Consider the following 57,119-nt stretch of genomic DNA (forward strand, 5'->3'; position numbering starts at 1 on the left):
ATAAAAGGAGTTTCACATGGCAGATAGGAGGACAAAAGTGCTGAGCGCACAGATACCGCTTCCGCTGGCGGAGAGGGTCGAGAGGATGGCCGAACGGCTCGGGCGTACGCGCGGATGGATTGTGAAGCAGGCACTGTCGGCTTGGCTCGATCAGGAAGAGCACCGCGAACAATTAACCCGCGAAGCCCTTGCCGACGCGGACGCAGGCCGCGCCGTCGATCACCAGGCAGTGTCGGCCTGGGCTGACAGCCTGAATACAGACAAGCCGCTACCAGCGCCGCGCTGATGGAACTGAAGTGGACCGGCAGGCGCGTTCCGACTGGGCGCGCCCGCATGAGTTGCTCGCCCCGCTGGATTACTTCAGCCTCAGTTCATCCGCGATGATGTACTGGCGGTTGACGCGGTACTGGCCCTTGTCCTTGCTCCACTCCACCCAGCTGGCGTTGTTCTGCACCAGGTCCGCGCGGACCTTGGCCTGGGTTTTCTCGCGCAGGCCGAGGCCCTCGTCGCCGTTGTACTCGTAGAACATCAGCGCCGACCAGTGGCGGCCCACGACGTAGCGGCCCAGGTAGACGTTGTACTGGTTCAGCACACCCTCCTTCAACCAGCCGTCCAGCTGCGGCACCAGGTAGCCGCGCAGGTAGGCCATGTACTTGTCGGTCGGGACCAGGTAGTCGTAAGGGATCACCACGTACACGCCCGAGCCTTTGCTGGTGCCGCCTTCCAGGTACAAATCGCCCGGATTGGTGTCGATCTTGTTCACCAGCGCCAGCGTCTTTTGCGGCATCCCGGCCGGCATCACGGCCTCCACTTCCTTCCACTTGGCCATGGAGGCCGCGTTGGGGAAGTTCAGCAGCGTCATCATGTCCCAGTTCTGGTTGTCGTTCCAGCGGCTGAACAGCACCTTGTAGGCGCTCAGCAGGCCTTCGGTCTTCCACTTCTCCAGCTGCTGCAGGCCCTCGGTCTGCATGTATTGGCGCAGCGGCAGGCGGTTGACCGGCGAGGCGTGGTACTCCATCACCAGCGCCGTGGTGCCCGCCGCCGTGGGGTCGGCCGCCGGCGCGGCTTGCGCGCCGGGCTGTACGCCGGCCAGCATGGCCGCCGTGCTGAAGGCCAGCCCGCGCCAAAGTGTCGTAGATTTCACTTTCCTGTCTCCTGTTTTTGTTTAAGAAAATGTCGCGCTGTTTTCCTGCTTCCTGATCCCGGCGGCGCGCGCGGGCTGCACGGGCATGGTCACGACCTCCTCGCCCGGCGCGCAGCGCAGCGCGTCCAGTTGTTCCGGCGGCAGCACCAACCTGCCGCCCTCCGGCGCCGCCCGCGCGGCGATCACGCGGAAGTCGCGCATGCTGGTGGTGGACACCAGCGCGTCCACGCCGGCGAGCGCCGTTCCGGCCTCCGCCACCACGCGCATGCTCTCGCGGCTGGCGCGCAGGTCGCCGACCTTCGCCTGCAGTACCGGGCCGCCGTCGAAGATGTCCAGGTAGCCCTCGTAGCGCAGGCCTTCCTGCTCCAGCAGGCGGCGCGCGGGCACCGTGTCCACGTGGGTCTTGCCGATGGCGGCGCGCGCCTCTTCGCTCAGCAAGGCGGTGTAGAGCGGGTGCCGCGGCATCAGCTGGGAGATGAAGGCCTTGTCGCGTCCGCACATGTCGTCGGCGGCCTGGAAGTCCATCTTGAAGAAATGGCGGCCCAGGCTCTCCCAGAACGGCGAGCTGCCGTCGATGTCCTGGTAGCCGCGCATCTCGGCGAATATGCGTTCCGAGAACAGCTCGGGGAACTGCGCGATGAAGAGGAAGCGGCTCTTGGACAGCAGCTTGCCATTCAGGCCCTGGCGGTAATCCGGGTGCAGGTAGAGCGAGCACAGTTCGGCGCAGCCGGTCATGTCGTAGGAGAGGTAGAGCGCCTGCATCTGGGCGAACACGTTGGCCTCGGCGCTGGAATGGATCATGGTGCCGAGCCGGTAGCTGTAGAACGGTTCGTCCAGGCCGACGGAGCGCTTGATGGCGCACACGCCGCCCACCCGGCCGGTGGCGCAGTCCTCCATCACGAACAGGTAGTCGCATTCGATCGGGGCGGCGGTGCCGGCGAAGGATGCGGAGGCGATCTCCAGGCGCCGTTCCAGCGCGCCGCGATCGGCTTTCAGGGTGGTCATGCCCGGGCCTATCTGGCGGGCGAGTTCCAGGACGGCGTCGAGGTCTGTCGGCGCGGCGGGTCGTACGATTAGCATGATGTTCTCAAAATTTTTGGATGTGGGTATCCCGCCCGCGATGCCGGTGGCACCGCGGGTTGTTGCGATTCGAAACAGGAAAGCTAGGCCGCCTGGTCCACCACCGCCGCGCGGTGCGGCGCGGCGCCGGTCCCTGCTGGCCTCAAGGGCACCAGCTTGCGCGCCTGGTTGCCGTCGACTTCCGGCTGGAAGTAGCGCAGGTCGCCGCGCGCCGGCGGCAGCTTGCGCGTCTCGACGCGGAAGCCCTCCTCGCGGTTGCCGTACAGTTCAGGCACCGCCTGCAGCAGCCGCTGGGTGTAGGGGTGGCAGGGCGCGTCGAACACCTCGTCGCGCGTGCCCTCCTCCACCACGTGCCCGCGCAGCATGACGATCACGCGGTCGGACACCTGCTCGACCACGCCCAGGTCGTGCGAGATCAGCAGGCACGCGAAGCCGTAGGTGTCCTGCAGCTGCACCAGGATGTCGAGCACCTGCTTTTGCACCGTCACGTCCAGCGCGGAAACCGGTTCGTCGGCGATGATGATGTCGGGCCGCACCACCAGCGCGCGGGCGATGGCCACGCGCTGGCGTTGTCCGCCCGAGAGTTCGTGGATGTAACGCTTGGCGTAGGCGCCGCCCAGCTGCACGTCCTCCAGCGCCTTGGCTACCCGGGCCTCGCGTTCGAACCTGTTGAGGCTATCGTCCAGCCGCAGGCCTTCTGCCACCAGCGCGCCCACCTCCATGCGCGGATCGAGCGAGGAGTACGGGTCCTGGAACACCATCTGGATGCGGCGCCGCGCGCTGCGCAGCTCTTCCTTGCCGGCGGTGAGCAGGTCCTTCCCTTCAAACAGGATGGCGCCGCCCGATGGTTTCAGCAGGCCGAGGATGGCCTTGGTCAGCGTGGTCTTGCCGCTGCCCGATTCGCCGACAATGGCCAGCGTCTCGCCGGGCGACACCGAGAACGAGGCCGGATGCACGGCGCGTACCTGGCGCTTGCCGAACCAGCCCTCGCGCGCCTCGTAGTCCACCGTCAGGCCGCGCACCTCGAGGATGGGCGGCTTGGGCGGCGGCGGCACGGCGTCCGGGTCGCGCTTGGGCAGCGCGTCCAGCAGCTTCAAGGTGTAGTCGTGCGCGGGACGCGACAGCACCTGCTTCACCGGTCCGGTCTCGACCGCGTCGCCGCGGCACATCACCAGCACGCGCTCGGTGTACTCGGCCACCAGCGACAGGTTGTGGCTCACGAAGATCAGGGCCGTGCCCTCCTGCACCGTCAGCTCCAGCATCAGGTCCAGCACTTCCTTCTGCACCACGCAGTCCAGCGCCGTGGTGGGCTCGTCGGCGATCAGCAGCTTGGGCTTGAGCAACATGACGGCGGCCAGCATGATGCGTTGGCGCATGCCGCCCGAGAACTCGTGCGGGTAGCGTTGCATGCAGTCCTTGGGATTGCGCACCAGCACCCGTTCCAGCATGGCCAGCGCCAAGGCGCGGGCCTCGGCGCGGCCGATGCCGCGCCGGCACACCAGGCCCTCGGTCAGCTGGTCGCCGATGCGGAAGGCGGGGTTCAGCGACACCATCGGTTCCTGGAACACCATGCCGATCTCGGTGCCGCGCAGCGCGCGCCAGTCCGCCGGCGTGTTGCGGAACAGGTCGCGGCCGTTGAAGACCGCGCTGCCGCCGGACACCGTGGCAGCGTCGGGCAGCAGGCCAAGCAGGGCCTTGCCTATCATGGTTTTGCCGCTGCCGGACTCGCCGACGATGGCCAGCGACTGGCCCTGCGCGAGGTCGAAGCCAACCCGCTTGACCACCGCGCGGCTACCCTGCTCCGGGCACGGGAAGGCGATGGTCAAATCGCGCACACTCAACAAAGGCTGATTCATCAGTGCGCTCCCTTCATGCGTGGGTCGAGCAGGTCGCGCACGGCGTCGCCCAGCATATTGATACCCAGCAGGGCGAACGAGATCATCGCGCCGGGGAAGATGGACAGCCACACCGCCTGCTCCATCGAGTTGCGGCCGTCGGACAGCATGCCGCCCCAGGTCGGCGCCGGCGGCGGCACGCCCAGCCCCAGGAAACTCAGCGCGCTCTCGGACAGCAGCGCGGAACCGAACAGCGAGGTGGAGAAGATGATCAGCGGCGCGATGCAGTTCGGCAGGATGTGGCGCGTCACGGTCCACAGGCCGCTGTTGCCCATGGCCTGCGAGGCGATCACGAAGTCGCGCTGGCGCAGCGAGAACACCGTGGCGCGGGCGATGCGGGCAACAGAAGGCGTGTAGGCCAGGCCCAGCGCCATCACCACGCCCAGCTTGGACGGGCCGATGATGGCCATGATGCCCAGCGCCAGCAGCAGGCCAGGGAAGGCCATCAGCGACTCCAGGAAGATCATCACGACGCGGTCGGTCCAGCCGCCCAGGTAGCCGGTCAGCACGCCGATGGCGGTGCCTGAGATGGTGGCGAACAGCACGGTGCCCAGGCTGACGGCGACGCTGACGCCCGCCCCGGCCATGATGCGCGACAGGACGTCGCGCCCGAATTCGTCGGTGCCCAGCCAGTGCTCGGCCGACGGCGGGCCGTACTTGGCCATCAGGTCGCCGTCGACCGGATCGTAGGGCGTGTAGACGCAGCCGGCCAGCGCCAGCAGCACCACCACGCCGACGAACAGCACGCCCACCACCAGGTTGATACGTTTGAATGACATTTTCATTGGTGCCTCACAGCTTGATGCGTGGATCGAACAGCGGATACAGCAAGTCGATGACCAGGTTGACGAACACGTACAGCAGCGCCACGAACAGCAAACAGCCCTGCACCACCGGATAATCGCGGGCGTAGATGCTTTCCACCAGCAGGCGCCCGATGCCCGGCAGGGTGAACACGGTCTCGGTCACCGCCGCGCCGGACAGCAGGTGGCCCAGCACCAGGCCGATCACCGTCAGCGTGGGGCCGAAGGCGTTGGGGAAGGCGTGGCGCAGCATGACGCGGTTTTCCGGCAGGCCCTTGGCGCGGGCGTGGGCGATGTATTCCAGGCGCAGCACGTCGATGGTGCTGGCCCGCATCATGCGCGACAGCGCGGCGATCTCGGTCAGCGTGATGGCGATCACCGGCAGCACCATGTACTGCAGCGCCGCCCAGCCGCCGGTGGCGACCGACTCGAAGCCGAAGGTCGGCAACCAGTTGAGCTTCACGCCGAACAGCCAGATCAGCATGATGCCGACCCAGAAGCTGGGAATCGACACCAGCACGATGGCGCCCGCCACGATGCTCAGGTCCGGCCAGCGGTTCTGGCGCCAGGCCGCGACCATGCCGGCCGGGATGGCGATCAGGCAGGACAGCAGTGTGGCCGCCAGCACGATCTGCGCGGTGACGGGGAAGTGCTGGACGATCAGTTCCAGCACCGGCTCGCCGGTCTTGACCGAGTTGCCCAGGTCGCCCCGCAGCACCTTGCCGGACCAGCTCAGGAACTGGCGCGGCATGGACTGGTCCAGGCCCAGCGAGGCGCGCATTTCCTGCACCAGCGCGGGGTCGGTGGCGTCGTGCAGCATCAGCGTGACCGGGTCGCCCGGGATCAGGCGGATCATCACGAACACCAGCAGCGAGACGATCAGCGCCGTGGGCAGCGCCATCACTATGCGTTTTAATGCGTAAGACAACATGGGGAAACCTATTGTTTGCTGACGTTGAAGAAGCGCGGACGGCGATACGGCCACGGCTCGAATCCCTTGAGCTTCTTGCTGACGCCGATCAGGACCGGCGAGTTATAGATATGCAGCATCGGGACATCGGCGATCATGCGCTTGTGCAGGTCCTCGAACGCGGCCTTGCGCTTGGCCGGGTCGCCCTCGGCCTTGAGCCCGGCCAGCACGCGGCTGGCCTCGGGATTGGTCCACTGGCTCATCGGCGTGACCGCCTTGTCGCCCAGGACGTCGCCGTACATGATGGCCGGGTCCATGCGCGACGAGTAGGTGAAGGCCATCATCTGGAAGCGCCCCTCGCGGAAGTTGGTCACCTGCGTGGCCCACTCCAACACCTCGACCTCGGTCTTGATGCCGGTCTTGCCCAGCATGTTCTGTGCCACCACGGCCAGCCGGTACATGTCCGGATAGCGCTTGGTGGTCTGGATCTTGATGGTCTCGCCCTTGTAGCCGGAGGCCGCCAGCAGCTTGGCCGCCTGCTCCAGGTTCTTGGCGTAGCCGGCCGCGTGCGCGGGCGTATAGTTCAGCGTCCCCACCGGCACCAGCGACGGGTTGTAGACCGTGTTGCCGTTGGTGAGCGTCTTGACCAGGGCCGGCATGTCCAGCGACAGGGCCACGGCGCGCCGGAACTCGGGCTTGGACAGCAGCGGGTCCTTGGACTGCATCAGCAGCGCGTTGGCGTCCATGTCCTGCTCCACCACCACGTTCCAGCCCGGGCCCTTGGGCGGCGGATTCTCGCCGTCCGCCACGATCAGGTCGACCTGGCCGGACATGAAGGCCGCCTTCTGCGCCGAGGTGTCCGGAATCACCACCATGCGGATGTGGGCCATCGGCTTCTTGGCGCCGGCCATGCCGGACGGCGCCTCGGCGCGCGGCGCGTAGCCGGGGTAGACGCGCAACTGGATGTACTGCCCCTTGCGCCACTCGCCGAAGGAATACGGCCCGGTGCCCACCGGCTTGACCCACTTGCCCTGGGCGTCCACGCTGCTGGGGTGCAGCACCGCCATCGGGCACTGCACGTTGCCCAGCTGTTGCAGGAACAGCGCGTTGGGCTGGGCCAGCGTGATGGTCACCGCGTCCGGCGCGGTGGCCTTCACGCTGGCCACCTTGGCGCCCTTGCTGCCGTCGTACTGGTTGCGGCAATAGGATTCGCCCTTGGGGTCGAGCATGCGGTTCAGGCTCCACACCACCTCGGCCGACGTCATCGGCGCGCCGTTGTGGAAGGTGACGCCGCCGCGCAGCTTGAACTGGTAGGTTTTGCCGTCGTCCGAGACTTTCCAGCTGTCGGCCAGCATCGGGGCCACGCTCAGGTCGTTGCGCAGCGCCACCAGCGATTCAGCCACGTGGATCGTGATCGAATCGGTGGTGGTGTTGCGCGAGCGGTGGCCGGGCATGGACGAGGGCGTATCGAAAGCCTCGGCGACGCGGATTTCGGGCAGCTCGGCGGCGACGCCGGGAGGCATGGCCAGCGTGGCCAACATGCCCATCGCCACGCACACCGGAGTTAGTTTGATCATCGGTATCTCCACGCTGGCGGGCACCCCGCCCGCCAAAATATAGTAGCAGCCTGTTACAGACGGTATTCCACGAATTCACGCGACTCGTAAGGCTTGCGCGCCACCCACATGACGCCGGCGCCCGGATCCATCAGCGTGGTCGCCACCGTGCAGTAGACGCTGTCGTGGCTGGCCGGCGCCGGGTAGGTCAGCACGCCCTCGGGCTTGCCGAATTCGTCGGCCAGCGCGGCCTTGACCACGTCCCAGCCGATGTCGCTGCGCTTGGCCATCAGCGCGGCGGTGACGCGGCGCTGGCGGTAGATGGAGTCCGGCGTGTTCTGCAGGCCCAGGTCCACCAGCTTGGCGCGCGCCGGGGCGCTGACCCAGTGGTTGGCGTGCACCAGGATGTCGTCCTCCGGCGTCAGCCAGAAGATCTCGTCCGGCGCGCATTCCAGGTCCACCGCCTCGCCGCCGGCGTGGGCCAGCATCAGGTTGTTGGAGCAGAAACGGCGCGTGGCGAACAGCATGCGCATGGCTGCCGTCATATTGCGGCATTCCAGCATCTTGCGGCGCAGCAGACCAAGCGGCACGTCGGCGGCGCCCTGGTAGTCGCGGTCGCAGGTCAGGAAATTGCCCGACAGCGACAGGCCGTCCGAGTTGAAACCGTGGCGGCCCAGCGTGCCGGCCTCGGTGAACATCAGCATGTCCGGACCGTCGCCGTTTTTCTTCACCTTCAGCACGATGCCGGTGTCGGCGCAGGCCTCGCGCCAGTCCCAGTTGTGGGCGTGCATCAGGCGGCCGGCGCGCGCCGCGCCGGGCAGCACCACCAGGCCGGTGCAGCCGTCGTCCAGCGCCTCGCGGGCGGCGCCCAGGGCGGCGTGGCCGTACATCATTTCGGTGCGGCAGTTGACCAGGATGATGTCTTCGATACTGACGCCGGCGCCTTCGGCCATGCCGCGCATCTCCTCGAAGTACGTCTCATCGAATGCCCGTATCTTCGGCACCACATCCCAGGCCAGCAGATTGGTGGTCGCCACATCCACACCGCGCCTGGCCAGCTGGTCGCGGTACAGGGCGACACTGCCCTTCACGCGCTCCGGCACCGCGCGGCCATGCTGCAGACCGCGTTCAAATGGCGTACCCGATACTTCCACCAGGGGGAAACCCTCTTCCTTCGACATTGTTAGCTCCTTGTAGTTGATGGAAGTATTTTGTATTAAACTAAGATTAAATGCAATAGGAATGTTTTCTATTTTCCTTGCGTACGAAAATTGGGCATAATGCAGGTCAGAGGAACAATGTAGAAGGCAGTACCGACATGACTAAAGCGCCCAAACCCGACGCCCATAAACTGGCGAACCCCGAGCCCAGCCCGGAGCCGAACCCCGAGCCGGCCGCGGCCGAACCGAAGGCGGCGTCCCCCAAGGCCGCCGGCCCCAGCCCGCTGCAGCTGGAACTGGCCGAGCGCATCGGCAAGGAAATCCGCGACGGCAGCCTGCCGGTCGGCGCCCACCTGACGGAGGAATCGTTCGGCGCCCGCTACGGCGTGTCGCGCACGCCGGTGCGCGCCGCGCTCAAGCTGCTGGCCGAACGGAACATGATCGAGTACCGCGCCAACGCGGGCTACTTCGTCAACGAGGGCGGCGCCCAGGTCAACCTGGACGACCTGAGCACCGGCTCGGTGACGGTCGATGAGCTGTACAAGGCGATCGTGGTGGACCGCATCCGCGAGGCGCTGCCGGAATCGATCACGGAGAAGGAACTGCTGTCGCGCTACCCCGCGCCGCGCAGCCTGATGACGAAGACGCTGATGCGCATGGCGTCCGAGGGCCTGATCGTCAAGCGCACCGGCCATGGCTGGCAGTTCATGCCCTCGCTGGGCACGCCGCGCGCCATGGGCGAGAGCTACCGCTTCCGCATGATCATCGAGTGCGGCTCCTTCCTGGAGCCGACCTACAAGGTGGACCCGGTGCTGCTGGCGCGCGTGAAGGAGGCCCACCAGCGCCTGCTGGAGAACCTGGACAACCCGCCCACCTCCGGCGAGTTCTTCGCCCTCAACGCGGCCTTCCACGAAATGGTGGCGCGCTTTTCCGGCAACCGCTACATCCTGCAGGCCATGCAGCAGCAGAACAACCTGCGCCGCCTGGACGAGACGGCGGCCTTCTACCGCATGCTGCGGGTGCAGGGCTCCTGCACCGAGCACCTGGAGATCATCAACGCCATCGAGCTGGACGACCGCGAACTGGCCGCCGCCCTGATGCGCCACCACCTGCGGATCGCCACGCCCAAGGCAAGCATGATTTGAGGTGGCGTCCATTGTATTTTAGCATCAATAAATACATTCAATTCCCGCCCAGTACGGGCCGCAGCAGCCGCCAATAGCGTTCGTAGCCGGCCGGCTGCAGGTGCAACAGGTCGTCCTGGAAGTAGCCGCAGGCGTTGCCGCCGCCGCACAGGAAGGCCTCGGTGGTGTCGACGAAGACGAAACCGCGCCCGGCGGCCAGCTCGCGCAAGCCGTCGTTCACGTCCCGGCGCCGCTCCGCCGCGAACCGCATGCCCTCCCCGCGCGGCAATATGCCCAGCACCACGATGCGCGCCTTCGGCCACGCCGCGCGCATGCGGTCCACGATGGCGGCGATGCCGGCCAGGATGTCGCAGGCCGTGTCGTCGCCGCGCAGGTTGTTGGTGCCGATCAACAGCACCGCCTCGCGCGGCTGGAGCGACGCCAGGTCCAGCCGGTCCAGCCGCCACAGCACGTTTTCCGTCTGGTCGCCCGGCACGCCGAGGTTGAGCGCCTTGCGCCCGGCCAGGCCGGGCAGGCGCTCGAAGCGGCCCTCGTCCGAAAAGTGCGCGGTGATGCTGTCGCCGACGAAGACCAGGTCCGCGTCCGGCATGAGGCGCATCCGCTCGATGATGGCCTCGTGCACCGGCTTCCACTTGGCCGGATCCTTGACGCGCTCCTGCGGCGTGGCGGCGCGCGCGGCGGGAGAACCGGTGGCGCCGGCCGCGCAATCCCGCGCGATGGCGGCGCCGGGCAGCACCATGGCGGCGACCGCCATCAGCGCCGCCACCGCCGCCACCTGCGCCGCGCGGTGGGTGATCAGTTTCTTCACGCGCATACGCCCTCCCTACGGTTTCAGGTCCAGCACCTTGCCGCCCAGGATGGTGTGCACCACCCCGGTCGTCAGGTACTCCTGCGGCGGAACGGTCAGGATGTCCTTGGACAGCACCACCATGTCGGCCAGCTTGCCCTTGCTGATGCTACCCTTGATCTTGTCCTCGCGGGCGGCGTAGGCCGGGCTCAGGGTGTAGGCCTTGATGGCCTCCTGTATGCTCAGCCGCTGCTCCGGGTGCCAGCCCCCCTCCGGATAACCCTTCTTGTCGGTGCGGGTGACCGCCGAGAAGATGTTTTCCATCGGATTGTACGGCGACACGTGCAGGCGGTTGAAGGAGCCCGGCAGGTCGGAACCCAGGGTCACCACCACGCCCGCGTCCAGCATGCTCTTCCAGGGATGGCTGGTGCGCGCGCGTTCCTCGTCCAGCGTGCCGCCTATCTGCGCCACCTCGCGCTCCAGGTGGAAGGGCTGCACGTCGGCCACCAGGCGCATCTTGCCGGCGCGGCGGATGTCCTCCTCGGTGGTGTGCCACAGGTGGATCATGCGCAGGCGGCGTTCGCGCGCCGGGTTCCGCGCGATCGCGTCGCCGTACCAGTTGATCAGCGAGTGCACCGCCTTGTCGCCGATGATGTGCATGCCCACGTCGAAGCCCGCCTTGTCCGCCTCGACGATCTCCCGCGCCACCGTGGCCTCGCCCGGGAAGCGGTAGGACCACTCGCCCGGCAGGCCGTTGCCCGCGAAGGGCTTGAACATCACGCCGCTGTCGCCGTAGATCTTGAGCGCGCCGTAGCGCAGCCATTCATCGCCGCTGTAGGGCTTGATGTTGTGCTGGACCAGCTCCCGCCGCGTTTCCATCGGCAGCATGGCGAACACGCGCACACTCAGTTCGCCGCTCTTGCGCAGCGCGCGGAAGATGCGGTCGTCGGTGGCGCTGCGCTCGACGTGGAAGCGGTACATCTGCTCGTTCGAGATGTCGTCGATGCGCGCCATGTCGGTGATGGAGGTGATGCCCACGCGGTTCAGGTCCCGCTGCACGGCGCGCGCGCCTATCATCTTCTGCTTGATGGACATGGGCGGCAGCTGGCGCTCGAGGATTTCGCCGGCCGTCCCGTACAGCAGGCCGTTGAGCTCACCGGTGGCCGGGTCCCGGCCGTAGGAGCCGCCGGCGGGGTTGGGCGAACGGGCCGACAGGCGCGCCAGCTCCAGCGCCTTGGAATTGGCGAAGTACACGTGGTCGTAGCGGCGGATGATGAGCGGATGGTCCGGGGACACCGCGTCTATCGCCTTCAAGTCCGGCAGCAGCGGCTCGAAGCCGGCCTTGCGGTTCTTGTCGGCCGCGTTGGCGGCGCTGGTGCCCCAGTCGCCGCCGGTGATCCAGATGCCCTTCGGCACGCGCGCGGCCACGGTGCGCACCCGCTCGGCCATCAGCTTGATATCGTTCACGTCCGTCAGCGGCACCTGGAAGAACCATTCGGTGGCGTTGCCGAAGTGCGTGTGCGCGTCGTTGAAGCCGGGCAGCACCAGCTTGCCCTCCATGTCCATGACGCGCGTGTCCGGGCCCTTCAGCTCCAGCACCTTCTTGTTGTCGCCGACCTTGACGATGCGGTCCCCGCGCACCGCCACCGCCTCGGCGCTGGGGTGCTTGTCGTCCACCGTCCACACCTTGGCGTTGTACAGGATCAGGTCGGCGCGCTTGTCGCCGGCCAGGGCCGGGCCGGCGTGGCCCAGGGCGGCCGCCAGCAGCAGCGGCAGCAGCGCCAGGCCGGCCTTGCGAAGCATGGGTTGGGTCTTGTCGAGCATGGTGAAATCTCCCGCGATAAGCTTAGTGTGCATGTTTTTGAGCCGCCTGGCGCGTTTCCTCGCGCAGTTCCTGTTCGGTTTTTTCACGCGTCGGCGCGTAGCTCAGCACCGTGAACGAATCCGGATGGTAGGTCGGCGGCGGCGGCGCCTTGCCCTCCGGCGCGGCCGGGAAGGTGTGGCCGGCCGTCACCGTGTAGAGCTTCTTGGTGGCCGGGTCCATCGCGAGCACGCGCGCCATCGGGCGGGTGGCGACGGTTTCCGCCAGTTCGTACCGGTCCGGGCCAAGCTGCCTGATGGCGACCAGGTTGGCGTCGGTGCCGTTGGAGGTGACGATGAGGCGCTTGTCCGGATCGAAGGCCATGCCGTCCACGCCGCGGCCGATGGGCAGCGAGGCGACCACCTTGCCGGTCTTGGGATCGACCGCGATGAACACCGGCTTGCTGCCGCGGCAGCCGATGAAGATGCGCTTGCTGTTCTTCTCATATTCCACCGCCACCGGCTGCTCGCACGGCGCCAAGGGCCAAGTCTGCTGGATCGACAGGTCCTTGGCGGACAGCTTCATCAGCGCGTTCCTGTCGCGCATGGGCGCGAAGATCGCGCCCTCCTCGTCGGTGGCCGGCGTGTCCATCTTGGTGCTGTCGAAATCGGTGCGGCCTATCAGCTTGCCCGTCCGCGCGTCCAGCGTGATGTAGCTGGAGGTCTTCGGGCGCAGCGCCGTGATGGCGTGGATGCGCTGCGTGGTGGGCTCGTAGATGATGCCGTTCAAGCCGCCCTGGTCGAGCTGCTCCCATTTGAGGAGCGTGAGCGTGGACATGGCCAGCGTGGTCATGGTGCCGTCCGTGTTGACCACGTAGGCGCGGTCGAACTGGGGCAGCAGCAGGATGCCGTTGGCGCCGCGCGTGCCCGGCACGTTGGCCACCACCTTGTTGGCGCGCACGTCGAACACGGTGAGGCCGTCGCCGCGCCGCGCGATGTAGAGGTGGGAGCGCGCGGCGTCGAAGGCGAGATAGTCCCAATCGGTGTTGGTGCTGGGCAGCACGGTGGCCGACTCCAGCTGGTAACCGTCCGCCGCCGCGGCGGGGACGCCGGCCAGCAGACCGGCCACAGCCATTGCCGTCATCGCGGCGATTTTTTTTGGCAAGTGAAACATGTACTCCTCCATTATGAATTGCATAAAAATCCAGAAAAAAACCAAGGTCGCGCCCTGCGGGCGCTGCTCAAAACCGTCGATAATCCCCTGCCGCAGAAGGATTTCTTGACTTGAACCACCCATGGGCCTAACATGTATTTAAGTATTATTAAGTACAATATACGGGAAAACTTTTGAAGTGACAACCAAAAGCGCGCCCGGCTCCACCTCGACAAAACAGGAATCCAAATGACAACCATGTTCGACAGCATCGCGGAAGCCCACCGCGCCATCCGTCCCCAGGTGCGCGTGACGCCGATGGAACGCAGCACCGCCCTATCCGAGCTGACCGGATGCGAGATCTACCTCAAGTGCGAGCATGTGCAGCACACCGGTTCGTTCAAGTTCCGCGGCGCCAGCAACAAGCTGCGGCGCATGGGCCAGCAGGCCAAGCGCGGCGTGATCACCTCCTCCACCGGCAACCACGGCCAGGCCGTGGCGCTGGCGGGACGCAATGCCGGCGTGCGGGTGGGCGTGTACGCGCCGTCCAATGCCGCGCCGTCCAAGCTGGACGCGATCCGCGCGCTGGGCGCGGAACTGGTGCTGGTCGAGGGCGGCGCGCTGGCCGCTGAGACGGCCGCCCGCCACGCCGCGGAGGAGCTTGGCCTGCCCTACATCTCCCCCTACAATGACCTGGACGTGATCGCCGGCCAGGGCACGGTCGGCATGGAAATGCTGGAGCAATGCCCGGACCTGGACATGGTGTGCGTGTCGGTGGGCGGCGGCGGCCTGGTCTCGGGCATCGCCAGCGCCTACCAGGAGCGCTCGCCCGCCACCCGCATCGCGGGCTGCTGGCCCACGCACGCGCCCAGTATGTACGCCAGCCTGCTGGCCGGCTCCATCGTCGAGGTGACCGAGCATCCCACGCTGTCGGACGGCACCGCCGGCGGCGTCGAACCGGGCTCCTTCACCTTCCACCTGTGCCGCCAGCTGATCGACGACTGCCTGCTGCTGACCGAGGAGGAGATCCGCCAGGCCATGCGGCTGCTGGCCCACACCGAGCGCTGGATGGTGGAAGGCGCGGCCGGCGTGGCGCTGGCCGGGATGCTGAAGGTGGCGCCGCTGTGGCAAGGCAGGAAAATAGGCGTGGTTCTGTGCGGCCGCAACGTGGCCCTGCCCGACTTCCTGGCGGCCGTGCAATAAGGAGACTGGGAACATGACGACCAAACTGAAACTGCTGCCGCTCGCCGGCCTCCTGCTCGCCGGCTCCGCGCTGGCCGACCAATGCGCGTCCCTGTCCACGCTGAAGCTGGACGGCGTGGAAATCATCCAGGCCCGCGCCATCGCCGATGGCGTCTTCGAGGAAGACAACGCCACCGGCCGCGCCGGACGCGTCTTCCGCGGCCTGCCCGGCTTCTGCCGTGTGCGCGGCGTGGCGCGGCCCGTGCCCGGCTCGCAGATCGAATTCGACATCTGGCTGCCGCTGAAGGGCTGGACGCGCCGCCTGCACATGATAGGCAACGGCGCCTATTCCTCCAACATCGGCTACCTGCAAATGATCAACCGCCTGCGCGCGGGCGACGTGGCGGTGGCCACCGACACCGGCCACAAGGGCAGCGAACTGACCTTCGCCATCGGCAAGCCCGAATCCATCTTCGACTTTTCGCACCGCGCCGTGCACACCACGGTGAACGTGGCCAAGGCGGTGACCAAGGCCTACTACGCGGCCGCCCCGGCGTATTCCTATTTCAGCGGCTGCTCCACCGGCGGCTACCAGGGCCTGATGGAGGCCCAGCGCTACCCGGAGGACTTCGACGGCATCATCGCCGGCGCGCCCGGCAACAACCGCACCGCCCTCACGCTGGCCTTCCTGTGGAACTACCATGTCAACCACCGTCCCGGCGAGGTCACGCCCATCCTGCCGCAGACCAAACTACCGATGATCACCGCCGCCGCCGTGCAGGCCTGCGACGCGCTGGACGGCGTGAAGGACGGCGTCATCAATGATCCACAGGCCTGCCGCTTCGATCCCGCCGCGCTGCTGTGCAAGGCGGGCGACGAAGCCGGCTGCCTGACGGGCGAACAGGTGGAGGTCGTGCGCAAGCTGTACGCCGGTCCCGTCGACGCCCGCAACGGCAAGCGGATCTACCCCGGCTACCCGGTCGGCAGCGAGGGCATCACCGTGGGCGAAGATGACGCCCATCCCGGCTGGAGCAACTACTGGGCCAATCACAAGAAGCCCGGCGAGCCGCTGCGCCTGGACTTCTTCCGCCACTGGGTCTACAACGACGCCAACTGGGACTGGCGCGCCTTCAACTGGGGCTCGGACGTCGACGCGGTCCTCGCCCGCATCGGCGCCACCTTCGACGCCAACAATCCGGACCTGCGCCGCTTCCGCGCGCGCAAGGGCAAGCTGCTCATGTTCATGGGCTGGCAGGACCCGGTGGGCGCGGCCGGCGAGGCGATCAACTACTACAACGCGGTGGAAGCCACCTCCCCCAAGACGAGCGAGCAGGCGCGCCGCGAGGACACGCAGGACTTCCTGCGGCTCTACATGGTGCCCGGCATGGCGCACTGCGCCGGCGGCCCCGGCGCCACGCACTTCAACAGCGCCACGCGCGACTCCATGCCGCCGGTGAACGACGCGAAGCACGACATGGCCATCGCCCTGCAGGACTGGGTGGAACGGGGCGTCGCCCCGCAGGCGCTGATCGCCACGCGCTTCGAGCCCGGCGCCAAGGCCGACCGCAAGATCATCTTCCAGCGGCCGCTTTGCGTGTATCCCCAGGTGGCGCGCTACACGGGCGGCCCGAGCGAATCCGCGGCCAGCTTCAGCTGCGTGAATCCGAACTGACGGGGCGCACATGTTCAAATGGTTGATACACCAGACCCATTGGCTGCTGGGCATCACGCTGGGCATGGTGCTGCCCGTGGTCGGCGTCACCGGCGCGATGATGTCCTTCGAGGACCCCATCATGGAGGCGCTCAGCGCCGGCATCATGCGCGTGCCCGCGCGCGCCGAGGCCGCGCTGACGCCGGACGCGCTGCTGGCCCGCTTCGCCGCCCAGGCGCCGGGCGCCACGCCCACCCTGCTCATCATGAAAACCGAGCCGGGCGCCGCGCCGCGCCTGACGTTCCGGCCCGCGTCGATCGACGGCAAACAGGCCGCGCCGGACAAGAGCTACCTCGATCCCTACACCGGCCGCATGCTTGGCAAGGCCAACGGCGAGGTGTTCTTCGACGATGTGCAGCGGCTGCACCGCTTCCTGCTGCTCGACGGCGGAAGCAGCGAGGCCGGCAAGCACATCACGGCGGCGGCGGCATTCGCGATGGTGTTCTTCGTGCTCTCCGGCCTGTACCTGCGCTGGCCGCGCCGCGCGCTGGACTGGAAAGTATGGCTCAAGCCGGAGCTGAACCGGCGCGGGCGCAGCCTGTACTGGTCGCTGCACGCGGTGGCCGGGACGTGGTTCTTCGTGGTCTACCTGGTCGCGCCCCTCACGGGACTGACCTGGGCCTACAGCTGGTACCTGCAAGGCGCGACGGTGCTGCTGACCGGGCAGGCGCCTCCCGTTGAAGCGCCCGCGCCCAAGGCGAAGCCCGGTCCGGCGGCAAAGGCGGAACCAGCGCGGCTGGACCTGGCCTGGGACACGCTGCAACGCACCGCCGGCAACCGCCTGGCCAGCGTGTTGATCACCGTGCCCAAGCCCGGCAAGCCGGTGCGCATGCGCTACCTGGAACACGACTCGCCCCACGAGGTGGCCCTCAACCTGCTGCTGGTGGACACGGCCAGCGGCGCCGTCGTCAAGCACACCCGCTTCGACGAGCAGGCGCTCGGCCAGCGCATGATCACCGGCAAACTGGCCCTGCACAACGGCTCCTGGTGGGGCACGCCGGGCACCATCGTCTTCATGCTGGCATCGGCCGCGCTGCCGCTGTTCGCGGTGACCGGCACGCTGCTGTATCTCGACCGCCGCCGGAAGGCCCGCACCCTGCGGGCCGCGGCGGATGAATTGCTCGCGTCGGATGTGGCGGCGGACGGCACGGCCATCGTCATGGCCTACGCCAGCCAGACCGGCACCGCCGAGCAGATCGCCCTGCGCTCGGCCGCCACGCTGATGCAGGGCGGCCAGGCGGTGCGCGTGACGCCGCTCGGCTCCCTGACGCTGGAGGACTTGCGCGACGCGCGCCTGCTGCTGATCGTCGCCAGCACCTACGGCGCCGGCGAGCCGCCCGACCCCGCGCGCGGCTTCGCGCGCCAGACCATGTCCCGCCCCGCCGAGCTGCCGCGGCTGCGCTACGGCCTGCTGGCCCTGGGCGACCGCAGCTATCCCGACTTCTGCGGCTTCGGCGGCGCGCTGGGATGCTGGCTGGACGAAAGCGGCGCGCGTCCGCTGTTCCCGCCCATCATGGCGGACCGCGAACAGGCGCCAGCGCTGGAATCCTGGCGCAAGCAGCTGGTGAAGCTGGGCGGCGTGACCGCTCCCGGCGCGTGGAAGGAACCGTACCTGAGCTGGCGCCTGGCCGAACGCCGCCTGCTCAACCCCGGCAGCCCGGGCGGCGAGGCGTGGCACGTGGCGCTGGAACCCGTGTCCCTGCCCTTCCCCGAATGGCAGGCCGGCGACATCGCCGAAATCTCGCCCCGCAACAGCGAGGCGGCGGTGGACGCCATCCTGCGCGAGCGCGCGCTGGACGGCCGGCGCGGCACCGACGCCAACGGCGACTCCCTGCGCACGCTCTTGGCGCGCAGCGTGCTGCCGCGGCGGGGCGAGGCGCGCGACTATTCCGAACGCGAACTGGCGGCCACGCTGGAGCCGCTGCCGGACCGCAGCTACTCCATCGCCTCGCTGCCGTCCACCGGACGGATCGAACTGCTGGTCCGCAAGACGGTGCTGCCGGACGGCGCGCTGGGCCTTGGTTCCGGATGGCTGACGCACCACGCAGCGGTAGGCGGCGAGATCCCGCTGCGGATACGCAGCAATATGAACTTCCACGCGCCGGACGTGGTGGCGCCGATGATCCTGATCGGCGCCGGCACGGGGCTGGCCGGCCTGCGCGCCCACCTGCTGCATCGCCGCGAACTGGGGCTGGGCATGGCGTGGCTGCTGTTCGGCGAGCGCAGCGCGCGGTCGGACCGCCTGTACGACGAGGAGCTGGTGGCCTGGCGCAAGGACGGCACCCTGGCGCGGCTGGACCTGGCGTTCTCGCGCGACGGCGCGGAGAAGCTGTACGTGCAGGACCTGGTGGCGCGCCACGCGGCGGACCTGCGGCGCTGGATAGTCGACGACGGCGCCTCGGTGCTGGTGTGCGGCGGGGTGCCGATGGCGGCGGGGGTGCATGAGGCGCTGCTGGCGATGCTGGGCGAGGCGGAGCTGGCGCGGCTTACCGACTCGGGGCGGTATCGCAGGGATGTGTATTAACACCGGCAGGCGACGGAGATGCCGCCTCCCACGTTCAGCGCTCCTTGCCTCATTGAGGCAAGGAGCGCGGAGGGGATGCTGCTTCAGTGGAGATGCTTTCGGTCCCGATGGTCGTACTCGGTTGCGGACGTAGATAATATTCAGTTGAGTGCTGCTGCTGATCGTCAACCGCCTGACTAACAGCAGAAAATCCAGGTGTAGTGAAGTGCCACAACAATCCAAGCGATGAAAATGAGCCGAGGCCCCCATCTGGTCGGCAAGAGACCTTTGTCATGCAAGCGCTGCGGATCAGACTTGGAAAACCAACCATCCGTCAAAATATTCAGCGCCTCGGCGTCTCGCCTAAATTTATCTTCGCGCAGTTGCTTCAACATCTCCGTCGCAAGAATGCCCGCCTGCGTGGAAACATGAGTCATGCAGCTGGTGATCAGGCCGACGGCTAGGATGACAACCATCAGTAACATCGCATGAGCTAACTGCCCCTCGTCCTTATCGCCGCCACCTATGATCGCCTGGAGCGCTGTAGCGTACCCCTGAAACAGGAAAGCCTGAAACAGCAGGAACCAGTTGAGCCGACGGTCGTTCTCTGCATACTCACCGTCTACTGCGGCGTCAATTCGCTCCAAATTGAGCAGAAGGAGTTCACGCAGTTTGTCAGGTGGGGAATTATTGTCGCCGTTTAATATGGCCATTTTGTCCTCCAATGAGGTTATTCGACCGGGATTCTTTCGGGAACCTTCCTTGACGACTCCATTGCCCCTTCAGAGGACCCAAGATGCCACCTTTACTATGGCACTGACGGAGCTCGCCGCAAAGGGAGCCGATGCCGTTTTGATCAAACAACCCCCTCTATTTTCATTACAGAGGCCGGCGGCAACATACCACCAGTATGTTGAGCTCGGTGGCCACGTCGTCCACGTACAGACAGCAGTGGATTCATACCGCATGAGGCCACGCGCGTCGAACAGCGCAGCGCCATGATTGTTGAGGGTCCGCCGAAGGTGTTGCCCGCCACACCGATGCCGATGTCGATGAGGACGCCGTCATGCAGCTTGGCGGTAGCCTTCCAAGTCGCAGCCCATGGTGCCCATGATCAGGCTGTCGTCATTGATGCCGTTCAGCGTGCCGCCGATAATGGTGCTCCAGCCCAGAGATGTAGTGTATCGCGCTGTCCTGATAAAAGCGGGACAACAGTCGAACGAGCCGACGATCACCCCGCTGCTGTTGAGCGCATGCCGCGAAGCGGTCATCGGCGATCCAGAAATGATTGCCACGACGATTCAGATTTATCATCGATCCATACAGTTGATTGCGGAAGGGTTGATCGTTTCGCTCAAGGAGCTGTGAAAATGAAAAAATGCCCTGAATGCGGGGCTGCGTCACTGTGCATGAAGTGCGCGACCTGCCCTACATCTACAAAGATCAGTCCACTATCATTCCGGCCAACGAAGCGGAATATTGCCGCCGTTACGGCGAGTTGCTCGATGCGTTCCAGAAGAAAGTCAATTCCCTGAATCGATAATCGCGCGGAGACGCGCGAGCGCGTCTTCAACATGCCTCGCGTCCTACCTGCTTGGAGTTGCCCCAATCGGCCATATCCGCAGGCTCGGAAGCCGCCGTGTCGCACAGTGCCACCAAGTCATCCAACGAAAATGCCCGGCGCTTCGGTTTCAAGATCACGCCGTCAGCCCGCAGATCGACAAGCAAGCTATCGCCGAGCGCGACCCCGAGGAAACCGAGCAGCTCGATCGGCAGACGCACTGCCGCGCTGTCGCCCCATTTCTGAATGCGCAATTCCATATTGCCTCCAAAGGAATCTACATTCCAGATCCCCGGGTTTTCCCATCCAATACGTTGTTTGCCTGGCCGCCCGCGCTCAAGCGCCGCCTCCTGCCGACGTGCGCAATCACACCCAGCCCAGCCAGCAGCATCAGCCCCGCTCTCGGCTCCGGCACGGCGCTGATCGGATCGAGCAGCACCGACCGGCAATAGCCGCCGCCGCAACCCGTGGCGACGATCTGGCCGCGATCGTTGATGTCCTCGCCGTAGCGCAAATCCAGGCCCAGCGCCGGGTCCACCAGCGTGTTGAGCTCGGTGGCCACGCCGCCCATGTACAGATAGGCGGTGGAATCGGACCACGTGGGCCCGCGCGCGTCGAACAGCGCGGCGCCATGGTTGTTGAGGGCGCGCGAGTACGTGTTGCCGGCCACGCCGACGCCGATGTCGGTGAGGACGCCGTCGTCGTACAGCTTGGCGCGGTAGCCTTCCCAGTCACTGCCCATGGTGCCCATGATCAGGCCGTTGTCATTGATGCCGTTCAGCGTGCCTCCGCCGATATTGCGCAGCAGGGTCAGTTCGCCGTTCTCGTAGATGAACGGGACGTCGCCATCGCCCACCACGGTGCCTGCGTTGTTGACGGCATAGGCCGCGCCGCGGTCGTGCTCCAGCCCGGGGATGTGGCGCATCGCGCCGTCCTGGTAAATCGCGGGCCGGTAGTCGAGCGAGCCGACGATCATGCCGTGGTCGTTGATATCCTCGGCGATGCTGGGCGCGTCCCGAAAGGCAGGATTGTGGAGGTCGGTCATCACGCCTTTCTCGTATTTAAAGGCGTGCCAGTAATGGTTGGTGTCCGATCCGCCGACGATGACGCCGCCGCTGTTGATCGCATGGGGCGTGGCGGCGAAGCCGCCTGGCAGCGTCCCCATGATGTGCAGGCCCTGGTTGGTCTGCACGAAGGTGATCCGGCCGGACTGCCCGGCCACCGCGCCGGTCGGTCCGATCGCCGCCGGATAGGTGTCCTGCAAGCGGTCGTCCGGCGGCGGGCCGATGAAGGTGACCCGGTAGGCCGGCGCGGCCTGCGCCAACGCGCCCAGCAGGCAGGACAACAGCAGGGGCAGCTTCACAAACAGTAGTCGTGGCATGATTATTCCTTGGCGTGGGTGGCGGGAATATCATGCTAACGGGAATTGCAATCTTTACAAAATTGCCTATTCGTATCATGCGCGGGTCGGCCAGGTCGATGGCGATCGAGACTGCGGGGATAGGCGTAGCGAACACCCTGTCCCCTTCAGCTCAGAACACCCACAACTTCTCCGCCGGCATATGCAGCCAATAGCTGCCCGCGTCCAGCCGGTGCTTCGCGTACGCCCGCAAGCTGGTCTCCCCGCGCTTGAACAGGCACTCCCAGCGGTCCCCCAGGTACATGCAGGTCAGCAGCGGCAGCTCGATCGAATTGTCCATGCGCGACGCGCTGACCTTGATCTCCTCGACGCGTATCAGCGCCGTGTCCCCCGCGCCCTCCCCGCGCGCGGTGCCCCGCATCATCACGCCGTCGATCGTCAACTGCACCTGGTCGCCATCGCGGCCGATGATCCTGGCCGGCAGACGGTCGTTACTACCCATGAACTCCGCCGTGAACAGCGACTCCGGCGTCTCGTACATGCTTTGCGGCGTGCCTTGCTGCTCGATCTTGCCGTTGTTGAGCAGCAGAATGCGGTCCGAGATCGCCATCGCCTCGGACTGGTCGTGCGTCACCATCAGCGCCGACAGGCCCAGCCGCACGATCAGTTCGCGCAGGAAGGCGCGCGCCTCTTCGCGCAGCTTGGCGTCCAGGTTGGACAGCGGCTCGTCCAGCAGGATCACGGGCGGGTTGTACACCAGCGCGCGGGCGATCGCCACGCGCTGCTGCTGGCCGCCGGACAGTTGGTGCGGGTAGCGCGCGCCCAGGTGTCCCAGACCCAGTTGCGACAGCACCTCGTTGACCTTCTCTTCGATCTCCGCGGCGCCCAGCTTGCGCAGCTTGAGGCCATACGCCACGTTGTCGAACACGCTCTTGTGCGGCCACAGCGCGTAGGACTGGAACACCAGCCCGAGGTTGCGCTGCTCGGCCGGCAGCTCCAGGCCGGCGGCGCCGTCGTACACGCGGCGCTTGCCGATGTCGATGGTGCCGGCCTTCGGGCTTTCCAGCCCGGCCACGGCCCTTAGCAAGGTGGTCTTGCCGCTGCCGGAGGGTCCCAGCAGGGCCACCACCTCGCCTTTTTGCAGGTGCATGGACACGCCCTTCAGAATCGGGTTGGTGTGCGCGCCGCTGCCGTAGTCCAGGTGCAGTTCGTTGACGGATAGCTCGTTCATTGTCAGGTCTCGTTTCATAATTTTTTACTCAGTTGTGCAGCTTGACGCCAAAGCGCAGGGCCAGGCCCAGGCCCACGGCCACCAGCGTGATGTTGATGAAGGACAGCGCGGCCACCAGCTCGGTGGCGCCGCCGGCCCACAGCGACACCAGCAGCGCGCCTATCACCTCGGTGCCCGGCGACAGCAGGTAGACGCCGGTGGAGTATTCGCGTTCGAAGATCAGGAACACCATCAGCCAGGCGCCCAGCAGGCCGAATTTGATCAGGGGCAGCGTGACGTCGCGCGTCACCTGGCCGCGGCTGGCGCCAACCGCGCGCGCCGCCTCCTCCAGCTCAGGCCCCACCTGCAGCAGCGCGGTGGAGATCAGGCGCATGCCGTAGGCCAGCCACACCACCGAGTAGGCCAGCCACAGGGCGAAGATGGTGGAGCGCACTTCGCGCAGCACCGGGATCACGTTGGCGCTGAGCCAGGCCGCGGCGCCGTTGTCGGTGGCCTTCAGCATGCCGTCCAGCCAGGACGGCACGAACAGGAACACCCACAGGAAGGCCAGGCCCGCCAGCAGGCCGGGAATGGCGCGCGGCACCAGCACGCTGTAGTCGAGCAGGCGGGTGATGCCGTCCGGCTTGCGGTGCATGGCCAGCGCCACGCCGCTGTAGCACACCACCGCCAGCGCGCCGCCCACCACGCCGATCAGCACCGTGTTGACGATGCCGCGCACCACCGAGGGCTGGTCCAGGATGTCGCGGAAGTGCTGCAAGGTGAGCACGTCGGCCAGCCGCACGCCCTCGCCCCAGTACTGCACGAAGGAGCGCAGCACGATGCCCGACAGCGGCAGCACGATGGTGAAGACCAGCCAGCCGGCCAGCATGGCGAACGCCAGCCACTTCCAGCGGCCCAGGGGCAGCGGGTTCTGGCGCGCGCCCTTGCCCTTGATGGACACGTATTTGTTGGCCGATTTGAGCAGCTTGCGCTGCAACATCACCAGCGGCATGGTGATCAGCACCAGGCACACGGCCACCGCCGCCATCAGGTGGTAGGACGGGGTGCCCAGCTTGTTGGTCAGCTTGTACAGGTAGGTGGCGGGCACCATGTGGCCCTCGGGGTCGCCCAGCACCAACACCAGCCCGAACACCTCGAAGCCGAGGAAGAACACCAGCACGCCGGCGTAGGCCAGCGCGGGCATGATCATCGGCAGGGACACGTCCACCATCACCCGCAGCGGCGAGGCGCCCGTCACGCGGGCCGCCTCCTCCACGTCGGAACCCAGGCTTTTCAGCGCGGACGAGGCGTACAGATACACGTGCGGCACGTGCGTGAGGCCGGCGATGATGACGATGCTGGTGAACGAGTAGATATTCCACGGCACGAAGCCGAGCAGCTGGTTGGCCCAGGTTGAGTAGAAGCCCACCGGCCCCATCGCCACCACGTAGCCGAAGCCCAGCACCATGGGCGAGACGAAGATTGGCACCAGCAGCATGGGCGCGATCCAGCTCCGGCCCGGCAGGTCTGTGCGGATCATGACGAAGGCCAGCGCGCCGCCCAGCGGCACGGCGATCAGCGTCAGCCCGGCCGCCAGTATCAGGCCGTTGCGGAAGGCCTGCGAGAAATCGGGGTCGTCGAAGATGAAGCGGTAGGAGTCGAAGCCCATGGTCTTCATCGGCATGAAGAAGGGCGCGGACAGGAAGCTCTGATAGAAGATCAGGAACAGCGGCAGGAAGACCGCCACGGCGGTCAGCGTAACGACCGCGCCGCGCGGCCAGTTCAAATGGCGTAGAGAAGACGAGTACATGGTTTTTCCTTATGACATGTCGGCCATTTTGTACTCTTTGATTTAAAAGTGCAAGATCAAAATCAATCCAAACTGGCGCCACAGCCCCACTCACACTGGGCAATATGCACAATACCGGGGGCAGATGGCGAAACGCAACACGCGTCCTAAAAACAATAATATTGTATTTGACAAAGCAAAAAAACATAACTATTCTTCACTTCATTGCAGGAGAAAGAGCGAATTTAAAAGGCTTCACAACATTCATTCACAGGGGATTTGCAACATGAACAAGCAACTGAAGAAAACCACGCTGTCGCTCAGTATCGGTCTGGCCCTGGCCGGCATGGCGGGCGCGTACGCCGACGAGCCCGCGGCCGCCGCCGCTCCCGCCGAGGCGGCACAGCCGGCGGAAGGCGCGACCGGCGACAAGCCGGTTCTGCAGATCGTCACCGTCAACGCCGAGAAGGAAAAAGGCTTCAAGTCCAAGTACGTGCAGGTGGGCGCCTTCCGCGACCAGTTGCTGCTCGACGCCCCGTTCACCGTCAACATCATCCCGCGCGCCGTGCTGGAGGCGCAGGACGCGCAGGGCATCTTCGACGCGCTGAAAAACTCGGCCGGCGTGGCCCGTTCGCAGACCAGCGGCACCATGAACGATTCGCTGGCGATCCGCGGCATCTCGGTCGAGGCGCGCACCAACTACCGCCTGAACGGCTCCCTGCCGGTGATCAACCTGATCGACCTGCCGATGGAGAACAAGGAACGGGTGGAGGCGCTCAAGGGTTCGTCGGCCTTGTACTACGGCTTCTCCTCCCCGGCCGGCATCGTCAACCTGGTGACCAAGCGCGCCACCACCGCGCCGGTGACCAGCGTGGCAGTGAATGGCAATGAATACGGCCAGCTGGTGGGCGCGGTCGACATCGGCCGCAAGTTCGGCGCGGACGGCCAGTTCGGCATCCGCGTCAACGCCGCCGGCGGCCAACTGCGCAACGCCACCAAGGGCGCCAAGGCCGACCGCACGTTCGGCGCGGTGGCCCTGGATTGGCGCGTGAACGAGGACCTGACCTTCCGCTTCGACGCCGAGGATATCCGCAAGGACGCGATCGAGAACGGCGGCATCGGCCTGCTGCCGGCCGTGAACAACACGATCGCCCTGCCCCCGATCCAGGACCAGCGCAAGCTGATCTCCGGCCCGTGGGCGCATTACGACGCCAAGGCGCAGAACTTCCTGCTGCGCACGGACTACACCATCAACGATTCCTGGGCCGCCACCTTCGAACTGGGCCGCGCCGAGACGCAGCGCATGCGCCGCAGCTTCGGCCAGATGCAGAACTACAATATCGCCACCGGCGAAGGCAATCTGCGCGTGCAATTCGTGCGCGGCCAGGTCTACGTGAACGAGAACGCGCGCCTGGAACTGACCGGCCGCGTGGACCTGCTGGTCGACCACGAGCTGACCGTCGGCGTGATGCAGAACAAGCGCGACCAGAACGCACCCAGCGTGACCACCGCCTTCCTGCGCCAGAACATGTACAACCCGCGCGAACTGACGCCGCCCGTGCTGCCGGACACCGTCACCTTCAACCCGCAGGCGGTGAAGGACCAGGGCATCTACTTCTTCGACAAGATGCGCCTCACGCCAACCTGGTCGCTGCTGGTGGGCGCGCGCAACAGCGATTACACCAACAAGACCGTGAACGCCGTCTACCAGGTGAAGAAGACCTCGCCGTCGGCCGGCGTGGTGTGGAAGGTGCGTCCCGACACATCGATCTACGCCACCTACCTGGAAGGCGTGGAGGAAACCGGCATCGCGCCGGCCGCCACCGTCAACGCCTTCGAGGCGCTGCCGCCCGCCGTCAGCAAGACCAAGGAACTGGGCGTGCGCACCGAGGGCTGGGCCGGCATCACCGCGTCGGCCGCCTACTTCCAGATCGACCGCGCCTCGGCCTACACCAACGCCGCCAACCGCTTCGTGCTGGATGGCCGCGCGCACTACTCCGGCCTGGAGTTCTCGCTGAACGGCGCCATCACGCCCGAGGTGCAGGCCTATGTTTCCGGCATGTTCCTGGACGCCGAGCAGCGCAACGCGGTCAACCCGCAACTGATCGGCAAGATCCCGGAGAACACCGCGAAGGCCACCGGCAGCGTGTTCCTCGAATACAAACCGGCCTACCTGGCGGGCTTCAGCGTGAACGCCGGCGCGTACTACACCGGCAAGCGCGCGGTCAACAACGAGAACCAGGCCTTCATCCCGGGCTACACCATCTTCACCGCCGGCCTGCGCTACGCCACGAAGCTGGGCGGCTATCCGGCCAGCGTCCAGGTCAACGTGGAAAACCTGGGGAACAAGAACTACTGGTCCGCCACCGGAGGCGCGCTGCTGGCCTCCGGCATGCCGCGCACCGTGAAGTTCTCGGCCAAGATGGACTTCTGATCGAGACGGGCACGCCGCCGAACATGAAAGCACGTGTTTTGAACATCGGCGGCGCCGGCGCCCTGGCGCTCGCGGTGGCGCTCGGGCTGGCCTCCGCATCCACCCGGGCGATGGCGGCGGAGCCCGCGGTCCCGGAACCGCTCTGGGAAATCAACCTGGACACGACCTACGCCCGCAGCGGCGACGGCCACGCCGTCGAGGCGCCGGCGGCGGAAGTGTTCCACCGCGTGGGCCCCCGCCTGGAACTGACCGCCAGCACCGCCTGGACGGTGTCGCGGCCGCGCGGGGGCGCCAGGCAGTCCGGCCCCGCCAGCGGTGTGCTGGGCTTCAAATGGCTGCTGGCGGACGACGGCCGGGACGCCACCGTCGTGCTCTGGCCGCAGCTGGAACGGCGGCTGAACAACGCGTCCGTGCGGCGCGGCCTGGCCTCGCCCAACCGCGTGCTGGCCCTGCCGCTGGAGGCGAAGTTCACCGTCGGCGCGGTTGCCGTCGAACTCTACGGCGGCCCCTCCTTCATCGAGAACGAGGACGACCAGTGGAACCTGCGGGTGAAACTGGCCCGCGCCTGCCTGCCGCGCGCCGACTGCACGCTGGAACTGGAGCGCAACCACACGCCCGGCGTCACCGGCCAGACGCTGATGCTGGCCGGCGCCGAGTGGCGCCTGAACGAGGTCCTGGCGCTGAAGACCGCCGCGGGACGCGGCTTCGGCGCCGCCACCGGCGAACGTGTGGGCTTCGCCCTGCTGCTGGGAATAAAAGCTATTTACTGAGGAATGCAATGTACGAATCAATCAACCCCGCGAACGGCAGCGCGATCCAGCGCTTCGACGACGACACCCCGTTCCAGGTCAATCAGAAACTGGCGCAGGCCGTGCACGCGCAGCGTGACTGGAGGCAGGTGCCCGTCGCCGGCCGCGCCAGGCTGCTGACGGCGGTCGCCGCGCAGCTACGCAAGGAACAGCGGCGCTACGCCGCCCTCATCACGCTGGAGATGGGCAAGCCCATCGTCGAGGCCGAGGCGGAAATCGAAAAATGCGCGTGGACCTGCGACTTCTACGCGGCCCAGGCGGAGCACTACCTGGCCGACGAGACGGTGGCCAGCACCGCCACCCACAGCGCGGTGGTGTTCGATCCGCTGGGACTGGTGCTGGCGGTGATGCCGTGGAACTACCCCTTCTGGCAGTTCATCCGCTTCGCCGCGCCCGCGCTGGCGGCCGGCAACGCGGCGGTGCTCAAGCACGCCAGCAACGTCCCTCAGTGCGCGCTGGCCCTGGAGGAACTGTTCCGCGCCGCCGGCGCCCCGGAAGGCCTGTGCACCACGCTGCTGGTGCCCTCCTACGGCGTGCAGGGCCTGATCGAGGACGCGCGCATCGCCGCCGTCACGCTCACCGGTTCCACCGAAGTGGGCAAGCTGGTGGCGGCCCAGGCGGGCGCGCAGATGAAGAAACAGGTGCTGGAACTGGGCGGTTCGGACCCCTTCATCGTGCTGGCCGACGCCGACATCGAGGCCGCAGCGCAAACCGCCGTCCACGCCCGCTTCGGCAACACGGGCCAGAGCTGCATCTCGTCCAAGCGCTTCATCGTGGTGGACGAGGTGGCGGACCGCTTCGTGGCCGCCTTCAGCGCGCTGGCGTCCGGCCTCAAGGTGGGCGACCCGATGGAGCGCGACACGCAGATCGGCCCCATGGCCCGCGCCAGCCTGCGCGCCACGCTGCACAGCCAGGTCGAACGCACGCTGGAGGCCGGCGCCACGCTGGTGCTGGGCGGGCGCAAGATCGACGGCCCGGGCTACTTCTACGCCCCCACCATCCTGGACCACGTGACCGACCAGATGGCCGCCGGCACCGAGGAGACCTTCGGCCCGCTGGCCGCCGTGATGCGCGTGGCCGACACCGAAGCCGCCATCCGCCTGGCCAACGCCACCGAATTCGGCCTGGGCGCCACGCTGTGGACGCGCGACCTGGAACTGGCGGCCAAACTGGCGCGCCGCATCGAGGCCGGCGCCGTGTTCATCAACGGCCAGGTGGCCTCGGACGCCCGCCTGCCATTCGGCGGCGTCAAGCAGTCCGGCTATGGACGCGAGCTGGGGGTCTACGGCATCCGCGAATTCGTCAACATCAAAACCGTCTGGACCGGCCCGCGCCGCTAGGAAACAGCATATGCATCGATTCGAACAATCCGGCGCGGCCCTGCTGCGCCCCGCCGAACTGCCCGCCTACGAACGCGGCGGCGGCGCGCGCACCACACCGCTGGTGACGCGCGAGGTGGGCTCGGCCAGTTTCATCACCGGCATCACCTCCTTCGACCCCGGCGCCGCCATCCCCTTCCACCGCCACAACTGCCAGGAAAGCGTGATGCTGCTGGAGGGCGAGGCCATCCTCGACATCGACGGCGAGGAGCACCCGCTGGCTGCGCACGACACCACCTTCATCCCGCCCAACGTGCCGCACCGCTTCCGCAACGCGTCCGCCACGCTGCCGATGAAGATCCTGTGGATCTATGAATCGCTGGCGGCCACCCGCACGCTGGAAGACGGCGGCGACACCCGGCCGGTGGCACTTGAACACTCCCCTAGCTAAGGAACACATCATGAAATTACTCGTATTGCCGGGCGACGGCATCGGTCCCGAAATCGTGGCCGCCTCGGTGCAGGTGCTGCAGGCCGTGAACGGCCCGCTCGGCCTGGGCCTGGAATTCGATTACGACGAGGTGGGCTTCGTCAGCCTGGAGAAGCACGGCACCACGCTGCGCGAGGAAGTGCTGGAGCGCGCGCTGCGCAGCGACGGCGTCATCCTCGGCACCCAGTCGCACGCGGACTATCCGGCGCCGGAAAAGGGCGGCCGCAACATCTCGGCCGCGTTCCGCTCCGGCCTGGACCTGTACGCCAACATGCGCCCGGCCCGCTCGCGCGCCTTCCTCGGCAAGGGCGCCAAGGACATGGACCTGGTCATCATGCGCGAGGCCACCGAGGGCTTCTACCCGGACCGCAATATGCACCTGGGCTGGGGCGAGATGATGCCCTCGCCGGACATGGCGCTGTCGGTGCGCAAGATCACCGCGCACTGCTCCGAGCGCATCGCGCGCCGTTCCTTCGAGCTGGCCATGAAGCGCCGCAAGAAGGTCACCGCCGTGCATAAGGCGAACAGCTTCCACATGACGGACGGCCTGTTCCTGCGCGAGGTGCGCAAGGTGGCGCTGGACTTCCCTGAGGTGGTGCTGGAGGAGTTGCTGGTCGACGCGTCGGCCGCCTACCTGGTGCGCGACCCGTCCCGTTTCGACGTCATCGTCGCCACCAACTTCTACGGCGACATCCTGTCCGACCTGGCCAGCGAACTGTCGGGCAGCCTGGGACTGGGCGGCTCGGTGATGGCGGGCGACGCGCTGTGCTGCGCCCAGGCGCAGCATGGCTCGGCGCCCGACATCCAGGGCCAGGACAAGGCCAATCCGGTGTCGATGATCCTGTCGGTGGCGATGCTGCTGCACTGGCTGGGCGAGCGGCGCGGATCGGCCTCGCTGCTGGAGGCGGCGCGGCGCATCGAGGCGGCGGTGGACACGGTGCTGGCCAACCCGGCCACGCGCACGCCCGACATCGGCGGCGACATCGGCACGATGGCGTTCACCGGGGCCGTGGTGGCGGCACTGGGCTGACGCCCCTCCCCGCTCCTACAGCGGCGCGGCGCCCGCGCCGATAGCGGCAGGCGCCGCCGCGTCCTAGCATGGTCCCCACCTAGACAAAGGAGAGCTGGCCATGACACAGAGCAATCACTTCACGGCACCGCTGAGCATGAGCGCCGGCGGCGCGCACGGCGGGCAGTCCATCGGCGAGACCGACACCCAGGACGGCATCTCGGGCGGCCCCGCCGGCACCGAGGGCGCCACCAGCGGCCAGGGCATAGACCAGGGCGGCCAAGGCGTCGCGCCCGGGGGCAACCAGCAGAAGGCCCCGGAACAGGGCGGCGTTCCCGGCCCAAGCGCCCCGGCCGGGGTCGGGCGGAAGCGGAAGGACGGGCAACGCCAGTAGCGGCAAGCCCCCTCCGGCAAGCCGCCACCAACGCGCCGGAGCTGGCGCGTTGGGTCAAAACCACCAAAAAAACGGCTTGGGTCGCTTTTCCCTTTTCAAATCCCCTTCCCTGCTATATCCTCATTCTCACCAAAAGTAACACCATGCAATAAAAGTTTCCTTCAGGCCCAAAAACTCGCCTGATGACGCCACGCTTGCCGCGCCGCGCATCGTTCGCGCTTTCCTTATGTCTGGAGGAATTATGAAATTAACAAACCTGAACATCGGCGTCCGGCTCGCGGCCGGCTACGCCTTGGTACTGGTCCTGCTGGCCGGCGTCGCGCTATTCGGCATCAACGGCCTGAACGCGTCGAACGAGGCCATGCACCATATCGTCGATGTCAACGTCGAAAAAATGCGCCTGCTGGAGCAAATGTCGCAATCGACCCACGTGGTGGCGCGCGTCATCCGCACCATCGCGCTGCAATCGGACGAGGCCGCCGGCCGCGTCGAATTCAAGAAGATAGAGCGGGCCCGCGCGGACTACGCCGACGCCAACGCGGCGCTGGAGAAGATGCAGCTGGACCAGGCCGGCCGGGCGCTGATGGCCGAGATCAAGGCCGACCGCGAGGCCGCGCTACCGCTGAACAACCGCTTCCAGGAACTGAGCAAGACCGACCGCGAGGCCGCGGTCGCCTTCCTGTTGCGGGAGGCGGGGCCGGCCACCACCGCCTGGCAGGACGCCATCCATAAATACATGGACCTGCAACGGACCAAGAGCCGGCAGGACCAGAAGATGGCCGACGACAGCAACCGGCAGGCGCGCACGCTGATGCTGGGCGCCACCGCCGCCGCCCTGCTGCTGGGCGCGGCGACCGCCTGGGCCATCGGCCGTTCGATCACGGTTCCCCTCGCCGAGGCGGTGCGGGTGGCGCGGACCGTGGCGTCCGGCGACCTGGGCAGCGTCATCCGGGCCGACGCCAGCGACGAGGTCGGCCAGTTGCTGCGGGCGCTCAAGGACATGAACGACAGCCTGCACGGCATCGTCTGCCAGGTGCGCGGCGGCGCCGACACCATCGCCACGGCCTCCTGCGAAATCGCGCAGGGCAACCTCGACCTGTCCAGCCGCACCGAGCGGCAGGCCGGCTCGCTGCAGGAGACCGCCTCGTCGATGGAGGAATTGACCAGCATCGTCAAGCAGAACGCCGAGCATGCGCGGCGCGGCAACGAGTTGGCCGGCTCGGCCTCGACCGTGGCGGTCCAGGGCGGCGCGGCGGTGGCGCAGGTGGTCGACACCATGGACGCCATCAGCGCCTCGTCGAAAAAAATCGCGGACATCATCGGGGTGATCGACGGCATCGCCTTCCAGACCAACATCCTGGCGCTGAACGCTGCGGTGGAGGCGGCGCGCGCCGGCGAGCAGGGCCGCGGCTTCGCCGTGGTGGCCTCCGAGGTGCGCAACCTGGCGCACCGCTCGGCCGCCGCCGCCAAGGAGATCAAGTCCCTGATCGGCGACTCGGTGCAGCAGGTGGGCCTGGGCGTGGAACTGGTGGGCAAGGCCGGCGCCACCATGGAGTCCGTGGTGCAGAGCATCAACGGCGTGGCCGGCGTCATGGCCGACATCTCCTCGGCCAGCGAGGAACAGACCGCCGGCATCGAACAGATCAACCAGGCCATCTGCCAGATGGACCAGACGACCCAGCAGAACGCGGCGCTGGTGGAACAGGCGGCGGCCGCGGCCTCGTCCCTGGAGGAACAGGCCGCCGGCTTGACGCGGATGGTGGCGGCCTTCCGCACCGGCGCCCCGGACGCCGCGCCGGCGCCGTCCGGCGCCTCCCGCCGCCGCGGTCAATCCGCGCTGCGGCTGGCGCCGGGCCCGCACGGCAAGCTCGCCGCGGCCTGAGAGGCTGAGGTTCGGCAGGAAGCGATTAGAACGGCCGGCTCACGCTCACCACCACGTCGCCGCGCGAGCCGGACGCCGCCTTCTGCCAGCCGTAGCCGCTGGTGCGGCCGCGGGACGCGTCCCACGCCAGTTGCCAGCGGAAGCCGCCCAGCTCCGCGCCCAGCCCCACCCTGCCATCCATCTGGCGCATGTCGCCGAACAGCGGCGAGGCCGACAGCGACGCCAGGTAGCCGGCGTGGGCGAACAGGCTGACGTCGCGCCACAGCGGATAGCTGCCGTTCATCTCGGCGTAGGCGGTGGGGATGCCCAGTCCCAGGTAGTCGGGCGAATAGGCGATCCTGGCGTTGACGCGGTCGGCCGCCAGGCCGGCGTGGAGTTCCTGGTAATCCTGCGTGGAGTCCGGCTTGTAGGCGTAGTGCGCCGCGCCCGCGTCCCAGCTCAGGCCGGAGGCCAGGCGCCGCGCGTAGCCGGCGTAGCCTATGTATTGCATGCTGCCGCGCGCCGCCCCCGCCAGCTTGACGCGGGCGGCGAACACGCCGGCGTGCCAGCCGTCCGGGCTGTCGTAGGCCAGCGTCAGTTGCGCGGCGGGCTTGCCTTGGCTGAGGCTGCTGCCGCGGTAGAGGTAGTCGGACACCACGCCCACGCTGCCGGTGAGCTGCGCGCCGGCCTCGCGCGCCTGCCAGCAGCACAGCAGCGCGACGGCGACGGCCGCCTTACGCAAAGGCGGCTCCGCCGGCGCCATGGCCGGCTAGGGGGTGCGGACGGTGTTGAGCTGGGCGGTGTTGGCGCCGTTGGCGCCATTGGCGCTGTTGCATGAGCATGTACATTTTCCGGTCAGGTGCGTGACGGTGGCGCATAAATCGACACCCGCGGCCTGGGCCGGACCGGCCCCGTTCGAGACGATACTGGCGCGCAGGCGGGGCAGCGCCATGCCGGGCCGCAATTCGCTAAGCAGCGCCATCATGCCAGAGATATGCGCCGCTGAATAGGACGCACCGTTGACCAGGCCCCAGCGCGCGCCCGGGGCGGCGGTGGGGATGTCGCGCCCCGGCGCCTGCAGCACGCGCGCGCCGGCCCCCTTGGCGCCGGACGCGGACACCGCGAACACGCCCGGATGCGAGGCCGGGAAGCCGCCGTCGGCGCTGGCCGGATCGACCGCGCTGACCACCCGCACGCCGCGCGCGCAGGCCACGTCGATCAGCTCGGCCAGCAGCCGGTCCGGCGGCCCGGACAGGCTGAGGTTGATCACCTGGGCGCCGTGCATCAGCGCGAAATTCATCGCCTTGGCCAGCGTGAAGCTGTTGCACAGCGTGCCGCCGCCGGCCCCCTGCCAGCACGCGCGCAGCGCCATCAGGCGCGCGTCCGGCGCCACGCCCTCGATGCCGACGCCGTTGCCGGCCCGCGCCGCGATCACGCCGGCCACGCCGGTGCCGTGGGTCTCGGCCGCGTAGCTCTGGCCGTCGACGAAGTTTTCCTTGAACGAGACCTGGCCCGCGAGGTCGGGATGCTCGGTCTCCACGCCGCTGTCGATCACCGCCACCGTCACCTTGCGGCCGGTGGCGGCCTTGCGCACGTCGGCCAGCTGCCATTGCTGCGCCACCGGCTGGACCGGATACAGCGGGTCGTTGGCGCCCTGCACCGAGAAGGTCTGGATAGGCTGCGCCCATTTCACGCGCGGGTCGCGCGACAGCGCCTCGACGATCCGGCCGGGCGGCGCGTCGGCCGGTTCGGCCATGCGGAAGCAATCCACGTTCAGGGCGGGCATGGCCCAGTCCTCCAGCAATTGCAGGCCGTATTCCCGCGCCAGCGCCTCGGCGGTGCGGCGCCGCGCCGCGCTGCCTGCGTCGGCCCGGTAGTTGGACGGGTAATAGGCGTCCGGCCGGTAATGCGGCGCCGGCAGATGCAGCATGACGAGGATCTGGCGCGGCGCGTCCTGGGCCGCGGGCTGGGCCTGCGCGTGGGCCTCGCGCACCGCCTGGGCGGTGAGCTGGGCCTGGGGTGGCGAAGCGGCCGGCGCCGGGGAGTCGCGCTCGGCCGCCTCCGCGCCGCCGCCGAGGACCGCCGCCAGCAGCAGCCAGCGGCGGGCCAGCAATCTCGGGAACCGGAAGCTCATGGCGCCCGCCCGGCGTCCAGCGGCTCCGCCAGCCGCACGGCGGGACTGGCGCGGAGCGCCGCCACGAGCTCCGAGCGCCCGGCCGCCGGCACGTCCAGCACATAGGCGCCGGTCGCGGTCGGGCCGTCCACCAGGCGCGCGCCGTGCTCCTGCAGCATGCCCTGCACCTCGGCCACGCGGGCGTCCGGATTGAACATCACCACCAGCTGGCCGGCGGCCGGCTGCGCGCCGCTGCTCAACGCGCGGTAGTCCTGCACGTCCCGCGGCACCAGCTGGACCAGCAGGCCCGCGATCAACACGCCCTGCCCGGCCAGCGCCCACGGCATCCAGCCGCCACCGCCGGACCACAGGGCGCGCCAGCGCGCGGCCAGCGCCGCCGGCCAGCCGGCCGCCGCCTGGGGACTGGGCGCCGGGTTCTCCCGTGGTTCCAGGCGCGCCATCAGGCGCGCCAGCGCGCGTTCCGGGTCCAGGCCGGACGGCGGCGAGGGCGGCGCGGCGCGCAGCCGCTGCTGCCAGGCGACGTCCTCGCGGCATTGCTCGCAGCCTTCCAGATGCTCGCGCACCAGCGCGAGCTCCTCCCCCTCGAGGGTACCGCTCACGAACCAGGGCAGCAATTCCCGCACCGCGCCATGCCGGTTCGCATGTTCATTCGCAATCATGACATTTCTTCCATATGGGCGGACAGCAAGCCACGCAAGCGCTGGCGGGCGTGGAACATCCGCGTCTTCACCGTGTTGACCGGGCAATTCATGGCTTCCGCGATCTCCTGATACGCCATGTCGTGGTAATACGTCAGGCTGACCACCACGCGCTGCTCCAGCGGCAGCGCGTCGAGCGCGCGGCCGACGTCCTGCCGCAGTCGCAGCGCCAGCGCGGCCTGTTCCGGCTCCTGGCTGGCGTCGCCCGGCTGCGATTCGAAATCCGACTCCACCGGCTCGTCCACCCGGTTGACCGCCTTCAGCCCCTGCCGGTAGGCGATCCCGAACACCCAGGTCGACACCTTGCAGCTGCGGTCGAAGGTATGCGCCTTCTGCCACACCACCAGCATGGTGTCGTTGACGATCTCCTCGATCAGCGGCGTGTTGCGCACCATCCGGTCCAGGAACCGCGCCAGCCGGGGAAAGTAAATCCGATACATGGATTGGAAGGCCGCGCGGTCGCCATCGGCTATCCGCCTGATCAACTCGTCCTCGCCACTATCCACCCGCCCCGATTTCAGCATCTGCCCGCTCTCCCTGTTGACGGTATATACGCGCGCGCAGCAAAAAGGTTCAAGCCGCCCAGAAATAATATTTACCCCCATGATTTTACGCCACGCCGCGCGCCGGAAAAAAATTTCGCCGCGCCTTGAACCTTTTCCCGCCCCGCCGGTATTGACCGGTTGACATGACCAACCGGAACCGCCGTGCCAGCCGAAGCCGCCCTGTTTGCCCTCCCCGCCCTGTGCGGCCCCCGGCTGCTGCACCCGGACCCGGCCACCATGCTGCGCCTGCTGTTGCTGGCGCCGCTGCTGGAGGAATGGATAGTCCGCGCCGGCCTGCAGGAATGGCTGATGCGGCGCCATCCCGGGCGTGGCGTCGCGCCGGCGGCCCTGGCCGTGCTGGCGCCGGCGGCCGGTTTCAGCCTGCTGCACATCGCGGCCGGCTGGAGCGCGGCGGCGGCGGTGTTCGCGCCGGGCGTGGCGCTGGGCCTGGTGTACCTGCGCTGGCGCGACTGGCGGCTGTGCGCCGCGGCGCACGCGCTGTTCAACGGCTGCGCGCTGGCGTTTTGCGGTTCCAACTTTCTATAACAAACCTGACTGGAGTAGCAATGACGGGATATAAACAGCATCAATTCGCGCTACGCGGCCTGGGCGCCCTGCTCGTGCTGGGCGGCGCGCTGCAATCGGCCCACGCCGCGGACGCGCTGAACGGCAAGAGCCTGTACCTGAACGGTCCGGCGTCCGGCGGCGCCAGCTGCGCCGGCTGCCACGGCGCCTCGCCGGCCAGCAACGTCAACGGCATCCTGCGCGCGGCGAACGCGCCCAGCGTCATCAGCGCCGCCTTCGCCGCCAACCGCGGCGGCATGGGCGCGCTGTTCAACGGCAAATTCTCGGCCGCCGAGATCGCCGACCTGGCCGCCTTCATCGGCGATCCCAACGTGACGGCGGCCCCCGCCGCCTCGCTCAGCCCGGCCAGCCTGAGTTTCAGCGGCACCACCGTCGGCCAGTCCGCCGGCGCGCTGAGCGCGACCCTGTCCAACACCGGTTCCGCCGCGCTGACCATCGCCAGCATCGGCCTGTCCGGCGCCGCCAGCGCCGACTACAGCGTCAGCGGCGGCACCTGCGCCGCCGGCGGCTCCGTCGCGGCGGGCGCCAATTGCACCGTGCAAGTGACCTTCAAGCCCGCTTCCGCCGGCGCCCGCGCCGCCACCCTGACCATCGCCCACAACGCCACCGGCGGCAGCAGCACGGTCAGCCTGAGCGGCACCGGCAACGCCGCCGCCCAGGCCACCATCGCCCTGTCGGCCACCAGCGTCAACTTCGGCGCCCTGCTCACCAACACCGCCTCCGCGCCGCAAACCGTCACCGTCAGCAACAGCGGCCAGGCCGCGCTGACCCTCGGCGCCATCACCCTGGGCGGCGCCAACAGCGGCATCTTCACGCTGGGCGGCAGCTGCTCCACGGCGGCGCCGGTGGCCGCCGGCGGCAACTGCACGCTGACCGTGCTGGCGACGCCGACGGCGGCGGGCGCGTTCTCCGGCAGCGTCACGCTGGCCTCGAACGCTTCCAACGGCAACGCCACCATCGGCCTGTCCGGCAGCGGCGCGGCCGCCGCCCCGGCCGTCGCGGCCAATCCCACCGCGCTGGCCTTCGGCGCGCAAACCGTGGGCGCGGCGGCCGTCACGCAAAACGTCACCTTGACCAACAGCGGCAACGTGGCGCTGAACATCGCGTCCATCGCCGTCAGCGGCGCCTCCGGCGTCGCCATCGGCTCCGGCAACAGCTGCGGCGCCACGCTGGCCGTCAACGCCAACTGCACCGTGCCGGTGGTGTTCACCCCGGCCACCGCCGGCGACGTGGCCGCCACGCTGCTGGTGCGCTCCAACGCGGCCGACCTGCGGGTGGCGATCACCGGTTCCGGCACCACGGCGGCGGTGGCCAAGCCCGCGCTGTCCGACACCGGCGCCGTGAAATTCGCCGACACCCAGCTCGGCAAGAGCTCGGCCGCGCACAGCACCACGTTGCGCAACGACGGCAGCGCCGCGCTGAAAATCGCCACGCTGACCCTGGGCGGCGCCAACGCCGGCGACTTCACGCTGGGCGGCAGTTGCGCCGTCAACGGCACGCTGAGCCCCGCGGCCAGCTGCACCGTGGACAGCGTCTTCAAGCCCACCGCGGCCGGCGCCCGTAGCGCCGACCTGGTGCTGGTGACGGACGGCGGCGCGCAGTTCACGCTGGGCCTGGGCGGCAACGGCGTGGCCGTGCCGGCCGGCGCCGCGCTGACCGTGAACCCGCAGTCCTTCGACTTCGGCGCCGCCACCGTGGGCGGCACCGCGCCCACCAAGCGCTTCGCGCTGACCAACAGCGGCAGCGCCGCCGTCACGCTGTCCGGCGCCGTCTACACCGGCCCGTTCGCCACCGTGGCCGACGCCACCGGCTGCGCGGCCATGCCGTTCACCCTGCAACCCGGCGCGTCCTGCGAACTGGTGGTGCGCTACACCCCCGCCACCGCTGGCGCCAGCAGCGGCAGCGTGCAGATCCAGGGCGACGGCGGCGCCAGCTGGACCGTGTCCCTGGCCGGCCAGGCCAGCGCCGCGCCGGCCGTCACCGGCCCCACCCAACCGCAGAACAGCGGTGGCGGCGGCTGCTCCGCCGTGCGCGACGGCAGCGACCCGATGCTGGCCCTGCTGGTGCTGATGTCCCTGGGTGTGCTCGGCTGGCGCCGCGCCACCCGCGCCACCGGCGCCACTCAACCATCGAACAAGGAGGCCGCATGAAAATCATCACTTCCACAACCGCAGCCATCGCCCTGGCGCTGGCGCAGGCCGCCGCCATCGGCGGCGCCCACGCCGCGCTGACGCCGGGCCAGCCCGCGCCGGCCTTCGAACTGGCCGGCACCGACGGCGCGGTCCGGCTGGACAAGTTCAAGGGCAAGCTGGTGTACCTGGACTTCTGGGCCTCCTGGTGCGGCCCGTGCCGCCACTCCTTCCCGTGGATGAACGAGATGCAGGCCAAGTACGGCGCCCAGGGCCTGCAAGTGATCGGCGTGAACCTGGACGCCAAGAGCGACGACGCGCGCGGCTTCCTGGCCACCAACCCGGCCCGCTTCGTGATCGCCTTCGACCCGGCCGGCGCGTCGCCACGCACCTACGGCATCAAGGGCATGCCGAGCAGCGTGCTGATCGGCCCGGACGGCAAGGTGCTGTTCGAGCACAGCGGCTTCCGCCCGGCCGACCGCGCCGAGCTGGAAGTCAAGATCAAGAACGCGCTGGGAGCGAAGCAATGACGCCCCGCACGCACCGGAGGCTCGCCACGCTGGCGCGCCTGGCGGCGCTTGCGGCCATCGCCTGGGGCGCCGCCGGCTGCGGCGCCATCAAGCCGGTGCAGGCCTGGGAAAAAGGCCACCTGGCGCGCCCCGAAATGCTGATGGAGGGCGACCTGCTGGAGGGCCGCTACGACGAACACATCTACGCCAGCCGCGAGGCCGCCTCCGGCGGCAGCGGTGTCGGCGGCGGCGGCTGCGGCTGCAATTGACGAGGACACGCATGCATACAGACTTCCCCCCAACCCCGGCCGGCCCGTCCGAGGCCGGGCCATCCCAGGCCGCGCCGCAGCTGGGCAACGCCATCCTGGCGGCGGCCCTGCTGCTGCCAGGCCTGGGCGCCGTGAACGCGGTCCACGCCGAGGAGGCGCCGGAACGCGCCACCCTCAGCGTCAAATACCTGAGCTACGAAGAAAGCCAGTCCAGCATGGACCGCATCCGCGTGCGCGCGCCGTCGGTGGCGCTGACCACGCCGGTGGCCGGCGTCTGGTCGGTGGCCGCCTCGCTGACGGCCGACGACGTGTCCGGCGCCTCGCCGCGCTACCACACGGCGGTGTCGGGCGCCTCGCGCATGAGCGACGACCGCGGCGCCGGCGACGTGGCGGTGACCCGCTACTTCCCGCGCGGCAGCGTCACCGTGGGCGCGGCCTACTCCACCGAGCACGATTACAAGTCGCGCGCCTTGTCGCTGCAGGGCACGATGTCCAGCGAGGACAAGAACACCAGCTGGTCGTTCGGCGTGGGCGGCTCGGACGACGCGATCGACCCGGTCAACCTGGTCGTCGCCGGCGAGTCGCGCCAGACCGTCAACCTGATGGCGGGCGTGACGCAGGTGATGGGCCCGCGCGACCTGGCGCAGCTGACCTTGACGCACAGCCGCGGCCACGGCTACTACTCGGACCCGTACAAGGCCTTCGACAACCGCCCGCGCCAGCGCAACCAGAGCACCCTGCTGGCGCGCTGGAACCACCACCACGAGGACGGCGGCGGGACCAGCCGGCTGAGCTACCGCTACTACAGCGACAACTTCGGCATCCGCGCGCACACGCTGGGCGCGGAATACGTGCAGCCGCTGGCGCAGGGCTGGAGGGTGACGCCTTCCGTGCGCCTGTACACGCAGCGCGCCGCCAGCTTCTATTACGACCCGGTGTACGACGGGCGGCTGGGCGAGCCCTTCCCGCCCGGCTACGTGTTCGGCACCACCGCCTTTTCCTCCGCCGACCAGCGCCTGTCCGGCTTCGGCGCGGTCACGCTGGGCTTGAAAGTGGCCAAGCAGCTGAACCGCGACTGGTCGGTGGACCTGAAGCTAGAGGCCTACCAGCAGCGCGGCTCCTGGCGCGCCTTCGGCGGCGGCAGTCCCGGCCTGGAGCCGCTGCGCGCGCGGGGCATCCAGCTCGGAGTCACGCGGCAATGGTAGCGCCCCCGTCCCAACCCCTTACCTGGAGAATCGAATGCAAGCTGCACGCATGCTGAACTGGTTGCTGGCGCTGTGCGCCGCCATGGTCCTGCTGGCGGCCGCCGGCTGGGCCAGCGCGGCCGCCGCCGACGACTTCCTTCCGCCCGAGCAGGCCTTCCACCTGCGCGCCGAGGTGCGCGCCGACCGCACCGTGGCGCTGCACTGGACCATCGCGCCGGAGTATCACCTGTACCGCGAAAGGCTGTCCTTCAAGGGCAGCGGCCTGGCGGGCCAGCCGTCCCTGCCGGCCGGCGTCCGCAAGTTCGACGAGAACTTCAACAAGGAGATGGAAACCTACGCCGGCAAGCTGGAAGTGACGCTGCCGATGCCGGTGGACGCCAGCGCGCCATTCACGCTGCGCGTGGGCTACCAGGGCTGCGCCGACGCGGGACTGTGCTACCCGCCGATGGAACTGGCCTACCAGGTGGACCCGTCGCGGCCCGGCGTCCTCGTGGCGCAGGCGTTGGATGCCGGGGCGGCCGGCTTCGGCGCGGGCGCCGCCGCGAACACCGCCTCGCTCCCTCCGGCTGGATCCGGCGGCGACCGCGTGGGCGCCGCAGGGACCACCGCTCCCGAGGACGACAGCTCGCTGGCCCAGCGCACGCTGCAAAGCGGCAGCCTGTGGCGCATCGGCGGCGCCTTCCTCGTGTTCGGCCTGCTGCTCTCGTTCACGCCCTGCGTGCTGCCGATGGTGCCCATCCTGTCCTCGATCATCGTCGGCGAGGGCTCGGTGTCGCGCGGACGCGGCCTGCTGCTGGCGGTGGCCTATTGCCTCGGCATGGCGCTGGTCTACACCGCGCTGGGCGTGGGCGCCGGGCTGGCCGGCGAGGGCCTGGCCGGCGCGCTGCAAAAACCCTGGGTGCTGCTGACCTTCGGCGCGCTGCTGGTGGGCATGGCGCTGTCCATGTTCGACGTCTACCAGTTGCAGCTGCCCAGCTCCATGCAATCGCGCCTGGGTGAAAGCAGCGGCAAGCTGCGCGGCGGGCGCTTCCTCGGCGTGTTCGCCATGGGCGCGCTGTCGGCGCTGATCGTCGGCCCCTGCGTGGCCGGGCCGCTGGCCGGCGCCCTGCTCTACATCAGCCAGACCGGCAACGCCTGGACCGGCGGCTGGGCCCTGTTCTCCATGGCCTGCGGCATGAGTGTGCCGCTGCTGCTGACCGGCCTGTCCGCCGGCAGCCTGCTGCCGCGCGCCGGCGCCTGGATGAACGGCGTGAAAAAGGTGTTCGGCCTGCTGCTGATCGCGGTGGCCGTGTGGATGGTGTCGCCGGTGTTCCCGGTCCCCGTGATGATGGTGCTGTGGGGCGGCCTGGCCATCCTGTGCGCCGTGTTCCTGCACGTGGGCCAGCCGCTGCCCTCCGGCAGCAAGCCCGGGACCTACGCCGCCAGGGCGCTCGGCCTGCTGTTCCTGGTGGCCGGCCTGGCCGAGCTGGTGGGCGCCGCCAGCGCCGGCCGCGACGTGCTGCAGCCGCTGGCCCACCTGCGCGGCGGCGGCGGCACGGCCGGCGCCGTGGCGGCCGAAGGCCACGCCGAGCCGCGCTTCACCCGCATCCGCAACGTGGCCGAGCTGGAAGCGGTGCTGGCCGCCGGCGGCCCGCCCGTGATGCTCGACTTCTACGCCGACTGGTGCGTCGCCTGCAAGGAGATGGAGCGCATGACCTTCTCCAAGCCGGCCGTCAGCGCCGAGATGAGGAAGATGCGCCTGATCCAGGTCGACGTCACCGCCAACAACGCCGACGACCGCGCCCTGATGAAGAAATTCAGCCTCTTCGGGCCGCCCGGCATCATCCTGTTCGACGGCTCGGGCAAGGAAATACCGCAGGGCCGCCTGATCGGCTACGTGCCGCCCGAGCCCTTCGTGCAGCACCTGCAGCGCGCCCAAAGCCCTGGTTGAGCCACCCCACTTCGAGAAACGGATAACCATGCAAGCAACGAAACACGCCCGCGTCCTGATACTGGGCTCGGGCCCGGCCGGCTACAGCGCCGCCATCTACGCCGCGCGCGCCAATCTCAACCCGGTGCTGGTGACCGGCGTGGAGCAAGGCGGCCAGCTGATGACCACCACCGACGTCGAGAACTGGCCGGCCGACCCCATGGGCGTGCAGGGCCCGGACCTGATGCTGCGCTTCCTGCAGCACGCCAAGCGCTTCAACACGGAGATCGTGTTCGACCAGATCCACACGGCCAAGCTGGATGAAAAGCCGATCCGCCTGATCGGCGACGGCGGCGAATACACCTGCGACGCGCTGATCATCGCCACCGGCGCCTCCGCCCAGTACCTGGGCCTGCCGTCCGAGCAGGCCTACATGGGCCGGGGCGTGTCGGCCTGCGCCACATGCGACGGCTTCTTCTACCGCAAGCGCGAGGTGGCCGTGGTCGGCGGCGGCAATTCCGCCGTCGAGGAGGCGCTGTACCTGTCGAACATCGCCAGCAAGGTCACGCTGGTGCACCGGCGCGACAAGTTCCGCGCCGAGGCCATCCTGATCGACCGCCTGATGGCCAAGGTCGCCGAGGGCAAGATCGAGCTGAAACTGAACCACACGCTGCACGAGGTGACGGGCGACGAGGGCGGCGTGACCGGCGTGACCCTGGCCGCCACCGCCGGCGGCGCGCTCACCGAGGTGGCGGTGCACGGCCTGTTCATCGCCATCGGCCACAAGCCGAACACCGGCATCTTCGAGGGCCAGCTGGACATGCACAACGGCTACATCAAGACCAAAACGGGCACCGAGGGCATGGCCACCGCCACCTCCGCGCCGGGCGTGTTCGCCGCCGGCGACGTGCAGGACCACGTCTACCGCCAGGCCATCACCAGCGCCGGCACCGGCTGCATGGCGGCGCTGGACGCGCAGCGCTATCTAGAGCAGTAAGACCCGCCCCCCTTCGAGCAGACTTCCATCCCGCAAGTAAGTCAAACCGTTTCGCACGTCAGCGCGACAACTATGGCGGCATCGCGCGGATGCCGGTAGACTTGACCATCCGCATGTTTGCGGCGGCACGCGACTGAGGGGGGCGGCCATTGGACAACGACACCGGCTTTCAAGAACGGACGGCGGACCAAGCGCAATCCGGCCCGGACGACGCCGTGCTGTATCACACCGAACGCACGCTGGTGTGGCGCCGCCCGGCGGCCGGCGGCGGCGGCGGCTTGGTCTTCAAGCAGCCGCTGGGCCCGGACGCCGAAACCAGGCTGCGGCATGAAACCCGCATGCTGGAACGGCTGGCCGCCGTGGAGGGGGTGCCGCGCCTGGCGTCCGAGGCGTCCGATGAGGCCATGCCGGGCGCCATCGCGCTGCGGGACGCCGGCGGCGAGTCCCTGGCCGCCGCGCTGGCCGCCGGGCCGCTGTCCCTGCCCGCCCTGCTGGACCTGGCGCCGCGGCTGGCCCGCATCGTGGCCGCCGTGCACAAGGCCGGCGTGCTGCACAAGGACATCAACCCCGCCAACATCGTGCTGGCCGGACCCGACCAGCTACCGCTGCTGATCGACTACGACCTGGCCACCACCTTCGCCGAGGAACTGCCGGCCTTCACCCACCACGACGAGATCACCGGCACCCTGGCCTACCTGGCGCCCGAGCAGACCGGCCGCACCGGCCGCCCGGTTGACCAGCGCGCCGACCTGTACGCGCTGGGCGCCACGCTGTACCAGGCGGCCACCGGCTTCCCGCCCTTCGGCGACGACGATCCGCTGCGGCTGATCCACGCCCACCTGGCGCTGGCGCCGGAGCCTCCTGTGGCGCGCGCGCCACATCTGCCGCAGGCGCTGTCGGACCTGATCCTGCGCCTGCTGGAGAAGGAGCCGGACCGGCGCTACCAGAGCGCCGAGGGCCTGCTCCACGACCTGGCGCGCCTGGCCGCCGGCGCCCCGCCGTTCGCGCTGGGCGAGAACGATTTCCCGAGACGGCTGGCGCCGCCGTCGCGCCTGGCCGGGCGCGAGCGCGAGACGGCCGAACTGGGGGCGGCCTTCGGGCGCGCGCGCGACGGCGGCCTGCGCGGCATCCTGGTCGCCGGCGCGCCCGGGGTGGGCAAGACTGCGCTGATCAATGAACTGCGCGCCATCGCCACGGTGAACCAGGGCTGGTTCGTGTCCGGCAAGTTCGACCAGTACCAGCCCGGAGCCGACCCGGCCGGCATGCAGGCCCTGCGCGCGCTGGGCCGCCTGCTGCTGGCGGAACCCGAGGCGGCCCTGGCCGCGCAGCGCGAACGCATGCTGGCCGGGCTCGGGCCGCTGGCCGGCCTGGTCACGGCGCTGCTGCCGGAGTTCGCCATCCTGCTCGGCGAGCACGCCGGCGCCTGCCACGCCGATCCTGCCGAGGGCGACGCCCAGCTGCACCTGGCGCTGCTGGACGTGCTGCGCGCCGTGGTGACGCCCGAGCGTCCGCTGGTGATGGTGCTGGACGACCTGCAATGGGCGGGACAGCCCTCGATCCGTTTCCTCGACCTGCTGCTGACCGACGAGGCGCTGCGCGGCCTGCTGCTGGTGGGCGCCTACCGCGACGCCGAGGTCGGCCCCAACCATCCGCTGACGGCCATGCTGCCGCGCTGGGAGCGGCTGGGCGTGGCGCCGACGCTGCTGCGGCTGGAGAACCTGGCGCCGGCCTGCGTCGGCGAGCTGCTGGCCGGGATGCTGCGCCTGCCCGCCGCCGCCGCCGCCGGCCTGGCGCGGGTGCTGGCGCCGCACACCGGCGGCAATCCCTACGACACGGTGGAACTGGTCAACGCGCTGCGGCGCGAGGGCGTGCTGGCGCTGGGCGCCCAAGGCTGGACCTGGGACCCGGAGGCGATCCGTCATTACGTGGGACCGGGCGGCGTGCTGGCCTCGCTGACGTCGCGCATCGGCGCCCTGCCCGCCCCCTCCGCGCGGCTGCTCGAGATCATGGCGTGCCTGGGCGGCGAGGTGGCCCCGGCGCTGCTGTGCGCCGCCAGCGGCGTGGCGCCGGCCGCGCTGGAGGAGCAGCTGGCCCCCGCCCTGGAGGACGGCCTGCTGCAGTGGGATATGGACGGCGCGCAGCGCGGCGGCCTGCGCTTCCGCCACGACCGGGTGCAGCAGGCGGCGTACGAACGGCTGGAGCCGGACGCGCTGTGCGCCCTGCACATGGCGCTGGCGCGCCGGCTGGCGCCGCCGCCCGGCCGGGAATCGGACCATGACCTCGAACGGGAACCCGGCCAGGAGTCCGTCCGGGAATCAGTCCGCGACACCGGCCACCGCCACACGGCGGCGGCCCAGTACCTGGCCTGCCTGGCGCGCTTGCGGGCGCCGGACGAATGCGGCCGCGTCGTCGGCCTGTTCATGGAGGCCGCCGCGCACGCGCGCCAGATCACCGCCCACACCACGGCCGAACGCTATCTGGCCGCCGCGCTGGACCTGGCGCGGCGGCCGGGCTGCCCCGCCGACGACGCGCGGCGGCTGGCGCTGGAGCAGGAGCGGCACGCCGTGCTGTACCAGCTGGGCCGGCTGGACGAGGCCGACGAGGCCTATCGGCGCATCGCCGCCACCTGCGCGGACCCGCTGCGGCTGGCCGAGTCGGCGGGGATCCAGATCGGCAGCCTGATGCACCGCAACCGCGAGCGCGCCGCGCTGGACCTGGGCTTCCCGCTGCTGCGCCAGCTGGGCATGGCGCTGCCCGAGCGCGGGCTGGCCGCCGAACTGCCGCGACACCTGGACACCTTCTACCGCTGGTTCCGCGAGCGCGACCTGGCGGCCGACCTGGCGCGCCCCGAGGTGCGCGAGCCGCGCCTGCTGGCGCGCATGCGCCTGGCGCGGCAGCTGATCCCGCCGGCGCTGTTCGTCGATCCGGACGCGCTGGCCTGGCTGGTGCTGGAGGGCCAGCGCAGCTGGGCCGAGCACGGCCCCAGCCCGGAGCTGATGTTCCGCCTGGCGCACGCCGGCATCCTGACGATGGCGGTGCGCGAGGACTACCGCACCGGCTACATCACCGCGCAACACCTGCTGGCGGTGGGCCGGGCGCGCGGCTACACGCTGGAGACCTGGCAGGCCAGCTTCCTGCAGGCGATCAGCCATGCCCACTGGTTCGAGCCGCTGGAGGACTGCGTGGCGCTGGCCCAGCGCACCCGCGAGGGCCTGCTGCAGGGCGGCGACTGGCAGGTGGCCTGCTATATCTACACCCCCATCATCGCCTGCCTGTTCGAATGCGCGCCGCAGCTCGAACGCGGCGCGGCCGAGATCGAGGCGGGCCTGGCGTTCGCCGCGCGCACCGGCAACGAGTTCAACACCGGCATCTTCCTGGCCCTGCGCCAGTTGCTGCGCGCGCTGCGCGGCGAGACGCGCGCGCCGGGCAGCCTGGCCGACGACGATTTCGACGAGGCGCGCCACCTGGAGCGGATCGCGCACAATCCTCTGGCCCAGGCCACCTTCCACCACTGCCACGCGCTGGCCGCCGCCATGTTCGGCGACGCAGAGCGCCTGGAGCGGCACGCCGCCGCCGCGATGGCGCTGCTGCCCGTGATGCACAGCTTCTACATCGCGCCGCTGAGCTACCTGCTGCAGGCGCTGGCGCTGGCGCAGGCCATGCACGACGCCCCGCCGGCGGCCGGCGCCGGGCTGCTGGCGCGCTTCGACGCCTGCCGCGACTGGCTGGCGGCGCGCGCCGCCGACGCGCCGGCCAACTTCGGGCACATGCTGCGCTGGCTGGCCGCCGAACGCGCCTGGGCCGCCGGCGACACCTGGGCCGCGGCGGCCGCCTTCGACGCGGCGCTGGCCGCGGCCGAGACCTGCCGCCGGCCCTGGCACGCAGCCCTCATGACGGAGCGCGCCGGCCGCTTCCACGTCGAGCAGGGCCTGGAGCGCGCCGGCCGCCAGCTGCTGGCCGAGGCCCGCCAGCTGTACGGCGCCTGGGGCGCGGCCGGCAAGGTGCGCCAGATGGACCAGGCCTACGGCCTGCGGCGCGGCATCGCGCCCGGCGCCGGCGGCAAGGCAAGCCGTGCGGCCGCCAGCGGCGGTGGCGCCGGCGCCAGCACGAGTGGCGGCGGCAGCGGCGTCTCGGCCGACGCGATCGACCTGCTGGCGATCCTGCGCACCTCGCAGGCGCTCAGCTCGGAGACCAGCCTGGAACGGCTGTGCGGCCGGGTCATCGAGTTGATCGGTTCCATGACCGGCGCCACCGCCATCACGCTGGCGCTGTGGGACGAGGACGCGCGCCTGTGGCGCCTGCCCCCGGCGGACACCGGCGCGGCGCTCACGATAGAGGAAGCCGGCGCGCGCGGGCTGCTGCCGATATCGGCCTTCCGCTACGTCGAGCGCACCCGCGCGCCGCTGCTGGTGCCCGACGCCACGCGCGACGACCGCTTCGCGCGCGACCCCTACGTGGCCGGCCGCCAGCACTGCTCGCTGCTGGTCGCGCCCATCCTCAGCCACGGCAACGCGCGCGCCATGCTGCTGCTGGAGAACGGCTTGAGCCACGGCGCGTTCTCGGCCGGCCGGCTGGACGCGGTGATGCTGGTGGCCGGCCAATTGGCCGTGTCGCTGGAGAACGCCCAGTTGTACGCCTCGCTGGAGCGCAAGGTGGCCGACCGCACCTTCGCGCTGGAGGAGAGCAACCAGCGCCTGGCGCTGCTGAGCATCACCGACCCGCTGACCGGGCTGGCCAACCGGCGCCGCTTCAACGAGGCGCTGGAGGCCGAGTGGCTGCGCGCGCTGCGCCCGCGCAGTCCGATCGGCGCGGTGATGGTCGACATCGACCAGTTCAAGCTGTACAACGATCATTACGGCCACCAGGCCGGCGACAACTGCCTGCGTCTGGTGGCCACCACCTTGGCGGCCGGCTTCAGGCAAGGCACCGACGTGGTGGCGCGCTACGGCGGGGAGGAATTCGCCGTGATCCTGCCGGGGACGGACGCCGCCACCACCCGCCGGATCGCCGACCGCGCCCGCCTGGCCGTGGCGGCCCTGAACGAGCCGCACGCCAAGGCGGGGCACGGCATCGTCACCGTCAGCATGGGCGTGGCGGCCATGGAGCCCTCCCTCGAGCTGCGGCCGGAGCGCCTGTTCAGCGCCGCCGACAGCGCGCTGTACCTGGCCAAGACGGGGGGGCGCAACCGGGTCGAGGGCGGCTGAAGCGGGACCGGCGCTCGGTCAGACCGGCTGCGCCACGGGGCCTGGAGCATCCCTGTTCAGCCGCGAATTGCGCAAGCCATAGGCGAAGTAGGCCGCGACCGCGACGGCCATCCACACGAAGAACACGTGGAAGGTGGCGCGCGACAGGTCCTTCATGATGAACAGGCAGGCCAGCACGCTCAGGCCGGGCACCAGCCAGGGGCCGAACGGCACGCGGAAGCCGTCCTGGCCCGCCCCTATGCCCTTGCGCCGCATCACCGGCACGGCGATCGCCACGACGATGAAGGCGGTCAGCGTGCCCATGCTCACCATGTCCCAGAGGAAGGTGGCTTCGACCAGCCCCGCCGTCAGCCCGACGGCCAGGCACACGATGACGGTGTTGCCCACCGGGGCCTGGGTGCGCGGGTTAACGCGCCGGAAGGCCTTCGGTATCAGGCCGTCGCAGGAGATGGCGTACAGGATGCGGGTCTGGCCGTAGATGGTCACCAGGGTCACCGAGAACACCGAGATCACGGCGCCGGCCGACAGCACCAGCGCGGGCCAGGCCTTGCCGGTGACGTTTTGCAGGATCACCGACAGCCCCGCCTCCTGGTGCGCGAACATGCGGGCCGGCTGCGCGCCCACGGCGGCCACCGCCACCAGCAGGTAGAACACGGTGACGATGACCAGCGCGGCCAGGATGCCGACGGGGACGTTGCGCTTGGGGTTCCTCACCTCCTCGCCCGCCGTGGCCACGGTGTCCAGGCCGATGAAGGAGAAGAACACCGTGCCGGCGGCGGCCGTCACGCCGGCCATGCCGCCCATGCCCTTGCTGTCGTCCTGGTTGAAGAAGGGCGTGAAATTGGCCGCGTCGAAGCCGGAGAAGGCGACCGCGACGAAGAACAGGATGATGGCCAGCTTGATCAGCACCAGCACCGCGTTGGCGGTGGCCGACTCCTTCGTGCCGCGCAGCAGCAGGTGGCCGCACATGGCCACCAGCAGCATGGGTGGCAGGTTGATCGCGCCGGGATGGAATTCGATGCCGCCGGGTCCGGACGCGAACATGGGCGCGCGCAGCGACGGCGGGATGTGCCAGCCCAGCGCGTTGACCAGGAAGTTGTTCAGGTAGTCGGACCAGCCGATGGCCGTGGCGCTGGCCGCCAGGCCGTACTCCAGCAGCAGGCAGGCCGCCATGATGAAGGCGGCGAACTCGCCGAGCGTGGCGTAGGCGAAGGAGTAGGACGAGCCGGCGGCGGGAATGCGGAAGGACAGCTCGGCGTAGCACAGCGCCGTCAGCCCCGCCGTCAGCGCGGCGATCAGGAAGGACAGGATCACCGACGGCCCGGCCTTGGGCACCGCCTCCACCATGGTGAAGAAGATGCCGGTGCCGATGGTGGCGCCGACGCCTATCATCGTCAGGGGGAACAGGCCGAGCGTGCGTCCGAGACCTTGGCCCGGGGGCTCGGCGGCGCCGGTCGCGGGAACCGGCTTGGTACGGCAGAGTTGTTGGCGTAGCGACTGCATGTTGAACCTTCCTGACTCGAAAACACGCGCGGCCGGCCGGCCGCACGCCTGCTGCCCTGCCCTGCCGTCTCAGTCGAAGCGCACGTTGCGGCAGCGCAGCGCCGGCATCATCAGTTGTTGCAGTTCGCCCGCCAGCCGGCGCACCGGCGCCGGCGTGTAGCGCTGGTAGTAGGCCTGGTTGTACGGGCCTATCCCGTGCTCGGCGCTGAAACTGCCCTGGAAGCGGCGCACCACCGCGTCCAGCAGCGTGGTGCGCAGTTCGGCCACGGCCTCGTCGTCCAGCGCCAGCGGGCCGGATTTCGGCGCCACCAGGTTGTAGTGCAGGCCGCCGTCGGCCACGTGGCCGAAGTCGCAGATGCGCACGCCGGGATGGGACGCGGACAGCCATTCCTCCCCCCAGGCACGGAACGGCGCCCATTCCTTGCGCGGCAGCGCGATGTCGAAGGCGATCACGCGGCCCTCATGGCGCAGCGCCTCGCTGATGCCGTGGCGCAGGCTCCACAGCATGTCCTCGTCGCCGAACAGCGCGTCGGCGACGATGCCGTGCTCCATCATCTCGCCCAGCGCGTCCTGCAGCACCGCCTCCAGCGCCAGGCGCCTGGCCGGCAGCGCAGTGCCCAGCTCCACCAGCAGCGCGTAAGGCGGCACCTCGCCGTCCGGGAAGGGGTTGCGCACGGCGGGCACGTTGCTGAACACGGCCCGCATCGCCGCTTGCGACATGCCCTCGACGGAGGCGATGAATTCCGGCAGTTCGCGCTCCAGCGCGGCCAGCAGCGGCATCACGGCCTCGCTCGACGCCGGCACCACCAGCGCCGTGGCGCGCTGCGCGGCCAGCGGATGCAGGCGCACGGTGGCGCCCAGCACCACGCCGAAGGCGCCGCCGGTGCCGCACAGCAGGTGCTTGAAGTCCACGCCGGTGTTGTTCTTGCGCAGCGGGCTGCCGAAGCCGATCACGCCGTCGGCGCCGGGCAGCCAGGCGTCCACCGCGCACAGGTTGGCGCGCACGTCGCCGTACTTGATCAGCCGCGCGCCGCCGGTGTTGGAGGCGATCATGCCGCCGATGCTGGGGTCGGCCGACAGGTCGATGGGGAAGTACAGGCCGTGGACGGCCGCCGCGTCGTTCAACTCGGACAGGCGCACGCCGGCGCCCACGGTGGCGGTGCGCTCGGCGGCGTCGATGACGATGGCGCCCTTCAGGCGGTCCAGGCTGAACACGAATTGCTGGCCGCTGGCGTCGGGCGTGGCCGCCGCCACCAGGCCGGTGTTCGCGCCCTGCGGCACGAAGGGCGCGCCGTTCGCGTGCAGCAGCGCCAGAACGGCCACCGCCTGCTCCGCCGTGGCCGGACGCAGCACGGCGGCGGCCTGGCCCTGGCCGTAGCGCGCGCCCTGCGCGTACGGCGCGCAGTCGGCGCTGGCGGTCAGCATGCCGGCGGCGCCCAGAATGCCGGCCAGCTGCGCCAGCAGGTCGGCCGCCGGCAGCGCGCGCGCCTCGGCCACGGCCATCGCGGGCGCCGGCCGGCGCGCGGCGGTTTGCGCGCTCACGCGGCGGCCTTCAAACCGTCGATCGAAGTCATTTTGAAGATGGCGGTGGCGTTGCCGCTGTCGAAGCCCAGGTCCAGCGCCATCTCGCCCTCGTCGTTGCGCACGCGGTCGCGCGAGATGAACTCGTAGAACGAGCCGGGCACGCGGCGCACCACGCAGCCTTCCGGGGTGCGGAACACGCGCTCCACCTGGGCCGCGCGGTAAGCGGTCTGGCGCATGGTGCCACGCGTGGCCTCCTCGATGTGGGGCTTGATGGACCGGCCCAGCCGCTGCTGCTCGGCCGCCAGCGCGTGCAGGTCCGGCACGCGGTCCGTCACGTGGTTGAAGGCGTTGCCCTCGGTGGCGATCCAAGCCATCTCCTGCGACTCCTCCAGCAACAGCTCGTAGTCGGCCAGCGCCGGCACGGCGTGCTGGCGGCCGAAGCAGCGCAGCAGCGATCGCAGCAGGGCCACGGCCTGGTTCAGCGGCAGGCCGCGCCGGGCCGCCAGTTCGTCCAGCAGCGCGATGTCGGAGGCGTCCAGCGGATCGGCCGAGCTGGCGACCACGCGGCCGACGGCGGCCTGGAACCCGGGCGAGAAGCGCTCCACTTCCAGTTCGCTGACGAAGAACTGGGGAATGTCCTCCGGCAGGTCGGCGTGCATATAGGCGCGGCCCATCATCTTCAGGCGCGGCAGCGGATAGCTTTCGTTCAGGTGGTAGCCCAGCGGCTTCAGGAAGCGGACGATGGCCGCCTCGCCGCACGGCAGCTGGCCGTTGCGGGCGATCTTCACGGTGCGCACGGCGCCGTGGTCGAAGAACACGCGGCGCCCGCTGGCCACCGCGTCCTCGGTGTAGGCCATGCCCTCGGGGACGCGCTCCAGCAGTTCGCGGAACAGCAGCACGTTCATCGCGTAGGCGATTTCGGCGCGGGTGACCGACAGCGTGGCGTCGCCGTTGCCCGGCGAGCAGCGGAATTCGGCCGGCACGTGCATCAAACGGGTCATGCGCGCGGTGGCGGCGGCGCCGATGCAGGAGGTGAGCAGGTAGTCGAGAGTGGTCATGGAGGGCGTGGTGGTGTTTGAATTGCACCGATTATTGGTTAGCGTGCCGAATCGCGACAAGCGAAATGATTTCGACCCGCCATTCCATTTGCGAATACCCTTTTCCCGCGGGATGCCGGACAATACCGGGATGAGACGCAATCTACCCTCCCTGCCCGCCCTGCACGCCTTTGAAATGGTGTACAAATTACAAAGCATCAGCGCCGCCGCCAACGCGCTGGCGCTGACGCAGAGCGCCGTCAGCAAGAAGATCCAGGCGCTGGAATCGTATTTCGACCAGCCGCTGTTCGAGCGCCGCGCCAACGGCCTGGCGCCCACCGCCGCCGCCGAACTGCTGTGGGCCCGGCTGCCGCACGCGCTGGACGAGCTGGAAGGGGTGATGCAGGAGGTGCTGTCGTCGCGCGACGGCGGCGGCGTGATCAACCTGGCGGTGTTCCCCACCTTCGCCACCAAGTGGCTGGTGCCGCGCCTGCCGCTGCTGCAGGAGGCGCATCCCGGGCTGACGGTGAACCTGAAGATCCAGCTGGGACGCGTGGATTTCGGCGGCACGGGGCTGGACGCCGGCATCGTCTTCGGCCGCCCGGGCTGGCCGCAATGCGAGCACCACCGGCTGTTCGGCGAGACGCTGGTGCCGGTGTGCAGCCCCGGCTTCATCGCCCGCCACGGGCGCCCGACGTCGATGGCGCGACTGGCCGATTTCACGCTGCTGAACCAGACCTCGCGCCCGGACAGCTGGCCGAACTGGTTCGAGGCCCACGGCCTGGCCGCGCCGCCCAAGGAAAAGATACTGGATTTCGAACTGTTCTCGATGGCGGTGGAGGCGGCCAAGGCGGGCCTGGGCATCGGCCTGCTGCCCGCCATGTTCGTGGCCGACGAGATCCAGCGGCAGGCGCTGGTGGAGCTGTTCGAGCCGCACCAGCAGTCCGATAGCGCCTACTACCTGATCTACCCCAAGCGCAAGGCGCCGCTCCAGGGCCTGATCTCCTTCCGGCGCTGGATGCTGGAGCAGAACGCGAACCAGCGCTAAGGGCACCCCTCCAATCCAGACCGGAATGCGCCTGGAGACTCTGGAACCCGCTCCATGGCGTACTCGGCCAGCGCGGTGATCGTCAGCGCCGGATTGACACCGGGGTTGGCCGGCATCGCCGCGCCGTCGCAGACCAGCATGTTCCGGTAGCCGAACACTTGCAGATGCCGGTCCACGACGCCGCTCGCGGCGTCGGCGCCGATGACGGCGCCGCCCAGCACATGGGCGGTGGTCGGAATGTCGGCCAGCGCCTCCAGCACATTGCTTTGGGCGATGCCGCCGGTGCGCCGGGCCAGCCACTGCGCGGCCTCGTTCGCCACGCCGATGTAGGTCGGGTTGGGCTTGTCGCCATTCTGCTCGGTGACGAGGCGGTAGCCGCGCCCGAGACCGCGCTTCCTGGGGCGCAGCGCGATCGCGTTGTCCAGCGTCTGCATCACCAGCAGCGTCACCATGCGCCGGCTCCAGCCCACCGGCCACACGGTCTTGAGCCATTGCAGCGGATGCGAGGCGATGCGGGCCAGCCATTTCAAGGGCCGCGTCAGGCGGCCGCCATCGCCAACCAATACCGTGTACATCAGCCCCATGGCGTCGGCGTGGCGGCCGTAGGTGAGGAACTCGATATGGGTATGCTGGTCGACGTGCACGCTGCTGCTGGCGGTGACATCGTTCCAGGTCTTGAGGTCCTCGGGCAGGCGCACATTCAGCACCGATTCGCTGTTGGTGCGCACCAGTTCACCGAGACGGCCGCTCACCCGGGGCAATGAGCCGCCGAGCTTGCAGTTGGCCAGCAATTCGTTGGTGCCCAGCGCCCCGCCCGCGAACACAACACCGCGCGCGGTATGGGTCTGGCGGTCCCCGGCGAACCAGGCGCCGGGGCGCCGCGTGGTCACCAGGTAGCCGTCGCCGCCGTCGGCGGCGCCGAGCGGACTGACATCGACCACCTCGCGCTCGGCCATGATGCGCACCCCGCGCTTCTCCGCGAACCACAGGTAGTTCTTCAGCAGCGAGTTCACGGCGCCGGTGCGGCAGCCCACCATGCAGGCGCCGCACCGTGTGCACCCGGTGCGGTCGGGGCCCTCGCCGCCGAAATACGGATCCTTGACCGTCTTGCCCGGCTCGCCGAAGAACACCCCGGTCGGAGAACGGGTGAACCGGTCTTCGCCGCCGAAATGCCGCGCCATCTCGCGCGCCAGCCGCTGATTGCTCGAGTCGAATGGCACGGTGTTCACGCCCAGCATGCGCTCGGCCGTGTCGTAATGCGGCCGCAACAGGGCGTCCCAGTCGCCAAGTCCGCGCCACTGCGGGTTGGCGAAAAACTCCGGACGGGCCCGGTACAGCACGCCGCCGTAGACCGTGCTGCCGCCGCCGACGCCCGACTGGCTGGGGAAGAACACATGCCGAAACACTTTCATGCGCATGACACCCCTCAAGCCAATGGCGGGCGCCCACAGGAAGCGGCTTAGCTGCCAGGCCGACCCGGGCAGATCCTCGTCGCGGAAGCGCCGGCCGCGTTCCAGCACGCCCACGCGATAGCCTTTTTGCGCCAGGCGCAGCGCCGAGACGCTGCCGCCGAAGCCGGAGCCGATCACCAGCCAGTCGAAGTCGAAAGCGGTCGCGCCCATGTCAGAATTTGTAGCCGAGGGTTAAACCGAATATCTGCGGCTTGTCCCTCAAAGCGATGCCACGGGGGATGGCGCCAAAACCGGGCGTCTGCGTGACAACCGTCGCCGAGGTCTTCAGGCGGAACAGGCCGGTTTCCATGTTGACGCCCCATTGCTTGTCGATCGCGTACGAAACACCCAGCCTGCCATAAGGCGACCAGGAACTTTTCAATTCAATGGCGCTGGCGCTGCCTTGAAACAGGCTGGTATAGGTGCCGCTGACCTCCTGGTTGGTGAAGAAGGTGTAGACCACGCCCATGCCCAGGTAGGGCCGGAAGCCGTTGAAGCCGGCGAAGCTGTATTGCACCAGCGCGGTCGGAAACCAGATGCGCGCCCTGGCGACGGTTCCCACGGGCGCGGCGGCACCCGCGCCAACGGCGGTCAGCGTCGGCGGAATCCCGCCCTGGAATTGCGCCACCCAGTTGGTGGACAGGCGCCGCTCATAGCTGATGGCCAGCAGGCCCTGGTCCTTGGCGTCTATTCCCAGGCCGGGCGGCGTCGTTCCCGGCGGCCCGGTCAGGTCTCCGGATTGCAGATTGAAGCGGATCTTGGCGTAGCCCACCCTGACGGTGTTTTCAAGATCGTCGGCATGCGCCGCGCCGCCCAATGTCCAGGCGATCGGCAAGGCCGCGGCAATGGTGGTGATGATTTTTTTCGCTTGCATTTTTATGTCTCCTTGTGTGATTTTTTTTATCGTGTTGAATGCTTATCGCGCCAATTTGCCAACGATCCAGCGCGTCAGCGGGGCCGGCGCGATGCGTGTCCCGAGCGACAGCAATCCGGCCTGGAGGCCGACCGTCCAATGGGTCTTGTGGATCAGGCGCCGGGTCGTCGCGCAGCGCCACACGGTGGCGGCGACGTCGGCCGGCGTCAGCCGGATACCCAGTGATTTGGCGCTGGCGACGCCGGTGAAGCCGGCGGCCATCGCGGTGTTCACGAAGCTTGGCCAGATGGCGCTCACGCGGATGCCGACCTTGCTCCATTCGAGGTCCAGCCCTTCGGTGAATCCGCGCACGGCGAACTTGGTGGCCGAATAGGTCACCAGTTCCGGCTGGCCGTAGATCGCCGTGGCCGACGCCATGTTGATCACGCGCGCG

The 57,119-nt window shown here is 68.9% G+C and carries 48 protein-coding genes (1 of these 48 only partly in view); 22 read left to right on the forward strand and 26 right to left on the reverse strand.

The window, feature by feature from the left end; translation table 11 throughout:
- Nucleotides 1–16: 16 nt before the first annotated feature.
- Nucleotides 17–286 carry a CopG family ribbon-helix-helix protein gene (locus tag BM436_RS19695; protein WP_093557239.1) on the forward strand — a complete coding sequence of 90 codons (270 nt, stop codon included), beginning with the start codon at nt 17–19 and terminating at the stop codon, nt 284–286.
- Between the two features lie 69 nt (nt 287–355).
- On the opposite strand, the gene BM436_RS19700 is transcribed toward BM436_RS19695, so the two are convergent.
- The 7 genes from BM436_RS19700 to BM436_RS19730 all read right to left on the reverse strand — a co-directional run bounded on the left by BM436_RS19700 (nt 356) and on the right by BM436_RS19730 (nt 8,569).
- Nucleotides 356–1,144 (reverse strand): hypothetical protein, encoded by a 789-nt coding sequence (locus BM436_RS19700; protein WP_143133235.1) that lies wholly within the window; start codon nt 1,142–1,144, stop codon nt 356–358.
- A 21-nt stretch (nt 1,145–1,165) separates the two neighbouring features.
- Nucleotides 1,166–2,224 (reverse strand): arginine N-succinyltransferase, encoded by a 1,059-nt coding sequence (gene astA, locus BM436_RS19705; protein WP_093557241.1) that lies wholly within the window; start codon nt 2,222–2,224, stop codon nt 1,166–1,168.
- An 83-nt stretch (nt 2,225–2,307) separates the two neighbouring features.
- Nucleotides 2,308–4,080 carry a dipeptide ABC transporter ATP-binding protein gene (locus BM436_RS19710; RefSeq protein WP_093557242.1) on the reverse strand — a complete coding sequence of 591 codons (1,773 nt, stop codon included), beginning with the start codon at nt 4,078–4,080 and terminating at the stop codon, nt 2,308–2,310.
- Entirely contained in the window at nt 4,080–4,898 is an 819-nt protein-coding gene (locus BM436_RS19715) for an ABC transporter permease (RefSeq protein WP_371859655.1), read from the reverse strand. Before BM436_RS19715 ends, BM436_RS19710 begins: the two co-directional genes overlap by 1 nt.
- Nucleotides 4,899–4,911: 13 nt before the next feature.
- Entirely contained in the window at nt 4,912–5,853 is a 942-nt protein-coding gene (locus BM436_RS19720) for an ABC transporter permease (protein WP_093557244.1), read from the reverse strand.
- An 8-nt stretch (nt 5,854–5,861) separates the two neighbouring features.
- Nucleotides 5,862–7,409 carry an ABC transporter substrate-binding protein gene (locus tag BM436_RS19725; RefSeq protein ID WP_093557245.1) on the reverse strand — a complete coding sequence of 516 codons (1,548 nt, stop codon included), beginning with the start codon at nt 7,407–7,409 and terminating at the stop codon, nt 5,862–5,864.
- 53 nt (nt 7,410–7,462) lie between these two features.
- Nucleotides 7,463–8,569 (reverse strand): C45 family autoproteolytic acyltransferase/hydrolase, encoded by a 1,107-nt coding sequence (locus BM436_RS19730; RefSeq protein WP_093557246.1) that lies wholly within the window; start codon nt 8,567–8,569, stop codon nt 7,463–7,465.
- Nucleotides 8,570–8,706: 137 nt separating this feature from the next.
- Here BM436_RS19730 and BM436_RS19735 point away from each other — a divergent pair, with 137 nt between their 5' ends.
- Nucleotides 8,707–9,693, forward strand: coding sequence for a GntR family transcriptional regulator (locus BM436_RS19735; protein WP_093557247.1), 987 nt, complete (start codon nt 8,707–8,709; stop codon nt 9,691–9,693).
- 37 nt (nt 9,694–9,730) lie between these two features.
- Here BM436_RS19735 and BM436_RS19740 read toward each other — a convergent pair whose 3' ends face one another.
- From BM436_RS19740 to BM436_RS19750, 3 genes are read right to left on the reverse strand one after another with little or no spacing between them, the layout of a single operon-like run.
- A complete protein-coding gene (locus BM436_RS19740) occupies nt 9,731–10,507 on the reverse strand; it encodes a GDSL-type esterase/lipase family protein (protein ID WP_093557248.1) in 777 nt (258 codons plus the stop codon).
- Nucleotides 10,508–10,516: 9 nt separating this feature from the next.
- Nucleotides 10,517–12,304: an amidohydrolase gene (locus tag BM436_RS19745; RefSeq protein WP_093557249.1), complete on the reverse strand. Its 1,788-nt coding sequence runs from the start codon at nt 12,302–12,304 to the stop codon at nt 10,517–10,519.
- Between the two features lie 22 nt (nt 12,305–12,326).
- Entirely contained in the window at nt 12,327–13,454 is a 1,128-nt protein-coding gene (locus BM436_RS19750; protein ID WP_177307356.1) for a YncE family protein, read from the reverse strand.
- A 228-nt stretch (nt 13,455–13,682) separates the two neighbouring features.
- On the opposite strand from BM436_RS19750, the gene BM436_RS19755 reads away from it, so the two are divergent.
- Genes BM436_RS19755 through BM436_RS19765 form a run of 3 tightly spaced genes read left to right on the forward strand, consistent with a single transcriptional unit; the run spans nt 13,683 to nt 18,850 of the window.
- Complete coding sequence (locus BM436_RS19755) at nt 13,683–14,636, forward strand: threonine/serine dehydratase (protein ID WP_093557251.1); 954 nt, start codon at nt 13,683–13,685, stop codon at nt 14,634–14,636.
- Between the two features lie 13 nt (nt 14,637–14,649).
- The gene (locus BM436_RS19760) at nt 14,650–16,287 is read left to right on the forward strand and encodes a tannase/feruloyl esterase family alpha/beta hydrolase (RefSeq protein WP_093557252.1); all 1,638 of its coding nucleotides are present in this window, start codon (nt 14,650–14,652) and stop codon (nt 16,285–16,287) included.
- A gap of 10 nt (nt 16,288–16,297) precedes the next feature.
- On the forward strand, nt 16,298–18,850 hold the full coding sequence (locus tag BM436_RS19765; protein ID WP_093557253.1) for a sulfite reductase flavoprotein subunit alpha: 2,553 nt from the start codon (nt 16,298–16,300) through the stop codon (nt 18,848–18,850).
- 176 nt (nt 18,851–19,026) lie between these two features.
- Here the strand turns inward: BM436_RS19765 and BM436_RS19770 are convergent, their stop codons facing one another.
- Entirely contained in the window at nt 19,027–19,542 is a 516-nt protein-coding gene (locus tag BM436_RS19770) for a hypothetical protein (RefSeq protein WP_143133237.1), read from the reverse strand.
- A gap of 388 nt (nt 19,543–19,930) precedes the next feature.
- On the opposite strand from BM436_RS19770, the gene BM436_RS19775 reads away from it, so the two are divergent.
- The gene (locus tag BM436_RS19775) at nt 19,931–20,197 is read left to right on the forward strand and encodes a hypothetical protein (protein WP_093557255.1); all 267 of its coding nucleotides are present in this window, start codon (nt 19,931–19,933) and stop codon (nt 20,195–20,197) included.
- Here the strand turns inward: BM436_RS19775 and BM436_RS36310 are convergent.
- The 5 genes from BM436_RS36310 to BM436_RS19795 form a co-directional block, all read right to left on the reverse strand.
- A complete protein-coding gene (locus BM436_RS36310) occupies nt 20,184–20,405 on the reverse strand; it encodes a hypothetical protein (protein WP_143133238.1) in 222 nt (73 codons plus the stop codon). The genes BM436_RS19775 and BM436_RS36310 overlap by 14 nt on opposite strands.
- On the reverse strand, nt 20,399–20,650 hold the full coding sequence (locus tag BM436_RS19780; RefSeq protein ID WP_093557256.1) for an AbrB/MazE/SpoVT family DNA-binding domain-containing protein: 252 nt from the start codon (nt 20,648–20,650) through the stop codon (nt 20,399–20,401). Before BM436_RS19780 ends, BM436_RS36310 begins: the two co-directional genes overlap by 7 nt.
- A gap of 17 nt (nt 20,651–20,667) precedes the next feature.
- A complete protein-coding gene (locus BM436_RS19785; RefSeq protein WP_093557257.1) occupies nt 20,668–21,771 on the reverse strand; it encodes a PEP-CTERM sorting domain-containing protein in 1,104 nt (367 codons plus the stop codon).
- 151 nt (nt 21,772–21,922) lie between these two features.
- Nucleotides 21,923–22,981, reverse strand: a complete 1,059-nt coding sequence (locus tag BM436_RS19790) for an ABC transporter ATP-binding protein (RefSeq protein ID WP_093557258.1) — start codon at nt 22,979–22,981, stop codon at nt 21,923–21,925.
- 28 nt (nt 22,982–23,009) lie between these two features.
- Entirely contained in the window at nt 23,010–24,770 is a 1,761-nt protein-coding gene (locus BM436_RS19795) for an ABC transporter permease (RefSeq protein ID WP_093557259.1), read from the reverse strand.
- Nucleotides 24,771–25,035: 265 nt separating this feature from the next.
- Here BM436_RS19795 and BM436_RS19800 point away from each other — a divergent pair, with 265 nt between their 5' ends.
- The 7 genes from BM436_RS19800 to BM436_RS38520 all read left to right on the forward strand — a co-directional run bounded on the left by BM436_RS19800 (nt 25,036) and on the right by BM436_RS38520 (nt 33,086).
- A complete protein-coding gene (locus BM436_RS19800) occupies nt 25,036–27,183 on the forward strand; it encodes a TonB-dependent siderophore receptor (RefSeq protein WP_177307358.1) in 2,148 nt (715 codons plus the stop codon).
- A 23-nt stretch (nt 27,184–27,206) separates the two neighbouring features.
- Complete coding sequence (locus BM436_RS19805) at nt 27,207–27,953, forward strand: hypothetical protein (RefSeq protein ID WP_143133239.1); 747 nt, start codon at nt 27,207–27,209, stop codon at nt 27,951–27,953.
- A gap of 8 nt (nt 27,954–27,961) precedes the next feature.
- Entirely contained in the window at nt 27,962–29,332 is a 1,371-nt protein-coding gene (locus BM436_RS19810; protein WP_093557262.1) for an NAD-dependent succinate-semialdehyde dehydrogenase, read from the forward strand.
- A 10-nt stretch (nt 29,333–29,342) separates the two neighbouring features.
- Nucleotides 29,343–29,762 (forward strand): cupin domain-containing protein, encoded by a 420-nt coding sequence (locus BM436_RS19815; RefSeq protein ID WP_093557263.1) that lies wholly within the window; start codon nt 29,343–29,345, stop codon nt 29,760–29,762.
- Nucleotides 29,763–29,772: 10 nt separating this feature from the next.
- Nucleotides 29,773–30,831 (forward strand): isocitrate/isopropylmalate dehydrogenase family protein, encoded by a 1,059-nt coding sequence (locus BM436_RS19820; protein ID WP_093557264.1) that lies wholly within the window; start codon nt 29,773–29,775, stop codon nt 30,829–30,831.
- 100 nt (nt 30,832–30,931) lie between these two features.
- Nucleotides 30,932–31,204 (forward strand): hypothetical protein, encoded by a 273-nt coding sequence (locus BM436_RS19825; protein ID WP_093557265.1) that lies wholly within the window; start codon nt 30,932–30,934, stop codon nt 31,202–31,204.
- Nucleotides 31,205–31,445: 241 nt separating this feature from the next.
- A complete protein-coding gene (locus BM436_RS38520; RefSeq protein ID WP_093557266.1) occupies nt 31,446–33,086 on the forward strand; it encodes a methyl-accepting chemotaxis protein in 1,641 nt (546 codons plus the stop codon).
- 25 nt (nt 33,087–33,111) lie between these two features.
- Here the strand turns inward: BM436_RS38520 and BM436_RS19835 are convergent, their stop codons facing one another.
- Genes BM436_RS19835 through BM436_RS19850 form a run of 4 tightly spaced genes read right to left on the reverse strand, consistent with a single transcriptional unit; the run spans nt 33,112 to nt 36,421 of the window.
- On the reverse strand, nt 33,112–33,807 hold the full coding sequence (locus BM436_RS19835; protein ID WP_177307360.1) for a TorF family putative porin: 696 nt from the start codon (nt 33,805–33,807) through the stop codon (nt 33,112–33,114).
- 27 nt (nt 33,808–33,834) lie between these two features.
- Nucleotides 33,835–35,199: a S8 family peptidase gene (locus BM436_RS19840; RefSeq protein WP_229490517.1), complete on the reverse strand. Its 1,365-nt coding sequence runs from the start codon at nt 35,197–35,199 to the stop codon at nt 33,835–33,837.
- Nucleotides 35,196–35,858 carry a zf-HC2 domain-containing protein gene (locus BM436_RS19845; protein WP_093557268.1) on the reverse strand — a complete coding sequence of 221 codons (663 nt, stop codon included), beginning with the start codon at nt 35,856–35,858 and terminating at the stop codon, nt 35,196–35,198. The genes BM436_RS19840 and BM436_RS19845 overlap by 4 nt, the downstream gene beginning before the upstream one ends.
- Complete coding sequence (locus BM436_RS19850; protein ID WP_093557269.1) at nt 35,855–36,421, reverse strand: RNA polymerase sigma factor; 567 nt, start codon at nt 36,419–36,421, stop codon at nt 35,855–35,857. The genes BM436_RS19845 and BM436_RS19850 overlap by 4 nt, the downstream gene beginning before the upstream one ends.
- A gap of 183 nt (nt 36,422–36,604) precedes the next feature.
- On the opposite strand from BM436_RS19850, the gene mrtJ reads away from it, so the two are divergent.
- The 8 genes from mrtJ (at nt 36,605) to BM436_RS19890 (ending at nt 49,249) form a co-directional block, all read left to right on the forward strand.
- The gene (gene mrtJ / locus BM436_RS19855; protein WP_229490519.1) at nt 36,605–36,988 is read left to right on the forward strand and encodes a JDVT-CTERM system glutamic-type intramembrane protease MrtJ; all 384 of its coding nucleotides are present in this window, start codon (nt 36,605–36,607) and stop codon (nt 36,986–36,988) included.
- Between the two features lie 20 nt (nt 36,989–37,008).
- Complete coding sequence (locus BM436_RS19860; protein WP_093557270.1) at nt 37,009–39,177, forward strand: choice-of-anchor D domain-containing protein; 2,169 nt, start codon at nt 37,009–37,011, stop codon at nt 39,175–39,177.
- Nucleotides 39,174–39,686: a TlpA family protein disulfide reductase gene (locus BM436_RS19865; RefSeq protein WP_093557271.1), complete on the forward strand. Its 513-nt coding sequence runs from the start codon at nt 39,174–39,176 to the stop codon at nt 39,684–39,686. Before BM436_RS19860 ends, BM436_RS19865 begins: the two co-directional genes overlap by 4 nt.
- The gene (locus BM436_RS19870) at nt 39,683–39,934 is read left to right on the forward strand and encodes a DUF4266 domain-containing protein (RefSeq protein WP_093557272.1); all 252 of its coding nucleotides are present in this window, start codon (nt 39,683–39,685) and stop codon (nt 39,932–39,934) included. The genes BM436_RS19865 and BM436_RS19870 overlap by 4 nt, the downstream gene beginning before the upstream one ends.
- A gap of 11 nt (nt 39,935–39,945) precedes the next feature.
- Complete coding sequence (locus BM436_RS19875; RefSeq protein WP_093557273.1) at nt 39,946–41,139, forward strand: DUF3570 domain-containing protein; 1,194 nt, start codon at nt 39,946–39,948, stop codon at nt 41,137–41,139.
- A gap of 34 nt (nt 41,140–41,173) precedes the next feature.
- Nucleotides 41,174–43,069, forward strand: a complete 1,896-nt coding sequence (gene dsbD / locus BM436_RS19880; protein WP_229490521.1) for a protein-disulfide reductase DsbD — start codon at nt 41,174–41,176, stop codon at nt 43,067–43,069.
- 28 nt (nt 43,070–43,097) lie between these two features.
- A complete protein-coding gene (trxB, locus tag BM436_RS19885; RefSeq protein ID WP_093557275.1) occupies nt 43,098–44,045 on the forward strand; it encodes a thioredoxin-disulfide reductase in 948 nt (315 codons plus the stop codon).
- 149 nt (nt 44,046–44,194) lie between these two features.
- Nucleotides 44,195–49,249 (forward strand): diguanylate cyclase domain-containing protein, encoded by a 5,055-nt coding sequence (locus BM436_RS19890; RefSeq protein WP_218164888.1) that lies wholly within the window; start codon nt 44,195–44,197, stop codon nt 49,247–49,249.
- A gap of 18 nt (nt 49,250–49,267) precedes the next feature.
- On the opposite strand, the gene BM436_RS19895 is transcribed toward BM436_RS19890, so the two are convergent.
- The 3 genes from BM436_RS19895 to BM436_RS19905 all read right to left on the reverse strand — a co-directional run bounded on the left by BM436_RS19895 (nt 49,268) and on the right by BM436_RS19905 (nt 53,334).
- Entirely contained in the window at nt 49,268–50,752 is a 1,485-nt protein-coding gene (locus tag BM436_RS19895) for an APC family permease (protein ID WP_093557276.1), read from the reverse strand.
- 69 nt (nt 50,753–50,821) lie between these two features.
- Complete coding sequence (locus tag BM436_RS19900) at nt 50,822–52,294, reverse strand: FAD-binding oxidoreductase (RefSeq protein ID WP_093557277.1); 1,473 nt, start codon at nt 52,292–52,294, stop codon at nt 50,822–50,824.
- Nucleotides 52,291–53,334 carry a 2-oxoadipate dioxygenase/decarboxylase family protein gene (locus tag BM436_RS19905; protein WP_229490523.1) on the reverse strand — a complete coding sequence of 348 codons (1,044 nt, stop codon included), beginning with the start codon at nt 53,332–53,334 and terminating at the stop codon, nt 52,291–52,293. Before BM436_RS19905 ends, BM436_RS19900 begins: the two co-directional genes overlap by 4 nt.
- 130 nt (nt 53,335–53,464) lie before the next feature.
- On the opposite strand from BM436_RS19905, the gene BM436_RS19910 reads away from it, so the two are divergent.
- Nucleotides 53,465–54,361, forward strand: coding sequence for a LysR family transcriptional regulator (locus BM436_RS19910; RefSeq protein WP_177307362.1), 897 nt, complete (start codon nt 53,465–53,467; stop codon nt 54,359–54,361).
- Here BM436_RS19910 and BM436_RS19915 read toward each other — a convergent pair.
- The 3 genes in view from BM436_RS19915 to BM436_RS19925 are tightly spaced (at most 42 nt apart) and all read right to left on the reverse strand, a layout consistent with a single transcriptional unit that may run on beyond the window.
- Nucleotides 54,358–55,983, reverse strand: a complete 1,626-nt coding sequence (locus BM436_RS19915; RefSeq protein ID WP_093557279.1) for an FAD-dependent oxidoreductase — start codon at nt 55,981–55,983, stop codon at nt 54,358–54,360. The two genes, BM436_RS19910 and BM436_RS19915, sit on opposite strands and share 4 nt — an antisense overlap.
- A 1-nt stretch (nt 55,984) precedes the next feature.
- On the reverse strand, nt 55,985–56,686 hold the full coding sequence (locus BM436_RS19920; protein WP_093557280.1) for an OmpW/AlkL family protein: 702 nt from the start codon (nt 56,684–56,686) through the stop codon (nt 55,985–55,987).
- A gap of 42 nt (nt 56,687–56,728) precedes the next feature.
- Nucleotides 56,729–57,119: the 3' portion of an SDR family oxidoreductase gene (locus BM436_RS19925; RefSeq protein ID WP_229490525.1), read on the reverse strand. 458 nt of this gene lie beyond the right edge of the window; 391 of the gene's 849 nt are visible here — the last part of the coding sequence; its start codon lies beyond the right edge, outside the window; it ends in the stop codon at nt 56,729–56,731.

It is taken from the genome of Pseudoduganella namucuonensis, assembly GCF_900116645.1.
In the GTDB taxonomy this organism is placed as follows: Bacteria; Pseudomonadota; Gammaproteobacteria; order Burkholderiales; family Burkholderiaceae_D; genus Rugamonas; species Rugamonas namucuonensis.

Excerpts from the sequence above, each read along its gene's own strand:
- BM436_RS38520 (WP_093557266.1), top strand. The coding sequence starts at position 31,446 with ATGAAATTAACAAACCTGAACATCGGCGTCCGGCTCGCGGCCGGCTAC.
- BM436_RS19905 (WP_229490523.1), bottom strand. The coding sequence starts at position 53,334 with ATGACCACTCTCGACTACCTGCTCACCTCCTGCATCGGCGCCGCCGCC.
- BM436_RS19825 (WP_093557265.1), top strand. The coding sequence starts at position 30,932 with ATGACACAGAGCAATCACTTCACGGCACCGCTGAGCATGAGCGCCGGC.
- BM436_RS19735 (WP_093557247.1), top strand. The coding sequence starts at position 8,707 with ATGACTAAAGCGCCCAAACCCGACGCCCATAAACTGGCGAACCCCGAG.
- BM436_RS19790 (WP_093557258.1), bottom strand. The coding sequence starts at position 22,981 with ATGAACGAGCTATCCGTCAACGAACTGCACCTGGACTACGGCAGCGGC.
- BM436_RS19760 (WP_093557252.1), top strand. The coding sequence starts at position 14,650 with ATGACGACCAAACTGAAACTGCTGCCGCTCGCCGGCCTCCTGCTCGCC.
- BM436_RS19770 (WP_143133237.1), bottom strand. The coding sequence starts at position 19,542 with ATGGCCATATTAAACGGCGACAATAATTCCCCACCTGACAAACTGCGT.
- BM436_RS19780 (WP_093557256.1), bottom strand. The coding sequence starts at position 20,650 with ATGGAATTGCGCATTCAGAAATGGGGCGACAGCGCGGCAGTGCGTCTG.
- BM436_RS19910 (WP_177307362.1), top strand. The coding sequence starts at position 53,465 with ATGAGACGCAATCTACCCTCCCTGCCCGCCCTGCACGCCTTTGAAATG.
- BM436_RS19745 (WP_093557249.1), bottom strand. The coding sequence starts at position 12,304 with ATGCTCGACAAGACCCAACCCATGCTTCGCAAGGCCGGCCTGGCGCTG.
- BM436_RS19740 (WP_093557248.1), bottom strand. The coding sequence starts at position 10,507 with ATGCGCGTGAAGAAACTGATCACCCACCGCGCGGCGCAGGTGGCGGCG.
- BM436_RS19710 (WP_093557242.1), bottom strand. The coding sequence starts at position 4,080 with ATGAATCAGCCTTTGTTGAGTGTGCGCGATTTGACCATCGCCTTCCCG.
- BM436_RS19765 (WP_093557253.1), top strand. The coding sequence starts at position 16,298 with ATGTTCAAATGGTTGATACACCAGACCCATTGGCTGCTGGGCATCACG.
- BM436_RS19725 (WP_093557245.1), bottom strand. The coding sequence starts at position 7,409 with ATGATCAAACTAACTCCGGTGTGCGTGGCGATGGGCATGTTGGCCACG.
- BM436_RS19720 (WP_093557244.1), bottom strand. The coding sequence starts at position 5,853 with ATGTTGTCTTACGCATTAAAACGCATAGTGATGGCGCTGCCCACGGCG.
- BM436_RS19755 (WP_093557251.1), top strand. The coding sequence starts at position 13,683 with ATGACAACCATGTTCGACAGCATCGCGGAAGCCCACCGCGCCATCCGT.
- BM436_RS19860 (WP_093557270.1), top strand. The coding sequence starts at position 37,009 with ATGACGGGATATAAACAGCATCAATTCGCGCTACGCGGCCTGGGCGCC.
- BM436_RS19695 (WP_093557239.1), top strand. The coding sequence starts at position 17 with ATGGCAGATAGGAGGACAAAAGTGCTGAGCGCACAGATACCGCTTCCG.
- BM436_RS19785 (WP_093557257.1), bottom strand. The coding sequence starts at position 21,771 with ATGCCACGACTACTGTTTGTGAAGCTGCCCCTGCTGTTGTCCTGCCTG.
- BM436_RS19815 (WP_093557263.1), top strand. The coding sequence starts at position 29,343 with ATGCATCGATTCGAACAATCCGGCGCGGCCCTGCTGCGCCCCGCCGAA.
- BM436_RS19800 (WP_177307358.1), top strand. The coding sequence starts at position 25,036 with ATGAACAAGCAACTGAAGAAAACCACGCTGTCGCTCAGTATCGGTCTG.
- BM436_RS19870 (WP_093557272.1), top strand. The coding sequence starts at position 39,683 with ATGACGCCCCGCACGCACCGGAGGCTCGCCACGCTGGCGCGCCTGGCG.
- BM436_RS19750 (WP_177307356.1), bottom strand. The coding sequence starts at position 13,454 with ATGTTTCACTTGCCAAAAAAAATCGCCGCGATGACGGCAATGGCTGTG.
- BM436_RS36310 (WP_143133238.1), bottom strand. The coding sequence starts at position 20,405 with ATGTTGAAGACGCGCTCGCGCGTCTCCGCGCGATTATCGATTCAGGGA.
- BM436_RS19730 (WP_093557246.1), bottom strand. The coding sequence starts at position 8,569 with ATGTCGAAGGAAGAGGGTTTCCCCCTGGTGGAAGTATCGGGTACGCCA.
- BM436_RS19820 (WP_093557264.1), top strand. The coding sequence starts at position 29,773 with ATGAAATTACTCGTATTGCCGGGCGACGGCATCGGTCCCGAAATCGTG.
- BM436_RS19920 (WP_093557280.1), bottom strand. The coding sequence starts at position 56,686 with ATGCAAGCGAAAAAAATCATCACCACCATTGCCGCGGCCTTGCCGATC.
- BM436_RS19795 (WP_093557259.1), bottom strand. The coding sequence starts at position 24,770 with ATGTACTCGTCTTCTCTACGCCATTTGAACTGGCCGCGCGGCGCGGTC.
- BM436_RS19840 (WP_229490517.1), bottom strand. The coding sequence starts at position 35,199 with ATGAGCTTCCGGTTCCCGAGATTGCTGGCCCGCCGCTGGCTGCTGCTG.
- BM436_RS19715 (WP_371859655.1), bottom strand. The coding sequence starts at position 4,898 with ATGTCATTCAAACGTATCAACCTGGTGGTGGGCGTGCTGTTCGTCGGC.
- BM436_RS19865 (WP_093557271.1), top strand. The coding sequence starts at position 39,174 with ATGAAAATCATCACTTCCACAACCGCAGCCATCGCCCTGGCGCTGGCG.
- BM436_RS19805 (WP_143133239.1), top strand. The coding sequence starts at position 27,207 with ATGAAAGCACGTGTTTTGAACATCGGCGGCGCCGGCGCCCTGGCGCTC.
- trxB (WP_093557275.1), top strand. The coding sequence starts at position 43,098 with ATGCAAGCAACGAAACACGCCCGCGTCCTGATACTGGGCTCGGGCCCG.
- BM436_RS19810 (WP_093557262.1), top strand. The coding sequence starts at position 27,962 with ATGTACGAATCAATCAACCCCGCGAACGGCAGCGCGATCCAGCGCTTC.
- BM436_RS19915 (WP_093557279.1), bottom strand. The coding sequence starts at position 55,983 with ATGGGCGCGACCGCTTTCGACTTCGACTGGCTGGTGATCGGCTCCGGC.
- BM436_RS19775 (WP_093557255.1), top strand. The coding sequence starts at position 19,931 with ATGGTGCCCATGATCAGGCTGTCGTCATTGATGCCGTTCAGCGTGCCG.
- dsbD (WP_229490521.1), top strand. The coding sequence starts at position 41,174 with ATGCAAGCTGCACGCATGCTGAACTGGTTGCTGGCGCTGTGCGCCGCC.
- BM436_RS19875 (WP_093557273.1), top strand. The coding sequence starts at position 39,946 with ATGCATACAGACTTCCCCCCAACCCCGGCCGGCCCGTCCGAGGCCGGG.
- BM436_RS19850 (WP_093557269.1), bottom strand. The coding sequence starts at position 36,421 with ATGCTGAAATCGGGGCGGGTGGATAGTGGCGAGGACGAGTTGATCAGG.
- BM436_RS19895 (WP_093557276.1), bottom strand. The coding sequence starts at position 50,752 with ATGCAGTCGCTACGCCAACAACTCTGCCGTACCAAGCCGGTTCCCGCG.
- BM436_RS19845 (WP_093557268.1), bottom strand. The coding sequence starts at position 35,858 with ATGATTGCGAATGAACATGCGAACCGGCATGGCGCGGTGCGGGAATTG.
- astA (WP_093557241.1), bottom strand. The coding sequence starts at position 2,224 with ATGCTAATCGTACGACCCGCCGCGCCGACAGACCTCGACGCCGTCCTG.